Source organism: Streptomyces sp. NPDC101166 (assembly GCF_044768125.1).
GTDB lineage: Bacteria > Actinomycetota > Actinomycetes > Streptomycetales > Streptomycetaceae > Streptomyces.
The window spans coordinates 1-55769 of sequence record NZ_JBIWPF010000030.1; the positions used below are offsets into that span (position 1 = coordinate 1).

Below are 55769 nucleotides of genomic sequence, written 5' to 3' on the forward strand. Positions count from 1 at the left end.
GGAACAGCTCCCATAACTCGTCCGGCACCAGCCGCTCAACTATCCCCACCACGGCCGACAGCCTACCCAGGCAACCAAATGAGATGACGTCTTAGGTGATTCAACACATGCGGGGGCGCGAACGGCTACTCAGACGAGCCGCTTACGACCCGCGAAGAAGAGGAACGCCACGACGCCGGCCGTCAGGGCGAACACAATCGACGCCCCGAACCACTGCATACCGTTCATCTGTGACATGGGGATGTAATCCATCGACGCGCCGACGATGTCCGCTTTCTTCATGCACAGCTCAGTCGCCTCTTCCGTCTGCGCTTCCGTACACGTGGTCACGTCCAGCAGTTTTCCGCTGCCGGTGAGATACGAGACGTCGAGCAGGGACGCGGTGCGGGGCATCTCCGGAAATATGACCGGGTCGCCGGGGCTGACAGCCTTGCTGGTGATCGTGACGATGTCACCGAGCGACATCTTGAAGTGGCCCCAGACCGCCTGAAGGGCGGCGGTGAAACCGAGGGTCACGACCATGGCCACCAGCGTGCGACGCAGCACCACACCGATCGCCGCCCCGCCGAACACGGAGAGGAGGGTGAGGGCGACGGGCACCGGGCCCGTGGTGTTGAAGAAGCCGCTGGAGGTCCAGTCGATGCCCGGGTAACGGGACTTGAGGGGGCTCCACCACCAGGCGAACACAGCCGACAGCGTCACCGTGCTCACCACGACCACCAGCCCGGCCAGCCCCAGTTTCGCGGCGAGCCAGCGGCCGCGGCTCACGGACTGGGCGGCGATCAGCTTGGACGTGCCGTTCTCCAGGTCCCCCGCGAGCAGCGGGGCGCCGAGGAGGACACCGAGCATGATGGGGATCGCCGTGAGACCGGTGGTGACGGAACTGAACGCGTCGATGTGCTGCTGGACCTCCTTGTCCCCGTCGTCGAGGCTCTTGGCGGGAAACCCGTAGGCGTCGAGGAAGTCCATCAGCTGGCCGCGCTGGTAGACGATCCATGCCGCGCAGAGCACCGTGGCGGCGATGATGGTCCAGAACGCGGCCCGGTGCTGGCGCCAGACCAGCCAGGTCATACCGCTGAGGCGGGGGCGCCGGCTGGTCTCCGTGGTGGTCGCGTTCCCGGCCCCGTGCCTGGATGCGTTCTTGGTTCCGTTCATCGTCCCGTTCATCGTCCGGTTCGTTGTTCCGTTCCTGCCGTCGGTCGAGGGGCTGGTGAAGGTGCTCATGCCGCCACCGTCCCGGCGCCGAACGCCTGGCCCTGTACCTGGGCGGTGGGGGTGAGCAGCGGTGGTGCGTCGGGTGAGCGGAGATAGGCGAGCAGGAGTTCCTCCATGCTCGGGGCGGACACCTCCCAGGGGCCGGTGACCGGGCCCTCGGGGCGGATGAGTGCGGTGAACTGCCGTCCGCTGGTCCGGGCCTCGACGAGGGTGTGGTAGCCGAGGCCGGCCGGCAGGCCCTCGCCCTCCCGGGCCCCGGTGACCACCGTGTGCACGGTCATCAGTTCGTCCACGTCACCGGCGAGGCGCACTCCGCCGCCGGAGACGACGACGAGGTAGTCGCACACGTTCTCCAGTTCGGCGAGGACGTGGGTGGACATCAGCACGGTGGTGCCGCGCTCGCCGGCCTCGGCGAGGAGGGTGCCCATGAGTTCGTGGCGCACGACCGGGTCGAGGTCCGACATCGGCTCGTCGAGCAGCAGCAGGTCGGGGCGCTTGCCGAAGGCGAGGGCGACGGCGACGCGGGTGCGCTGGCCACCGGAGAGGGTGCCGATCTTCGCGTCGAAGGGCACGTTGCCCGCGCGGACGATGTCCTCGGCGGCGCGCTGGTCCCAGCCTGGGTTCAGCTCCCGCCCCAGCCGCAGGGTCTCCGCCACGGTGAAACGACGGAACAGCGGCTTCTCCTGCGCGAGGAAGGCCGTACGCCGACCGGACTCCACCGAGCCCGGCGCCTCGCCGAACAGACTGAGCGAGCCCTGCGTCGGCTTCAGGATATGGGCCGCGATGCTCAGCAGCGTGGTCTTGCCCGCCCCGTTGGGACCGACCAGCCCGCAGATCCTGCCCGCCGGAAGCCGGAAGGTGCAGTCCCGCAGCGCCCAGCCCCGCCGGTAGCGCATCCCCAGTCCGTACGCCTCGAGCGCCGGCTCCCCCGCGTACATGACGTCACTCACCTGTGCTCCTCGTTGTCGTGGCCCCCGTGACCGCCGTGGTCCCGGTGGCGTACTGCTTCTCCAGCGCCGACGCGACCAGCGCGGCCACGTCCTCCTGCTCCAGACCGGCCCCGGCCGCCTTCGCCATCCACGCCACCAGTTCCCCGTACAACGGCGAGTCGGTGCCCGTCTCCGGGCGGCCCAGCGTGCGGCGTACGAAGGTGCCCTGGCCCGGTCGGGGTTCGACCAGGCCCTCGCGCTCCAGCTCGCGGTACGCCTTGAGGGTGGTGTTCGGGTTGACCGCGCTCGTCTCGGCGACGTCCTTGGCGGTGGGCAGCCGGTCGCCCGGCACCAGTACGCCCAGCCGCAGGGCCTGTTTGGTCTGCTGCACGATCTGCTGGAAGGCGGGGACCCCGCTCCGCCTGTCGATGCGGTACTCCACGGCCACCACTCCCTTCCATCATCATTCCACTACTTGATTAGTGGAATGATGATGGAAGGGAGTGGCGGCCGTTGTCAACGGGGTCCGGGAACGGGCCGGAAACAACAACACCAAGTTCCTCGACCTCACCGAGGTCAGCGCACGTATCCGGGCCCTGATTGACTGCTGGATGTCAGGGACATGTCAAAAGAGGAAACGCAGATACCGCCCGGGGTGCTCCGACGAGGGCCCGTCTGGTGGACCACAGGGCCGTGCCCTCGGGAGTCGGCGCGCAAGCCGGGCTCGATCGACAGCGGGCTCAGCGAAGGGCGCCTGACGGGTGAAAACCCAGGTCAGGCGCCCTTTCACATGGGTCTAGAAGAAGCCCAGCTTCTTCGGCGAGTACGACACCAGCAGATTCTTCGTCTGCTGGTAGTGCTCCAGCATCATCTTGTGCGTCTCGCGCCCGATCCCGGACTGCTTGTAGCCGCCGAAGGCCGCGTGGGCCGGGTACGCGTGGTAGCAGTTCGTCCAGACCCGGCCCGCCTGGATCGCCCGGCCCGCGCGGTACGCCGTGTTGATGTCCCGGGTCCAGACGCCGGCGCCGAGGCCGTACGACGTGTCGTTGGCGATCTTGACGGCGTCGTCGAAGTCGTCGAACGAGGCGACGGAGACCACCGGGCCGAAGATCTCCTCCTGGAAGACGCGCATGCGGTTGTCGCCCTCGAAGACCGTCGGCTGAACGTAGTAGCCGCCCTTCAACTCGCCGTCGTACTCGGCTCGTTCACCGCCAGTGAGGACCTTCGCGCCCTCCTGCCTGCCGATGTCGATGTAGGAGAGGATCTTCGCGAGCTGATCACCGGAGGCCTGGGCGCCGATCATCGTGTCGGTGTCGAGGGGGTGGCCGGGTTTGATCAGTTCCGTGCGGGCGACGGCGGCGCGCAGGAAGTCGCCGTAGTTGCCCCGCTGGATCAGGCCGCGCGACGGACAGGTGCACACCTCACCCTGGTTCAGCGCGAACATCGTGAAGCCCTCAAGGGCCTTGTCACGCAGGTCGTCGTCCTTGTCCCACACGTCGTCGAAGAAGATGTTCGGCGACTTGCCGCCCAGTTCAAGGGTGACCGGCTTCAGGTTCTCCGCCGCGTACCGCATGATCAGCCGCCCCGTGGACGTCTCACCCGTGAACGCCACCTTCGCCACGCGCGGGCTCGACGCCAGCGGCTTGCCCGCCTCCTCTCCGAAGCCGTTGACGATGTTCACGACGCCCGGCGGGAGCAGGTCGGACACCAGACTCATCCAGTAGTGGAGCGAGACGGGAGTCTGCTCGGCCGGCTTGATGACGACCGCGTTCCCCGCCGCCAGCGCCGGCGCGAGCTTCCAAGCGGCCATCAGGATCGGGAAGTTCCACGGGATGATCTGCGCGACGACACCGAGCGGCTCGTGGAAGTGGTACGCCACCGTGTCGTCGTCGACCTCGCTGAGGGAACCCTCCTGTGCGCGGACCGCGCCGGCGAAGTAGCGGAAGTGGTCGATGGCCAGCGGGATGTCCGCGGCCAGCGTCTCGCGCACCGGCTTGCCGTTCTCCCAGCTCTCCGCGACGGCGAGCGGCTCCAGATGCGCCTCCATTCGGTCGGCGATCTTCAGCAGGACGTCGGAGCGCTCGGTCGCCGAGGTGCGGCCCCAGGCCGGCGCGGCCGCGTGCGCCGCGTCCAGCGCCCGCTCCACGTCCACCGCCGTACCGCGCGCCACCTCGGTGAAAGGCTGCCCGTTCACCGGACTCGGGTTCTCGAAATACTGTCCCCGAGCCGGCGGCACGTACTCCCCGCCGATGAAGTGGTCGTAGCGCGCTTCGTAGGAGACGATCGCGCCCTCCGTGCCGGGCGCCGCGAAACGGGTCATGGTGGCCTGCCTCCCTCAGCAGCGCTGCCCGCCGTCGGGCAGCTCTCCGCCGGAGGTTAGGGAAGCGGAGGTTGCAACGAGGTTGCGAGGCCGCGGTGGTGGCCTCGCCCTCTCCGCATGCCTCGCGGCAGCGGTCTGCCTGTCAGCGTGGCCAGTCCGCCGGTGCCCTCAGTTCCGACTCCAGCGCGCCCAGGCGCGCACGGATCGTCGCCGTCGGACGGGCCGCCGCCAGCGCCCGCCACACGGCGAGGTCGTCCTCGCCCCACGGCGTGTACACCCAGTCCGCCAGCAGATCCGGGTCGCTGCGGGCGATCAGCGCCGCACGCAGGGCCTCGGCGAGGCGATGCCTGAGTCGTACGACCGCCGGCGCCCGCGACACCGGCAACAGCGGCCCTGCGTATGCGGAAACGGCCGCAGTCACCGCTCCTGCCGCCAGGCGCCGTTCGACGGCCGTGACGTCCGACTCGACGGCCGCCGTCACTCGGTACGGGCGCGAGGCCAGCAACCCCGGGCCCAAAACCCCGCGCAGTCGAGCGAGTTCGGCCCGAAGTGTCACCGGCGTCACCGACTCGTCCTCGTACAGCGCGCAGAGCAGCTCGTCGCCGGTCAGGCCTTCCGGGTGATGCGCGAGCAGCACCAAGATCTCACTGTGCCGACGGCTCAGCCGCAACGTTCTCCCAGGGGACGTCAGTTGTGCCTCGTCCCGGCCCAGCGCGGCCAGCTCGAGCGTGGCGGATCGGGGATGATCCGGGGCGAGCAGCGCCAGGTGGGACTCCGCGGCGCGCGCGACCGCCTGGACGAAGCCCAGGCTGTGCGGGTGCGCCAGTCCGTTCCCTCCGGTGATGTCCACCGCGCCCAACACCCGCCCGGTGCGGGGATCGTGTACGGGGGCCGCGGCGCACGTCCACGGCTGCACGCGGCGGATGAAGTGCTCGGCGGCGAACACCTGAACCGGACGGTCCACGGCGACGGCCGTGCCCGGAGCGTTCGTCCCCACCGCGTTCTCCGCCCAACGCGCTCCCGGCACGAAGTTCATGCGCCCCGCCTGCCGTCGCGTCGCCGGGTGGCCTTCGACCCACAGCAGTCGGCCGTGCGCGTCGCACACCGCGAGGAGATGCTCCCCGTCGGCGGCGAACGTGCCCATGAGCTCGCGGAACAGCGGCATCACCCGCGCCAGCGGATGCTCGGCCCGATAGGCGCCGAGGTCGCCGTCGGTCAGCTCCACGTTCGCCGTGCCGTCGGGTCCCACGCCTGCCCGCGCCGAACGCCGCCACGAGTCGGCCACGACGGGCCGCACCGGCCGCGGCACCGTGCCCGCCGCGGTGAACGTCTCGTGCGCGCGCCGCAGTGTCCGTACCCGCTCGGCGGGGTCGGCCCCCGGCTCCAGGGCCACCCAGGGATCGGTCAACTCGGCCTCCCGGAAGGCGATGCTGGGGACATCGTCACTTCGGGTGTGCGTCGAGGCAACCGTTCGGGGCGGGGGTGTGTGGCCCGGTCGCAACAGGATCGCCCCCCTGTTGCCCCTTTGACGTCAGGTCGGGCGTCGTTGGCGGGAGGCCGGAGGTGCCCCTCACCGCCCCGACACGGCCGCCGGATCGTCCAGCACCGTCCGCACGACGGAGTGGGCGGCTCCGAGCAAGGGCCCCTCCGGGCCCAGCCGGGAGACCAGGACGGGGCACGGGGGGCCTGCCGTTCGCCGGGCCAGCTCCGATTCCAGTGACGGCAGCAGCCATGGCGCCAGCCCCGCCAGAGCGCCGCCCAGCACGACGCCCTCGGGGTCGAGCAGGTTGAGTGCCCCGGTCAGTGCGATGCCCAGCGCCGTGCCGGCCTCGCGCAGGGCGTGTCGTACGTCTTCGTCTCCGTCCGTCGCCCGGCCGGCGAGCAGGCCTACGCGGTCCCCACCCGGCTCCAGGCCCGCCGCGCGCAGCACCGCCTCCTCGCCGGCGTACTGCTCCAGGCAGCCCCGCCCGCCGCACGCGCATTCGGGGCCGTCGGGGTGGACCGGCACGTGGCCCAGTTCGCCCGCGAAGCCGCGTGTGCCGCGCAGCAGAGTGCCGTCCACGACCAGCGCGGCGCCGATGCCGATCTCGGCCGACACATGCACGAAGTCCCGTGGGGTGTCCTCGACGAGCCAAAGCTCGGCCAGACCACCGAAGTTGGCCTCGTTGTCCACCGTCAGCGGGTACGCGTCGGGCAGCAGCGGCCCGAGGTCCACGTCGTTCCAGTCGAGGTTCGGCGCGCGGACGATCGTGTGGCCGTCCCGTGCGACGAGGCCGGGGACGGCCACGGCGAGCCCCGCCGGCCACAGCCCCTCGCGTTCCGCCTCCGCGACGACCTGGCGCACCAGGCCGGTCAGCTCCCCGATCACCGGCTCAGGGGCCCGGCCCCGGTTCGTGCCGTGCCGCACGGCACGCGCACGGACTTCCCCGCGCAGATCGACGGCGCACACCGCCAGGTGGTCGACGCCGACCTCGGCGCCGATGCCCGCCGGGCCGTGCCCGCTCACGGCGAGCGCCGAGCCCGGCCGGCCCACGCGGCCGGGCCGCTCCGGGCCCAGTTCCTCGATCAGGCCGGAGCGTATGAGCTCGTCGACGAGGGTCGACACCGCCGCCCGGGTCAGACCGATGCGCGAGGCGACCGCGGCCCGCGAGAGCGACCCCTCCGCGCTGACGGCGTGCATCACCCGGGCGAGATTGCGCCGGCGCATGCCCTGCTGGGTGTCGGGCAACGCGCGGGCGCGGCCGGTCGGGCGGGCGTCGTGCGGCGGTGCGGTCATGCCGTCATACCTTTTGTCGCTTCATCGCTTCATCGCTTCGGTTTTCCCGATCCCTGGGTGAGCGGTGCTCCCGATGCTCAACGGGCGGTCATGCTTCGTTCGGACCGCTCCAGCAGCGGGGACGCGTCGGAGAGTACCCCGGCGATCCTCGCGAGCGTCGCCTCGTCCCGCTCCACGGCGTCCAGGACCGGGCCCCGGGCGGTGTTCCAGCGCCGGGCCACCGAGGCGGGGTCCTCGCCGGTCAGCAGTCCGGCCGCCTGAGCCGCCGCGCCCAGCGCCACGAGCTCCTTGGCGTCGGGGATCTGTACGGGCCGCCCGGACAGCCTGCGCACCGTCTGCTGCCAGGCCGCTCCCCGGGCGCCGCCGCCGATCAGGAGCAGCGGTGCTGTGCGGTCCGCCTCCTCCGCGAGGACGAGGTCGAGTGCGCCGAGCAGGGAGTGGACGGCGCCGTCGTAGGCGGCCTGGAGTAGCTGGCCGGCGGTGGTGTCGTGGCGCAGGCCGTGCAGGAGGCCGGAGGCGTTCGGCAGGTTCGGGGTGCGTTCGCCGTCCAGGTAGGGGAGGAGGGTGAGTCCGGCGGCGGGCTCGACGGCCTCGCGGTCCAGGCCGAGCAGGGCCGCGACGCGGTCGACGGCGAGCGTGCAGTTCAGGGTGCAGGCCAGGGGGAGCCAGTCGCCGTGGGCGTCGGCGAAGCCGGCGACCGTTCCCGTGGGGTCGGCGGGACGCCGCTTGGACACCGCGTACACCGTGCCCGAGGTGCCGAGGCTCAGCACCGGCGTGCCGGGACGCAACCCGAGGCCGAGCGCGGCCGCCGCGTTGTCGCCGGTGCCCGGAGCCACCAGGGTGCCCTTGGAGAACGGCAGGTCATGGCTGTCGCGTACGGTGCCCGCCACCTCGCCGGGCCGCACCACACGCGGGAGCAGTGCGGGGTCGAGACCCACATGGGCGAGGATCTCCTCGTCGTAGCCCTCCGTCCCCGACGCCCACCAGCCGGTGCCCGAGGCGTCGCCCCGGTCGGTCGTGCCCTCGCCCGTGAGCCGCTCGGTGAGGTAGTCGTGGGGGAGCCGTACGGCCTTCGTCGCGCGCAGGGAGTCCGGCTCGTGCTCGGCGAGCCATGCCCACTTCGTCACCGTGAACGAGGCCGCCGGGACGGAACCGGTGCGCTCCGCCCACGCCTTCGCCCCGCCCAGCTCCTCCACCAGCCGGTCCGCCTGAGGGGCCGAGCGCACGTCGTTCCACAGCAGCGCGGGGCGCACCGGCTCGCCGTGCTCGTCCAGTGTCACCAGCCCGTGCTGCTGCCCGCCGACGGACACCGCCGCCACCTCGTGCGCCGCGTCGCCGCACTGACGCAGCGCCTCCCGCAGCGCGTCCCACCACTGGCGGGGGTCACTCTCCCGGCCGGCGCCGGAGGTCACCGTGTGCGGCGCCTGGCCGCTCGCGACGACTTGGCCGGTGGCCGCGTCGACGATCAGCACCTTGGTGGACTGGGTGGACGTGTCCACGCCGGCGACGAGCGGACCCTCGGCTGCTGACATCGGGCTCTCCTCAAGTTTTTGCGCGGCTCTGCGGGATCTGTCTTCCCAGGGATGCGTCCGCATACTAATTTGTAAACGGCCATGACGAAATAGTCGGCGAGCAGTCGGCGAGACAGTCTTCGAGCAAGGAGCCGTGGCATGAGCTACCAGCCCACCCCGCAGGACAGGTTCACGTTCGGTCTGTGGACCGTCGGCTGGCAGGGACGGGACCCGTTCGGCGACGCCACGCGGCGTGCCCTCGACCCGGTCGAGACGGTGCAGCGCCTGGCCGAGCTGGGCGCCTACGGCGTGACCTTCCACGACGACGACCTGATCCCGTTCGGGTCCTCCGACAGCGAGCGTGAGGAGCACGTCAAGCGCTTCCGGCAAGCCCTGGACACCACCGGCCTCACCGTGCCGATGGCCACCACCAACCTGTTCACCCACCCCGTCTTCAAGGATGGCGCGTTCACCGCGAACGACCGTGACGTGCGCCGTTACGCCCTGCGCAAGACGATCCGCAACATCGACCTGGCCGTCGAGCTCGGTGCGAAGATCTACGTCGCCTGGGGCGGCCGTGAGGGTGCGGAGTCCGGCGCCGCCAAGGACGTGCGGGTGGCCCTCGACCGCATGAAGGAGGCGTTCGACCTCCTCGGAGAGTACGTCACCTCCCAGGGCTACGACCTGCGCTTCGCCATCGAGCCCAAGCCGAACGAGCCCCGCGGCGACATCCTGCTGCCGACCGTCGGCCACGCGCTCGCCTTCATCGAGCGTCTGGAGCGACCCGAGCTGTACGGCGTCAATCCCGAGGTCGGCCACGAGCAGATGGCGGGCCTGAACTTCCCGCACGGCATCGCGCAGGCCCTGTGGGCGGGCAAGCTCTTCCACATCGACCTCAACGGCCAGTCCGGCATCAAGTACGACCAGGACCTGCGCTTCGGCGCCGGCGACCTGCGCTCCGCCTTCTGGCTCGTCGACCTGCTGGAGAGCGCCGGCTACACGGGCCCCCGCCACTTCGACTTCAAGCCGCCGCGCACCGAGGACCTGGACGGAGTGTGGGCGTCGGCCGCGGGCTGCATGCGCAACTACCTGATCCTCAAGGAGCGCGCCGCCGCCTTCCGCGCCGACCCCGAGGTCCAAGAGGCCCTGCGCGCCTCCCGCCTCGACGAGCTGGCCCAGGCCACCGCCGCAGACGGTCTGCAGGGCCTGCTGGCAGACCGCACGGCGTTCGAGGACTTCGACGCCGACGCGGCCGCCGCCCGCGGTATGGCCTTCGAGCGGCTCGACCAGCTGGCCATGGACCACCTACTGGGCGCCAGGGGCTGATCACCCACGCGTGTGTGCGGGGGCCGTCGGTCGAAGGGCTTCGCCGGCCGCCGTGAGCCGGCCGCGAGGCCGATGACCGTCATGAGCGGCCTCCGCACGGAATACGCCGGAATCATGCCCTCCATGGCATGAGCGCGTACCAACTTCCGTGCGGAGGTCGCGCTCCGGGCGGTGCGCGGCGACGCTGGACGCATGGCCACGCCGCCCGTACCGCCCCAGCCGCCGGGCCCTCCCGGCCCTCCCGGTCCGCCCTGGTCGTCGGGACCGCCCGGACCTTCCGGTTCCTCCGACGGCACGCCGCCCTGGGGCGGCTTCGGGCCACCCTCCCCGCCGCAGGGCCCGCCTGGCGGCCCCGGCAGGCGGAGGAGCCCGCTCTTCGCCGTGCTGGCGCTGCTGGCCCTCGCCGTGGCCGTCGCCGCCGTGATTCTCATGGCCACCGGAGGCGACGACTCGCCGGACGACGGCCCTCCCGTGAGCGGCAGCTCCTCTCCCGCGCCCTCGGTCAGCCTTCCGGTGGAACTGCCGAGCGGCTTCCCGAGCGAATTGCCGTCACGCCTCCCGACAGCGCTGCCGTCCGGCTTCCCCACCGAACTGCCGACCCAACTGCCCACCGAGCTTCCGAGTGAGCTGCCGAGCGACCTCGAATCGCTTCTGCCCTCTTTAGGAGGATCACTGCCGTAGCCGACGTGCCGTCCGGTGCATCCACGCGCAGGTGTCCGCAAACAGGTGTCCGCAAGGCGAGCCCCGCACGCACGTGTGGCGCGCGGGTGCCGTAGGTGTACGCGTGCCGCTGTACGGCGTCAGCGGCGCCCGTGAGCCAGAAGCGCCGCGTGGGGCAGCGTCAGGCCGCCTGTGTCGTCGGTGAACTCCGAAGCGAACAGCTCGAAGTAGCGCTTGATCTCGGCGCGGACCTCAGGGGTCTGGCTCTGCACCATCTGGCCGCCGAACGCCACGCCGCTCGCGGGGCCGCTCCACCACTCGTCGACGCTCGTGCGGTGGTCCCAGCGCAAGGTCTCACAGTCCGCCTCGCGCAACTCCGCCGCTGTCAACAGGTCGGCCAAGCCGCTCTCGTCGCGGCGGAAGTCGTCCTCGGCGGCGAGCCCCGTGGGCAGGTGGGGCGGACGTTGCGCACCCGCGGCCTGGATCGCGCGGCCGAGGAGGGCCTGCCCCGGGGCCGGCGGCGCGGCCCAAATCGTCAGCGCGATCCGGCCCCCGGGCTTCAGTACGCGGCGCAGCTCTTCCAGGGCGACCTGGGGCCGGCCCACGTGGTTCAACACGAAATTGGCCACCACGGCGTCGAACTCGCCGTCGGCGAAGGGCAGCTCGGGCAGGGCGGCGACGCGTACGCGTGCGGTCGGCGCTGCCCGCTCGGCCAGCTCGATCATGCTGGGTTCCGCGTCGACGGCCGTCACCCTCGCGGCCCGTGCACAGGCGGCGGCAGCCACTGTTCCCGGCCCGGTCCCCACGTCCAGGAGCCGCGCGCCGGGTCCCGCCGCCACGGCGTCCAGCAGCAGTGGTACCGGATGGGCGCACAACTTGGCGTAACTGGCGGCGTAGGAGGTGCCACGGCCCGCCCATATCAACCGTTCGCACTTGTCGAAAGTGGTCAGTGCCATCTGTCCTTCGTTCCCCGTGATGAACCGTTTCGGTCCGCGGTCAGTTGGAGCAGACCGCGGTGACCAGCGTGAACGAAGCGTAGAACGACTTCTCAGCCAGGGTGGCGAACCACCGGCGCCCGCGATCTCACGATCCGAATGTGGCCGCGACGGCCACCATCACGCCCTCAGCCGCCGCCTGCGGAGCAGCCCGAGCCCGGTCGCGCTGCCGCCCCAGGGCACCGTCGGCGCCGAGGCGGGAACGGCCTGGTGTCCGCTCCCGCCCGACGCACCGCACGAACGCTTCGTCCTGGCCGCACCGGCCGACGGCCGGTGGGTGGCTCTGCTCGGCACGCAGCCTGACCGGTCCTGAGTGCCGCAGGTCTCAGCGCACGACCGTTCGCGCGATCGTCGCTTGGCCGCCGACCCGGATTCGGTGCTCCGCGCCGTCGTGGTGAACGGTTGCTGTGATGGTCGACGGGCAGCCGAGGTGGTCGCCCATGTCGACGACGAGGCGGTCCGTACCGGATCCGGCCGCGTGCGCGGCCAGGCAGGCCGTGCTGTTGGCGTTGGCGATGTCCTCGGGGACTCCGATCGACGGCGCGAACATCCGGGCTGCCGCCCGGCCGTGTCGGTCCGGGAGCGAGTAGGCGTAGCAGCCCAGCAGACCGTGGCGGTCGCAGGCTGCGCGCAGCAAGGTGAAGTCCGGGGTGAGGTCGGCCAGTACGGCGCGGGACCGGACGGGCAGCAGAAGCCTCGGCCGCCCGTTCGAGGCCACGCGGGCGTTCCCGGCGACTGCGTCCTCGGGCAGTCCGAGGCCGCGTGCGATCGCCTCCAGTTCGGGCCCTCGGACGTCGCTCAGACTGACCGGGCCTGCGTCGAACGATGCTGTCAGGCTGTCACGGTTTCGGGTGGCCCGGCCCTCGAAGCTGCGGTGGGTCGTCCGCAGGACGGCGCGGTAGTCGTCGCCGCCTTCACGTTCGGCGAGCAGCGCGAGGGCGGCGACGGTGCCGTGGCCGCAGGCGGGCAGTTCGCCTGCGGCGGTGAAGAACCGGAGGGCGTACGAAGGATGGACGCGCTCGGCTCCGGTCGCGCGGAGGAAGACGGCGTGCGACGCCCCCAACTCCGAGGCGACACGGCATCGTTCCTCGTCGGCCCACGGCCCGTCATCCAGAACGGCGGTCGCGCTGCCACCCCTGCGCTGTCGCTGACACGCGTCGACGATCGCTACCTCGGGCATGGCGCCGGGCCGGTGGTCAACAGCATCGTCAGGTCGAGTGCGGGAGCGCTGTGTGTCAACGCTCCGACCGAGATGAGGTCGACGCCCGTTTCGGCAATGGCGCGGACACTGTCCAGGCGGACGGTGCCCGAGGCCTCCAGCAGGACCCGGGGAGCGTCGGCCCGTCCGGCCCGCATCTTCACCACCTGCTCGATGTCGGCCAACGGCATGTTGTCGAGCATGATCCAGCGGGCCCCGGCATCGAGCGCCTCAGCAGCTTCTGTCACGGTCTGCACCTCGACATCCACCTCCACCGTCTGCCCGGTACGCGCCATCCCGCGGCGGACCGCTTCGATCGCTGCGGTCACCCCGCCCGCCGCGGCGATGTGGTTCTCCTTGAGCAGGACCATCGCCGCGAGGTCGAGCCGGTGGTTGCGGCCACCGCCGACGGTCACCGCGTACTTGTCGAGGGCACGCAGGCCCGGTGCCGTCTTGCGGGTGTCCAGAATGCGGGTCTCTGTCGCGGCCACGGCCTGGACGTAGCGGTCGGTCAGTGTCGCGATGCCGCTCAGGCGCTGCAGGAAGTTCAGCGCCGTGCGCTCGCCGGTGATCAGGCTGCGCGCCGGACCGGACAGGCGTAACAGGACGTCGCCGTCGGTCAGCCGGGCGCCGTCGGTGACGCGCGCCTCCATCTCGACCTCGGGATCGACCTGCGCGAAGACCTCGGCGACCACGGGGAGGCCGGCGGCGATGCCGCTCTGCCGGGTGCGGACTTCGGCCGTGGCCGCCAGGTCTTCGGGAACACTCCACGCGGTGGTGATGTCGTTCCCCGAGGCGTCCTCGGCCAGGGCGGCGGCGACGGCGGTTCGTCCCGCGGCCGAGGGAAACTGTGTCGTGGTCATCTGGTCTCCATCTTCGAGTGGGCGTTTGAGCCTGGCGGTCACCACGACGGTCCCCTTCGTTTCGTTTTCCGAAGCGCTCGCCGATGGTAGCGTTTCGGAATCCGAAGCATCAACCTTGGAGGCTGGACTCCACGCCATGCCAACCCCCAAACCCGGCAAGCCAGTTCGTGGTTCGACCACCGGTCGGCCCCTCATGGCCGCACTCGACCTGTTCGGACGGCGGTGGAGCCTGCGCATCCTTTGGGAGCTGCGCGAGGGCCCTCTTGGGTTCCGCCCCCTGCAGAAGCAGTGCGACGACATGTCCTCCAGCGTGATGCGGCAGCGCCTGACCGAACTGCTGGATGCCCACGTGGTTCACCAACTGCCCGACAGCCGGTACGAGCTCACTCCACTGGGGCGGGATGCCTCCCTCGCGCTCGGCCCCCTCGTCCAGTGGTCGGAACGCTGGGCGGCGATGCTCGACCCGCAACCGGTGCACCGCGACAGCGAGCTGCCCGCCGACGGCATCTCGCGTCCCGACGCCGTGGGCGACGGGACGCCCGAGAGCGGTTCTGCCGGCTGACCGCCCGCGCGGCCTGGGTCGACGGCGCGCCCGGAACCTCCGCCGGTGCGGCGCTGCAACTCCCGGAAGCCTGTCGGGGCTTGACTCGGTCCCCCACAGGGTGCCCGGTGTCCAGTGCCACCCGGGCAGATCGAGTGCAGCCGTGACCGGGCGCCCTGAATCGGACCCTCGTACCGGTGAGCCCGGCCGAGGCGTTCCGGCTTCCAGGCCCACCTCTTGCGCTTCGATTTTCGAAGCGCCATAGTGATTCGAAAGCCGAAGCAAGGGGGTGGCCGTGCCGCGCATCGAACCGCTCACTCCGCCGTATCCCGCGCCCATCGGCCAAGCACTGCGCCGATGGATGCCTCCCGGCGTGACACGAGCTGCTCACGCTGTTCCGGGTATTGCACCGCAACCCGGAACTGGCCTCACGCATGTTCGCCCTGGTGGCCCGCCTGCTGGGCCACGGACTTCTTCCCGCCATCGACCGCGAGATCGTCATCACCCGAGTAACCGCACGCACCGGCTGCGTCTACGAATGCATCGTCTTGACACCACGCCGTCATCAGCCAGTTCCTTGCGAACCGCGCTCTGAGAGGCCCGGTGAACCGTCGCCGGAGCCGATCGATCTGAGTGTCGACTCGAAGCCTGGCACGCTTGTCCGACCACAGGAGGTTTCCATGGCCAAGGGCTACTGGGTCAGCGTCTACCGCACCATTTCCGACCCCGAGAAGCTGGCCGCCTACAACAAGCTGGCTGGTCCGGCCGTCCAGGCCGGGGGCGGGCGGAGGCTCGCCGTCGGCGGTCGGGTCGTCGCTCACGACGCCGGAATCGCCGAGCGCACCGTCCTGATCGAGTTCGACACCTTTGAGCAAGCGGTCGCGGCACGCGAGAGCGCGGTGTACCAGGAGGCGCTTGCCGTCCTTTCCGACGGCGTCGAGCGCGACTTCCGCATCATCGAAGGCGTCGACTGACCGGCGTACTGACGTTCAGGCCGGCCTGGCGCCCCGCTGGCCTCGTCGGCAGGACTCACGCTCGCCCGAAGCGAACCGCGAACCGGAACTCATGCGACAGAACGGTCCGGAAGGCAGGGCATCACGCTGAGCGGGAGGCCATGGCTACACCAGTGCGCACGTCGACGGCGCCTAGGGGCGCTTGTGCGCCCGCGGCGACCACGCGGGCGCCGCGCCATCATGCGGGCTGGATGGTGATGGTGCACAGGCGCTTGGTGGCCCGGGTCAGGGCCACGTACAGGTCCCTCTCCCCGCCGGGGCGGGCCGTGATGATCTCCTCGGGGTTCAGGACGACGACCCCGTCGAACTCGAGGCCACGTGCTTCGGACGCCGGCACGATGCGTGCGTGGTCGGTGATGCCGTGAGCCGTCAGCTGGCTCACCCGGGTGTCCGCGCAGATCACTCCCAGGAGTTCGCCGGGCTGCGCGGTGCTCTGGGCGCGCAGTTCCTCCACGACGGCGGTGACCAACCCGTCCTCATGCGTGGTCACGGTGCGCGGGCTCTCGCCGCTGCGCAGTGACCGTGTGGGCCGCTGGTCCGGAGCGATCCGCGCGAGCAGGTCCCGGACGCTCTCCAGGATCTCCTGCGTGGTGCGGTAACTGACCGTCAGGTCGTGCAGCCTGAACCGTGTCCCGACATGCGGGCTCAGGGCTTCCTTCCAGTCGCGTGCCGTCGTTGCCGGGCCCGACTGGGCGAAGTCACCCACCAGCGTCATCGCCCTCGCCGGGCAGCGGCGGACGATCATCCGCCACTGCATGGCGGTCAGTTCCTGCGCCTCGTCGACGACGACGTGCCCGTACGTCCGCTCGGGCGGGCCGTCGACCAGGCTCGCCGCCTCGTCCAGCAACGGCACGTCCGCATCGGCCCACGGGGCGTTCGGGGCACGCAGGAGCAGGGACCGCTCCCGCGGGGTCAGGGTCGGCAGGCGCTCGGCCAGGGCGTCGGCATCCGTCAGCAGTGCCTTCACGAGGTCGCCGGGTGTCAGTCGCGGCCACAGCGCCTCGACCGCCCGGTCGACACCGGCGTCGTCGAGGAGATCGGCCCCGATGGCGTCCAGGTCCAGCTCGTGGACCGGACCCGGGTCTGCGGCGCCCTCGGCACGGCGCTGGGCGACCCCCGTGAACCGGTCGAAGTTCATGCCTGTCATCTGCTCGGCATCGGCGTCGATCTGCTCCAGGAGGTCGCCCATGTCCCGTTGCATCGCGTTGGTGACGGCGTCGACCAGGAGTTCCTTGAACGCCTGACGCGCGGGGTTGTGGCCGGACGCGGCCGCCAGGGCGGCGGCGCGTGCGGTGGCGACCTCTTGCTCGGACAGGCGGACCGGTTCCTGCCCGACCCGGACGGTGAAGTCACCGGCGGGGGCCTGGTGGTCTCGCAGCAGGCCGGCCAGGGCGTCGGCGAGATCCAGGCCGCCCTTGAGGCGCGCCGTGTCGAACGGGTCCACCGCGTCCGGGGACACCCCGGCCAGTTCCTGACAGGTCGCCAGATCGACGTCGTTCTCCCCGAGCGAGGGGAGGACCTGGGAGATGTAGTCGAGGAAACGGGCGTTGGGGCCCACCACGAGGACGCCTTCCTCCGCGGCGCGCGGGAACGCGTACAGGACGTAGGCCGCCCGGTGCAGGGCGACCACGGTCTTGCCGGTGCCGGGGCCGCCCTGTACCACGGTCACCCCGCGGTGGGCGGAGCGGACGATCTCGTCCTGTTCGGCCTGCAGTGTCGCGACGGCCGCGTGCATCCTGCCCGTACGCCGTGCCGCCAGCGCCTCGGTCAACGGGCCGTCCCCCACGACGTCTTCGTCGGTCGGGGCGGTCCCGTCGAGCAGTTCGTCGCTCACCGAGACGACCGTGCGCTCCTCGAGGCGCAGGTGCCGGCGCCGCCGCAGATCCATCGGGTGGACCGGTGTCGCCTCGTAGAAGGGCCGCGCCGCGTTCGCGCGCCAGTCCACGAGCAGCGGCAGTTCGTCCTCCTCCGTGTGCAGTCCGATCCGCCCGATGCGCAGGGCCGTGCCGTCCGCCCAGTCGATGCGCCCGAAGACCAGCCCCCTCTCGGCGCCCTCCAGCCGGCCGATCTCCTTGGTCAGACGCTCGGCGGCGATCTCTCTCTCGTACGCCTCGCCGGCGCCGTCCGCCGAGGCCTTCAATACACTCGCCCGGTTCGCTCGCGCCTCCGAAAGCCGCTCGGCGAGCAGCTCATACAAGGAGGACACATAACCTTGCTCCGATTCAACCGCACGCACGGCGGAATCATTTATGTTGGACAACAAGGGACTCCTTCGATTCGAGCCGCACCATACGGCCAAAATTTCCTAAAGGTAAGTCTTGACTTACTTGTTGCGGCTATGTCCTTACGGCAGACCGCACTTCGTGTCATGCATTCCGTCGTTTTCCTTGAATGCCGCTGATGCTTTCCCGTGCGCGGGAAAAGGCGTTGAATCCAGGGAAAGGCTCGGGCTCCCGTCACAGGCCGGGGCGGGGCTGGCCTGCACTCCAAATGCGGACACCGGCGGCCGCCGTGACCGGTTGTGCGGCGCGGCGATTTGGGTGGTGTTCCCGCCGCCCGTCGGCGCGGGTCAGTCGCTCACGCAGGGTCGCCTGTCATTGGGTGGGAAGGACCTCGATCCCGGACCCACCGGTCGTGCAGTCACGCCAACGGGCGATGGGTTTCTGCGAGACCGTCCAGCTTCTCGCGAGTGATGTCCCTGTCGTCCGGCGTGAAGCGCCAGGAGAAGGAGCGTCAGCGGACAGGAGCGGCGGCAATCCGGGACCGGACTGTCCCGGCTCTCGCCGTCCTCCGGTGGTGTCACCACGGCGTGAGCCGTCGGTGTGCGGGCCGGCTCCTTCGCCCAGTGCGCATCGACGCCCGCGCCCGCCGGCGCGCGCGTGCCTTTTCCAGGGATGTCCGCGACCTCCTCGTCATGCAGCTCCACGGCGTCCGGGACGTCCGCCGACAGCAGAGGCGTGAGCGCCGGCCACGCGCATGCGGCATGCGCCCACGGATCGAACCCCCGGTGCGCGGGACCGCGTTCCCGCCCCACCTCGGCGGCGTCCGCGACGAGGGTGGGATCGCTGACACCGTGCACCTGCGGCAGGACCCGGAACGCCGGCGCCGCCTCCTCCGGCGACGAGGTGGACAGCTTGGACACCTCGATGCGCAACGAGACCTGCACCCCGACGCCGTGTCCGGCGGCGGCGTCAGCGGGGGAGCGGGGGAGGGTGTCCGCGACCCCGTCCTTGAAGGCGCGCAGCAACCGCTCCGGGTCGGGCAGCCGCAAGGGTGGGCCGTCGTCCAGGGGCACGACGTGCCGCAACAGCAGGCCGCGGGCGACGAACCCCAGGGCGGTCATGGTCGCCGCACCCCAGAAGGTGACGGCCCGGTGTACGCCCGGCGCGGCCCACGCGCGCGCGAGGAATGGCATTGCCTCACCCAGGGGAAGGTGGGCCGCGGGCACGCGTACGTGCTCCACGCCGCCGTCGTCCGCGAGGCGGACGGCGGACAGCGCGCCCAACGACGCCGACCGGACAGTGGGCGGCCTCGGCGTGCCGGTGGGCGCCCCTGGTGTCCCGTCGGGTGCGGAGGTGCTCCCGTCCGGCTCCCGGAAGGCGAACGCGCCTGTGCATGCGGGGACGCCTGGCAGGAAGACGGCAGGACGGTGAACCGGTTCGAAGGCCTCGGGTGGTGCTTCCGCGGGAACCCGGCGCACAGTGATGAATCCACTCCTCAAATTTGACTACCTAAGGTCGATCGCCGAGGGTACAGCACTCCGCGGCCGAACGGGCGCCTGTTTTCCCCTGGAGACTTCATCCTGGTGAGTACCTAGGGGGCGCGGATCAGGGACGGCTCAGGGGCGAGTCCGGAACCGCGCGCCACGGGGAGCCGTTTCACAGACAGAGAGCGGTTTTCGCACACGGAGAGCGGCATCGGCCGCGAAGGAGGCGACGCACATGTCGAAGAACGCGAAGATCGCCGCAGGAGGTGTGGCGGTCGGGCTGCTTCTGCTGATCTGGCTGCCCTGGTGGGCGTCCCTGCTGATCGTGCTCGGGGTTCCGGCGGCGGCGTACCTCACGCTGGACCCCTCGCAGCGGCGCAGACTGCGCCGTGTCACCCGAAAGGAACTCGGGCGCTGATGGACGGGGCCGCGGCGCGGCCCCGTCGTCCGCTCCTCCAAGGGGGTCAGATCGGGCGCACGGCCATCTTGTCGAGCGCTTCGAGCAGGCCCGGCAGCTCGGGCCCCCGGCCGACGGGCAGGACCTCGCCGGGCTCGTCGTCGAGCAGGACGAACGCGATGTCGTCGGTGCGGGCCACCAGCGACCAGCCGGGGCCGTCGGCGCGCAGGGTACGCGCGTCGCCCGGGGCGAACGAGGACCGCACACGGCCCAATGGGGGCGGGGTGTCCACATAGGTGCGGGCCTCCGCGAGGACGCGCCGGACGCCACTGTGCCCCCGCGGCGCGGGGGTCTCGGCCCCTTCGGCGTCCTCGGCTGCCTCGGCGTCCTCGGTCGCCTCCACGTCCTCGGCGGGCTCGGATCTGTCGCGCGCGGGCGGGAACTTGGAGTCGTCGATCTGCTCGCGCCACTGGGCCCACTGCAGCGCGATCTCGTCGGCTCCCAGCCTTCGCTGGGCCGGGCCCCAGACCGTCGTGTCCGGCGGCGAGAGCGCGGGCCGGTCCGCGACCTCGGGGCCGGGGTCGTGCGGCGCGGGCACACCGGGGGCGGCGACGGCGACCGCCAGCGGCCAGCCGGGCAGCGCCGCGACCACCGTCCGGTCGTCGGGGGACAGGTCGTACTCCATGCCGCAGTCCCACGACGCGATGGCGACCGCCACCAGCGACACGTCGTCGATGACCACCGTCCACCGCGCGCCCTCGCCGTCCTGGCCCAGCACCAGGCCGTACCCGTCGGCGAGCGGCGCCAGGCCGAGCGCCGCACAGGCCTCCGGGTAGTCGTCGCCCAGCACACTCGGGAACTTCGCCGGCGTCAGCAGTACCGCCGTCAGCACGTAGAGCGCCTCGTCCGCGGCGGCGACGGCGTCCTCGTCCGTCCCGGCCATCCCAGCCTCCCCAGGGTTCGTCCAATCGCGCGCACCCTAGTGCGGCGGGAAGGCGCTTGTCACGACCCCGGGACACACCCGGAGCTGCAGTTTTCACCTGACGGGGCGAATCGCCTCGCTTGTCGGCGAATGTCAGGCAGGAGGCAAGCCCAGCAGCTGCCTCGCCACCGTCCGAGGGGACTCGCCGCGCTCCCGCGCGAGCGCGATGACCGCCCGGCACGCCAGTTCGTTCACCCCGAAGGACAGCGCCTCCGGAGACACCCAGCCGGCGGCCTCGTCGATCCGGTCCTGATCGTCCTCCGCGCAGCCCGAGACGTACACGGCGGCCGCTTCGAAGAGGTTGTGCCCGCGCTTCCGGCCCGGGCGCCGCTCACCCTCCACGCGCCCGCCGTCGGTTCGCCCTCCGTCCCGCCGCGCATGCGCACGCGTTCCGGCGAGGACTCTTCCCCAGGTCTTGCGTATGCCCTCTGACATGCTCCACCGCCCTTCCCCTGCGTGATTCCCCCATTGGGAGGCGTTCATCTCCCGCTCGACCACGTAAAGTTGGGGAAGTCGGGGTTCTTGGGGCGGAAGGGCACAGCGTGGTGAAGCGCTTCGAGCGACTCGCACAGATCCGGCGTATGGACCCCTACGAGAACGCCTCGGAGATCTACCGGCTCTCCGTGGCGTACGAGTTCCCCTGGGACTTCGCACGCGCCTTGGAGCTGGCCCTGTACCGCACGTACGCGGTCCCCAGCATCGGAAGCCTGCTCGCGCGTACCGCGGAGCTCACGGACCGCACGCAGAAACGCTACGACGACACCTCGCTGCTGCTCGACGCCATCGTCGAGCACGGCTTCGGCAGCGACGAGGGCCGCACAGCCGTTCGCCGCATCAACCAGATGCACCGCAGCTACGACATCGCCGACGACGACATGCGCTACGTGCTCTGCACGTTCGTCGTCATGCCCAAGCGCTGGATCGACGCTTACGGATGGCGCCGGCTGTCGCGCCACGAGATCGTCGCCTCCACCGTCCACTACGGCGCCCTCGGGCAGCGCATGGGGATCAAGGACATCCCCGAGACCTATGAGGAGTTCGAGGCCTGTCTCGACGCCTACGAGGAGGCCCGTTTCGGATGGGACGAGGGGGCCAGGCGGGTCTCGGACGCGACGCTCGCGCTGATGGCCTCCTGGTACCCGCGGCCGCTCGCCCCCGTGCTGCGCGCCACGACCCTCGCCCTGCTCGACGAGCCGCTGCTGAAGGCCTTCCGGTACACCCCGCCCGGTCCGCTCACGCGCGCGCTGGTGCGTCGGGCGGTCCGCGTGCGCGGGCGCGCCGTCCGCCTGCTGCCACCGCGCCGAGCGCCGCACTTCGCGCGCCAGAACTGGGAGATCAAGGGATACCCGCAGGGCTACCGGCTCGCGGACCTCGGCACCCGGCCGGTGCCCGGCGTGGGAGGGTGCCCGGTGCGCCATGTCGACCTCGGCGAGGACGGGTCAGCCGTCCAGTGAGCGCAGCGTGTCGCGCAGCCAGGTGAGTTCGGCCCGTGAGGTCGCGCGCGCGATCGTCAGCATCCCCTGCCGGAAGGGGTCGTCCAGCTCCTCCGCGCGCAGCGGCCGGTCGCCGTCGTAGAAGAAGCTCGCCGGCTCCTCCAGGAAGGCCAGCCGGCGGCGGAGCACGGCTGCCTGGGCCTCGGCGTCGTCCAGGTGCCGGAGGAACGCGAGCAGGGTGAACCAGCGGTTCTCGTCGGTGACGTCCCGGTCACCGGGCTCGGCGAGCCGGCGACGCAGCTCGCGCCGGCCCTCCTCGGTGAGGCTCAGGACGTGCCGAGGCGCGGCCGCGGCGCCCGGTTCCGTGGTGCGCACCAAGAGGCCCGCGTTCTCCAGGCGCTTGATGGCGGGGTACAGCGTGCTCTCGGCGACGGGACGGACGTGCCCGGCCAGGGCCGTGATGCGTTTGCGCAGTTCGTAGCCGTGCAGGGGGGCGTCGAACAGGAATCCGAGGATGGAGAGCTCCAGCATGCCCGCATTCTGCCGCACGCCCGCGGTATCTCGGATCTCCTGTATTACGTTGACGTTGTACCTCGGTGCCGATGTATGGTCCTCCAGGAGTCAGTCGAGCGGATGTTTCGAGGAGGCAGTCATGCGTCAGGCCGAGTTCGGTGGCGGGGGAAGCCGGATCCGGTGGACGGAGACGCCGGGCGCCGAGCCCGCGCGCGTGTACGTCCACGGGCTGGGCGCGACCTCGGCCGTCTACCACGCGCACGTGGCGTCCCGGCCCGAACTCGCGGGTCGGCGCAGCCTGTTCGTGGACCTGCCCGGACACGGCATCAGCGACCGGCCGGCGGACTTCGGCTACACGCTCGAGGAGCACGCCGACGCGCTGGCCGCCGCGCTGGACTCGGCGGGCGTCGCCGAGGCCGAACTCGTCGCCCACAGCATGGGCGGCTCGGTGGCCGTCGTGCTCGCCCACCGTCGTCCCGATCTGGTCTCCCGGCTCGTCCTGACGGAGGCCAACCTCGACGCCTTCCCGCCGCCGACCGCGGGCAGCAGCGGCATCGCGGCCCACTCCGAGGACGAGTTCGTCGACGGTGGTCACGCGCGTGTGCTGGACAGCGTCGGCCCCCTGTGGGCGGCGACCATGCGGCTCGCGGATCCGCGCGCCCTGCACCGCAGCGCCGTCGGGCTGAAGCGCGGATCCGAGCCGGTCATGCGGGAGATGCTGACGGGGCTGACCGCGGTGGACCGCGTCTACCTGCAGGGGGAGCTCAGCGGGGCGCTCGAAGGGGCCGACGCCCTGGAGGGCGCGGGTGTGCGCGTGGTGACGGTCCGGGACGCCGGGCACAACGTCATGTTCGACAACCCCGAGGCTTTCGTCGAGGCGGTCGCCGGAGGAGCATGAGTCCTCGGGGTTCCGCGCGACGGCTCGCGGGTGTGCGCCAGCCTCAGCCTTCCCGCACGGCCAGGGCCAGGTAACGGCTGTCCTCGTCGACATAGGACGTCATGCGCCACCCGGAACCGGCCAGCAGGGGACGCAGGTTGGCCTCCGCACGCAGGTCGTCCGCGGTGATCTGCCGGCCGTGCCGCGCCGCGAGCGCTGCCCTGCCGATCGGGTGGAACAGCGCCAACGTGCCGCCGGGGCGCACCACCCGGGCCAACTCCCGCAGACTCGAACCCGGTTGAGGCAGGTGCGATATGAGGCCCGCCCCGAACACGGCGTCGAGCGACCCCGATCGCAGAGGGAGCGCGGCGACGTCGGCGAGCAGCAGTCCCCCGTCGCGGTGGCGTACGGCGGCCTCCAGCATGGCCGGCGTCAGATCGGCCCCGACAACCGCTCCCGAGGCCCCCACGGCCGCGCGAAGGGGCGGCAGAGCCCGTCCCGTACCGCAGCCCGCGTCCAGTACGCGGTCGCCCTCGCGCAAACCGATCTCGGTGACGGCGGCCGCATAGGCGGGGCCGTCGTCGGGGAACTTGCGGTCCCAGTCAGCGGCGCGGGTGGCGAAGAACTCCTGCACGTGTGTGTGGTCGTCGCTCATGCACCGCATGATTCCTCACCCTCAAGGAGGAGATGGCGGCGCGCATGTTCGAGCGTGAGGCGATCGAGCCGGTGCACATCCATGTCAGATTGCGGCACCTTTCGAAATGCGCCCCCACTGTGCTCCTGGGCCCCCACTAGCGTCCCGGGTCCATGGGACACCTGGACCACGCCGCCTTCGGCTGGCTGACCCCCGTGCTGTCGTACGCGATGGCCTGCATCGGTGCCGCCCTCGGGCTGCGCTGCACGGTGCGCGCGCTGGGCGCCGCCGGTCGCTCGCGCCGCAACTGGCTGGTGACGGCTGCTTCTTCGATCGGCACCGGCATCTGGACCATGCACTTCGTGGCCATGCTCGGCTTCGGCGTCAGCGGCACCGACATCCGTTACGACGTTCCCCTGACCGTGCTCAGCCTCCTCGTCGCCATGATCGTCGTCTGCGCCGGCGTCTTCGCCGTCGGTTACGGCCGTGACCGCACGCGCGCGTTGCTGATCGGCGGACTCACCACAGGCCTGGGCGTGGCGAGCATGCACTATCTGGGCATGGCCGCCGTACGGCTGCACGGCGACGTGACGTACGACCCGACGCGGGTCGGGCTCTCCGTCCTGATCGCCGTCGTGGCGGCGACCGCCGCACTCTGGGCGGCGCTGAACATCAAGTCCCCGGTCGCCGTCACCCTGGCCTCTCTCGTCATGGGCGCGGCGGTGAGCAGCATGCACTACACCGCGATGTTCGCGGTGCACGTGCGGGTCACGCCGTCCGGCGAGGCGCTGCCCGGGGCCACGGCGATGCAGTTCATCTTCCCCCTCGCCGTCGGTCTCGGGTCCTACCTCTTCCTGACCTCCGCCTTCGTCGCCCTGTCGCCCACCACGGGTGAACGCGAGGCGTCCGCCTCGGCCCAGCAGCTTCCTGAGCGCGTCGCCGGCGGCGGTCGGCAGACCCGGGCCGTGTGACCGCGCCCGGCCGCGACGCCGGTACGTCCCGTACGCGCCACAGCCCTCATCACCGGCACATCCGTGACTCCCGTACGAACCGCGGCCCATCGCCGGACTACGCGTCCTCCGGCCGACCGCACGTCCGGCAACCGACCGCATGTCCCGCCCGGGCCCGTGGTCCGCGCACACGACCGCACGTACCGCACAGACCGCACGTCCCGACGACTCCGAGCGAGGAGGCCATGCGCACACCACGGAGCACCTCCATGGGCGATGCCGAACCGCCGCCCCCCGTGCGCGGGCGCCGCGCCCATGCCGGACCGCCCGCCGACGAAGGCCCGGACGGGCAGACGGGCACACCGGCGACCGCGCCCCTCACCCGCGCGGGACGCCGGCGGCTCCGTCCGCGCACCGTCCGCGCCAAGATCGTGTGCCTCCTGATGGTGCCGGTCGTCTCCCTGCTGGCCCTGTGGGCGTACGCCACCGTCAGCACCGCCCAGGACATCTCCCGACTGCGCCAGGTGCAGCGCGTGGACGCCCGACTCCGCACGCCCGTCACGGACGCGGTCGCGGCGCTGCAGACCGAGCGGGCCGCCGCCGTACGCCAGGCCACCCGCCCCGCCGCCGCACAGGACGCCGAGCTGAAGGAGCTCGGGGAGCAGACGGACCGCGCGGTGGCCAGACTCAGGCTCGGCGACGACAGCACCGTGGCCGACGGTCAGGAGCTGCCCGCCGATGTCGCCCGACGCCTGGAGGCGTTCGTCTCCGGGGCGGAGGCACTGCCGGCCCTGCGGACCACCGTGATCGACGGAGACGCGGACTGGGACGAGGTCCACGAGACCTACACGCGGACGATCTCGGCCGCCTTCTCCGTCGGCGGCTCCCTCTCCGGCATCCAGGACGCCGAACTCGGCTCCGACGCGCGCGTGCTGCTCGAATTCGGCCGAGCCGGAGAGGCGCTGGCCCAGGAGGACGTCGTCCTTGGCAGCGCACGTCTGGCCGGCAGTCTCGACGGCGCACGCCTGCGCCTGTTCACCGGCGCCGTCGACACGCGCCGCGCCCTCACCGAGTCGGCCACGGCCGACCTCGGCGGCCCTGAGCGCACGGCCTGGCGAAACCTGTCCACCAGCGGCGCGTACACCGCCGTGAACGCCGCCGAGGACAGGGTGCTCGCAGCGGAGCCCGGCGCCCCAGCAGTCGCCGCCGCACCTGAGACGGCCTGGCGCCAGGCACACACGCGCGTACAGGACGGCATGCGCGCCGTCGAGGCGGACGCCGCGCACCGGGTCGCCGAGCGCGCCGACCCGTTCACCCGCGGCCTGCTCACCCCGGCCGGCGCGGCCGTGCTGCTCGGTCTCGCCGCCGTCGCCGCCTCACTCGTCATCTCGGTGCGCATCGGCCGCGCCCTCGTCGTCGAACTGGTCGGCCTGCGCAACAGCGCCCTGGAGATCGCCCGGCGCAAACTCCCCGAGGCCATGCGCAGACTCCGCGCCGGCGAGGAGATCGACGTGCGTGCCGAGGCGCCGCCAGAGTCGCCCGCCGAGGACGAGACGGGCCAGGTCGCCGAGGCGCTGGCCACCGTCCACCGCGCCGCCCTCAAGGCCGCCGTGGAACGCGCCGAGCTGGCCAGCGGCATCTCCGGGGTGTTCGTCAACCTCGCCCGCCGCAGCCAGATCCTCGTCCACCGTCAGCTCAGCCTCCTGGACAGCATGGAGCGCCGCTCGGACGACCCGGACGAGCTCAGCGACCTCTTCCGGCTCGACCACCTCACCACGCGCATGCGGCGTCACGCCGAGAGCCTGATCATCCTCTCCGGGGCGGCCCCCGGCCGGGCCTGGCGCATGCCGGTGTCGCTGACCAACGTGGTCCGCGCCGCCGTCTCCGAAGTCGAGGACTACGCGCGCGTGGAGGTGGGCCGGCTCCCGGAGGCGTCCGTCGACGGCGCCGCCGTCGCCGACCTCACCCACCTCCTGGCCGAACTCGTCGAGAACGCCGCCCAGTTCTCGCCCCCGCACACACGGGTACGCGTCACCGGCGAGCCCGTCGGCAACGGCTACGCGCTGGAGGTGGAGGACCGGGGACTGGGCATGGGCAAGGAGACCCTCGCGGAGGCCAACCGGCGCATCGCCCAGTCGGAGGCCCTCGACCTGTTCGACAGCGACCGGCTCGGACTGTTCGTGGTGAGCAGGCTCGCCGCCCGCCACGACGTCAGGGTGCACCTGCGGACCTCCCCGTACGGCGGCACCACGGCGGTCGTCCTGCTGCCGACCGCCCTTCTGCACGGCGGCAAGCCGGAACTCCCCGCCCACGACGCGGCCGACGCGGCACGACCGGAGGAACGCGGGTACGCGCGCGTGTCCGCTGCCGACCGGCACCGGGAGGCCGTCCCCGCGACCGCCGACCGACCGGCCCTGACGGCCTCCGCTCAGACGGCTGCCCCGCCGGCCGCCCCCGCGGAGGCTTCCGCCGCCCGGGCCGCCGCCGAGCCCGCGGACGCCGGCACTCCACCTGCCGGAGTCACCGCCTTGCGCCTGCACCGCCCACCGGACGACCCGGACGGACCGGCCGCCGGACACTTTGGGGAGCGCCTGGCCGGACCGCCCGCGAGCCCCTCCGGGGGACGTCAGGCCGAACCGCCTGCCGGACCGTCCAGGGGACCTCACGCCGGGTCACCCGCGTGGTCGCCGGAAGGACATCAGGCCGGGGCACCGGCGAGACCGTCCCCGGGGCGCCGGGCCGAACCGCCCGCCGCCGGACCGCCCAGGGCACGACTCGCCGGGTCGGACGACCTGCCGCGCCGGGTGCGGCAGGCGAGTCTCGCCCCCCAACTGCGCAGGTCACCGGCCGAGGAACCCGCTGGGACGACGCCGGGCCGACACACCGGTGAGCGGCGCACCCCCGAACTCGTGCGCGACCGGATGGCCGCCTACCAGGACGGCTGGGCGCGCGGCGGCGGCAGGCGACCCGGCCGCGATGCCACCCCGGACCCCGAACCGGGCAGCGAAAGCAGCGAAGGAGATTCCGCATGATCCAGGACCCGAGCACGAGACCGGCCGGCCGCTCCGGCGAACTCGACTGGCTGCTGGACGACTTGGTGATGCGCGTCGGCGAGGTACGGCACGCGGTCGTGTTGTCCAACGACGGCCTCGCCGTGGGCTCCTCCAGCGCCCTCAGCCGCGAGGACGCCGAACACCTCGCCGCCGTCGCCTCCGGATTCCACAGCCTCGCCAAGGGCGCCGGCCGTCACTTCGGCGTCGGGGGCGTCCGCCAGACCATGGTCGAGATGGACGACGGCTTTCTGTTCGTGGCCGCCGCGGGCGACGGCTCCTGCCTCGCCGTCCTCACCGCCGTGACCGCCGACATCGGCCTGGTCGGCTACGAGATGGCACGGCTGGTCAAACGCGTCGGCGAGCATCTCTACACGCCGCCGCGCCTCTCCTCGCGGCCGCCCACCGCCGGCTGAGGCGAGAGAGCGACCTGTGCGGATGACCGAGGACCCAGCCGCCGCGCTGAGCGAACAGGGCAGCCGGTGGTACGACAGCGAGGCCGGGCCGATCGTCCGCCCCTACGCCATGACGGGCGGACGGACGAGATCCGGCCCCGCCGGAGTCGACTTCGACCTGATCGCCCTGATCACCCCGGCCCCCGACGGGACCGACGCCGGCGACACCGGGCTCGGCCCTGAGCACCGGACCCTCGTCGACCTGTGCCGCGCGGAGACGCAGTCCGTCGCGGAACTCGCCGCCGGCGCCGACCTGCCCGTGGGCGTCGTACGGGTCCTCCTCGGCGACCTGCTGGAACGCGGCTGCGTCACGGTCAGCCGCCCGGTGCCGCCCGCGCAACTCCCCGACGAGCGGATCCTGCGCGAGGTCATCGCGGGGCTGCGGGCCCTGTAGACGAGCGCCGCGCCCGATCCCCGAACCCACCGACCGACACCGTCCCGAGAGAAGTGATCCATGGTCCCCGAGCACTCCGAGGCCACGGGCGGCGACACGGCCGCGCTGGCGTTGAAGATCCTGGTCGCCGGCGGGTTCGGCGTGGGCAAGACCACCCTGGTGGGCGCGGTCAGCGAGATCAAGCCGCTGCGCACCGAGGAACTCCTCAGCGAAGCGGGCCAGTCGGTGGACGACACCGACGGCGTGGACCAGAAGGTCACGACCACCGTCGCCATGGACTTCGGCCGGATCACCATCCGCTCCGGACTCTCCCTGTACCTGTTCGGCACCCCGGGCCAGGACCGCTTCTGGTTCCTGTGGGACGAACTGTCGCAAGGGGCTCTGGGCGCGGTGGTCCTCGCCGACACGCGACGCCTGGAGGACTGCTTCCCGGCCGTCGACTACTTCGAGCACCGGAACATCCCGTTCGTGGTGGCCGTCAACTGCTTCACGGGAGCGCGCGCTTACGGAGCCCCCGAGGTCTCCCGCGCCCTCGACCTCGACGAGGGCACCCCCGTCGTGATGTGCGACGCACGCGACCGGGCCTCTGGCAAGGAAGTGCTGATCCAACTCGTCGAGTACGCCGGGCGGATGCACGCCGCCCGGCTGCTCGACTCCGTGAGCTGACGGCCCGTGCCACGACCGCCGCCCGGCCGCTCTCAGTCGGCCACGGCCGACTGCGCCAGGACCTTGTCGATCGCGACCCGGACGAGAAGTTCGCCGGGGACGCCGTTGCGCGCGCCGAACTCCTCGGCGCGCTCCTCGCCCATGTACCGCGCGGCGATACGGGCCGCCCAGTGCCGCACCTCGTCGACATCTTCGGAAGTGCGGGCATTGCCCTGCAGCACCACGAAGTCGAACGGCGGCCGGTCGTCGTCCACGCACAGCGCGACCCGGCCGTCCCGCGCCAGATTGCGCCCCTTCACCGTGTCCTTGCCGGTGTTGAACACCACCTCGTCCCCGTCGAGCAGGAACCAGACCGGCGCCACGTGCGGACTGCCGTCCGCACGGACCGTCGACAGTTTTCCGGTGCGGGTGCCGTACGAGACGAACGCCCGCCATTCCTCGTCGGTCATCTTGTGTGCCATGCCCCCATCTTCCTTGCCCGTCGGCCGTCGGTGGGGAAGGCTGGCGGACAGGCCCTCGAGCCGAGGGCGTACCCGCGGCGGGGGCACGACACGGGGAACGTGACACGGGGAGACGCTGACATGGCGCAGAAGCAGGGGCTGGGGTGGCTGCTGGACGATCTGACCGAACGGGTCGGTCACGTCCGTCACGCGCTGGTCCTGTCCAACGACGGGCTGGTGGCGGGCGCGAGCACGGGGCTGCGCCGCGAGGACGCCGAGCACCTCGCGGCGGTCTCGTCCGGCCTGCACAGCCTGGCCAAGGGATCCGGGCGGCACTTCGGTGCGGGCCACGTGCGTCAGACGATGATCGAGTTCGACGACGCGCTGCTGTTCGTCACCGCGGCCGGCACCGGGAGCTGTCTGTGCGTGCTCAGCGGCGCGGAGGCCGACATGGGGCAGATCGCCTACGAGATGGCGCTGCTCGTCAACCGGGTCGGAGAACACCTGACCGTCGACGCCCGCCGACCCGGATCGATGCCGTACACGGACCTCTGACCTGAGCTTTTTGTGGCCTTAGGGAAGTTTTCCTCGGTTATCCACAGGCTTGCCGCGATGCGCGTGGATCCGGCTACGGTTTTTCCCAGGCCACCGCGGACGGCGCGGGGGCACCGTACTCCACGGGGGAGACGACCATGTCCGGTCACACCGTCACGCCATCGCACGCTCCGGGCCGCAGCCTCAGCCGTGCGGCGCGAGAACTGGGCCTGAAGCGAAGCGAGTTCGATCTCGCCGTGCACCTCGGGCGCATCAGGACCGTGCCCGACGAAGGCGGCGGGGGCCGCCGGGTGGCGTGCGCCGAGATCGACCGGCTGCTTCGGTCTCCCGGCTTTCCCGAGACCTTGGCCGAGAGCGTCCAGGCCGTCGGCACCACCGGGGGCGCCCAGATCGTGGGGGTGCCGCCCGCCCGCTTCACCCGACTGGCAAGGGTGGGGCTGGCGGTGCCGGTGAAGTTCTACCTGAATCGCTATCGGGCTGTCGTCTGGCTGTATCTCGCCGAGGAGCTGCGGCAGTTCGCGCAGGACAGGAACAACGCGTTCCTGCTCACTGGGCGCACGCCCGACTGGATCCGGGGGCAGCTGGCAGCCGGGCAGGACCTGCGGCCCCGCAACTGGCGAGGACGCCAGCTGGGCTTCCTCCTGCGGCAGGCCGAAGGCCCCTGGCAGCAGGCGGGAGCGCTGGCCGCGTTCCTCGACTCGGCGCAGGTCGCGGAGATCGTCACCGATCCCCACGAACGCAGCCACCTGAACCGCTTCCGGCCCGCGCCGCCGGCACACGGGATCCCGGGGTCACCAGCCGCGCATCTCGTCGAGAAGATCACGACAGCGGACGATCCCGACGAGATCGGCTGGCTGCGGTCCGACCTGGCCAGGGCACTGGACGAGGCCCGAACCCACCAGCCGGCGCCCCGCCCGGCGGTCGCCGTCACCCCGATCCCGGGCGCGCAGGCGAGGACGCCCCAGGAGCAGCGCAAGTCGCCTGCCACTCTGCTCGGCTGGCTCCGCCGCAGAAGCGCATGACCAGCGGCCTCCCGAAACCGACATCCTAAAGAGCCCGGAACAGGCCCTCCTGCACGACGGACACCAGCAGACGCCCCTGAACGTCGTAGATCCGCCCGCGGGCCAGACCACGCCCGCCCGTCGCGATCGGCGACTCCTGGTCGTACAGGAACCACTCGTCCGCGCGGAACGGCCGATGGAACCACATCGCGTGGTCCAGAGACGCCATGTCGAAGTTCCGCGGCCCCCAGAGCGGTTCGACGGGGAGCCGGACGGCGTCCAGGAGCGTCATGTCGCTGGCGTACGTCAACGCGCAGGTGTGCACGAGCGGGTCGTCTCCCAGCGGTCCGACAGCGCGCATCCACACCGCGCTGCGCGGCTCGGCGTCCTTGATCTCCTCGGGCTTCCAGCGCAGCCCGTCGGCGTACCGGATGTCGAAGGGCTGGCGGCGCGCCATCCGCTCCAGCTGTTCGGGCAGCCCGCCCAGGTGCTCCCGGACCTCGTCGGTGACCGTCGGCAGGGACTCCGGGTCCGGGACTTCCCGGGCCGGCGGCAGCTGGTGCTCGAAAGGACCTTCCTCAGGCTTGTGAAAGGAGGCGGTGAGATTGAAGATCGTGCGGCCCTGCTGCACGGCGGTGACCCGGCGCGTCGTGAACGACCGCCCGTCCCGCACCCGCTCGACCTGGTACACGATCGGCACGCCCGGCCGGCCCGGACGCAGGAAGTACGCGTGCAGCGAGTGCACGGGCCGGTCCCCGTCCGTGGTGCGGCCGGCCGCGACCAGCGCCTGTCCGGCCACCTGGCCGCCGAAGACCCGCTGGAGGGACTCGTGCGGGCTGCGACCGCGGAAGATGTTGACCTCGATCTGCTCCAGGTCGAGCAGGTCGACGAGCCTCTCGGCGGGATTCGTCATCGGTGTGCTTCTCCTGTGCCTGCTCCGGCGCCTTGTTCCGCGCCTGCTTGCGACCCTGTTCCTGACGGTGTTCCGGTGCGTGCCCCGGCGCCCCGGCGGGCAGCCGGTCCGGTGCTCACAGCTGGCCCACGTCAGTGACGCGGACCACCGCGCGACCCTCGGCGTCCGAGGCCGTGAGGTCCACCTCCGCGCTGATGCCCCAGTCGTGGTCGTCGTTCGGGTCGTCGAAGATCTGACGGACGCGCCACAGCGCGTTCTGCGGCTCCTCCTGGATGACCAGGAGCTTGGGGCCGCGAGCGTCCGGGCCGGTGCCGAGATCGTCGTACTCGTCCCAGTACTTGTCCATCGCCTCGCCCCACGCGTCGGCGTCCCAGCCGGACTCGGCGTCCATCTCGCCCAGTTCGTCGACGTGGTCCAGGGCGGCGAGCTCGACGCGGCGGAACATCGCGTTGCGGACGAGGACACGGAAGGCGCGCGCGTTGGTGGTGACCGGCTTGACCTCGTCGGCCTTCTCCTGAGCCTCCTCGGCGGTCATCTCCTCCGGGTTGGCCAGTTGCTCCCATTCGTCCAGCAGGCTGGAGTCGACCTGGCGCACCATCTCGCCCAGCCACTCGATCAGATCCTGGAGGTCCTCGGACTTCAGGTCGTCCGGGATGGTGTGGTCGAGCGTCTTGTAGGCGCTGGCCAGGTAGCGCAGCACGATGCCTTCGGTGCGGGCCAGCTCGTAGTGGGACACCAGCTCGGTGAACGACATCGCCCGCTCGTACATGTCGCGGATCACCGACTTCGGCGACAGCGGATGGTCGCCGACCCACGGGTGGCTCTTGCGGTACGTGTCGTACGCGTGGAAGAGCAGCTCCTCCAGCGGCTTCGGGTAGGAGATGTCCTGGAGGCGCTCCATGCGCTCCTCGTACTCCACGCCGTCGGCCTTCATCGCGGCGACCGCCTCTCCGCGCGCCTTGTTCTGCTGGGCGGCGAGGATCTGGCGCGGGTCGTCCAGGGTGGACTCCACGACCGAGACCATGTCGAGGGCGTAGGACGGCGATTCCGGGTCGAGCAGCTCGAACGAGGCGAGTGCGAAGGTGGACAACGGCTGGTTGAGCGCGAAGTCCTGCTGCAGGTCAACGGTGAGCCGTACGACGCGGCCCGTGGCGTCCGGCTCGTCGAGCTTCTCCACGATGCCGCCGTCGAGCAGCGAGCGGTAGATGGCGATGGCGCGCCGGATGTGCCGCAGCTGCTGCTTGCGCGGCTCGTGATTGTCCTCCAGCAGATGCCGCATGGCCCGGAAGGCGTTGCCGGGGCGGGCGATGACCGACAGCAGCATCGTGTGCGTCACCCGGAACCGGGACGTCAACGGCTCCGGCTCCGAGTCGATCAGCTTCTCGAAGGTGTTCTCCGTCCAGGCGACGAAACCTTCCGGAGCCTTCTTGCGCACCACCTTGCGGCGCTTCTTCGGGTCGTCGCCGGCCTTGGCGAGCGCCTTCTCGTTCTCGATGACGTGCTCTGGCGCCTGCGCGACCACGAAGCCCGCCGTGTCGAACCCGGCCCGGCCGGCGCGGCCCGCGATCTGGTGGAACTCGCGCGCCCGGAGGGTGCGCACACGGTTGCCGTCGTACTTGGTGAGCGCCGTGAACAGCACGGTGCGGATGGGCACGTTGACGCCCACGCCCAGCGTGTCCGTTCCGCAGATCACCTTCAGCAGACCGGCCTGGGCGAGTTTCTCCACCAGCCGCCGGTACTTGGGCAGCATGCCGGCGTGGTGCACACCGATGCCGTGCCGCACGTATCGGGAGAGATTGCGGCCGAACTTGGTGGTGAAGCGGAAGTTGCCGATCAGCTCGGCGATCCGGTCCTTCTCCTCACGCGAGCACATGTTGATGCTCATCAGCGCCTGCGCCCGCTCCACCGCCTGCGCCTGCGTGAAGTGCACGATGTAGACAGGGGCCTGCCTGGTCTCCAGCAGGTCCGTCAGCGTCTCGGTCAGCGGCGTGTACCGGTACTCGTAGGACAGCGGCACGGGCCGGGTCGCCGAGCGGACCACCGCTGTGGGCCTGCCGGTGCGGCGGGTGAGGTCCTTCTCGAAGAAGGAGACGTCGCCGAGCGTCGCCGACATGAGGACGAACTGTGCCTGCGGCAGCTCCAGGATGGGGATCTGCCAGGCCCAGCCGCGGTCGCCCTCCGCGTAGAAGTGGAACTCGTCCATGACGACCTGGCCGACATCGGCGTCCTTGCCGTCGCGCAGCGCGATCGAGGCGAGCACCTCCGCGGTGCAGCAGATGACGGGGGCGTCGGCGTTGACGGACGCGTCGCCCGTCAGCATGCCGACGTTCTCCGTGCCGAAGATCTTGCACAGTTCGAAGAACTTCTCCGACACCAGCGCCTTGATCGGGGCCGTGTAGAAGGTGACCTCGTCCCGGGCGAGGGCGGCGAAGTGCGCGGCCGCCGCGATCATGCTCTTGCCCGAGCCGGTGGGCGTCGAAACGATCACGTTCGCCCCGGAGACCACCTCGATCAGCGCCTCCTCCTGGTGGGGGTAGAGCGTGAGACCCCGCTCCTCGGCCCAGGACTCGAAGGCTTCGTACAGGGCGTCGGGATCTGCGGTCGGCGGCAGCTGATCGATGAGGGTCACGCCCCCATCTTGCCTGCCCAGGTGCCCGAGGCGGGAATCGGCTGCCGTACCGAAGATCACGGCCGATACGCTGTGTCGCCGACGGAGCGTCATCGCACCCGGTCAACTGGACAGCGGCACACGAGGAACAGGGCGGGCAACGGCCATGATGGGACCAGCACACTCACTGTCGGGCGCCGCCGCCTGGCTCGGTGTCGGAGCGGCGGCGGCCGCCTCCGGCCACACGATGCCCTGGCCGGTCCTGCTGTCGGGCGCGCTGATCTGCGCCGGGGCCGCGCTCGCCCCGGACCTCGATCACAAGGCCGCGACCATCTCCCGTGCCTTCGGACCGGTCTCGCGCTGGGTGTGCGAGATCGTCGACAAGCTCTCCTACGCCGTCTACAAGGCCACCAGGAAGCAGGGCGACCCGCGCCGCTCCGGCGGGCACCGCACCCTGACGCACACCTGGCTGTGGGCGGTCCTGATCGGCGCGGGCGCCTCGGCGCTGGCGATCACCGGCGGCCGCTGGGCGGTGCTGGCGATCCTCTTCGTGCACCTGGTGCTGGCGATCGAGGGCCTGCTGTGGCGGGCGACCCGCGGATCCAGCAGCGACGTGCTGGTGTGGCTGCTGGCGGCCACCAGCGCGTGGATAGTCGCCGGGATCCTCGACAAGCCCGGCAACGGCTCCGACTGGCTCTTCGCCGACCCCGGCCAGGAGTACCTGTGGCTGGGCCTGCCCATCCTGCTGGGCGCGCTGGTGCACGACATCGGGGACGCGCTGACCGTCTCGGGCTGCCCTGTGCTGTGGCCCATCCCGATCGGGCGCAAGCGCTGGTACCCGATCGGCCCGCCCAAGGCGCTGCGGTTCCGGGCCGGCAGCTGGGTCGAACTGAAGGTGCTGATGCCGGTGTTCATACTGCTCGGCGGGGTGGGCGGCGCGGCGGCGCTCAACTTCATCTGAGGCGCGCCACGGCAGTCGCCGGCTCAGGTAGTCGCCGTGCCTTCGCCGTAGCGCCGCTCGAACCGTGCGATGCGGCCCTCCGAGTCCACCGTGCGGGCCTTGCCCGTGTAGAAGGGATGGCTCTCGGAGGAGATCTCCACATCCACCACCGGGTAGGTCTCGCCGTCGTCCCAGTCGATGGTCTGGTCGCTGGTCGCGGTGGACCGGCTCAGAAAGGCGTAGCCGGCGGCGCGGTCCCGGAAGACGACCGGGCGGTAGTCGGGGTGCTTGTCCTGCTGCATGCGTGCTCCTTCTACGGTGGGGACGCTCCCGGCACGGGAGCGGAACCGAGCCGTGGGACCGGGGCGGTCCTGCCGCCACCCCTGCCGGTCTTCGTCACGCCGGCGGGCGGTCCTGCCGCCACCCCTGCCGGTCTTCGTCACGCCGGCGGTGGCCGGGTCAGCCGTACAGGGTGTCCTCGTCGACGATGTGCACCGCCGCTTCCTCGGCGGAGGCGGCCGCGCCGTCGATGCCGACGTCCGTGGCGATCAGGGCGCTTTCCTCGTCCTCGTGGGCTCCCTCGTCCGGTGCCAGGAGCCGGCCGGAGCGGGCGGAGCCGACCTCGTTGTCCAGGAGTTCCCCGTCGGTGCCGTCGCAGTCGCCTATGCCGTCGCCGTCCTGCGGGGCGAGGTCGGGCATCTCCTCCGCGAGCCGCTGGTCGAGCGTCTCGCCCTGGCGGCGCTCCGCGGCCGTCACACCGATGTGCTCGACGGCCCATGGCCTCTCCGGAGGCGACCAGCCCCGGTCGAGCGGATCGGCGACCCCGTCGTCCACCAGGGTGTCCTCCGCGTCGAGCAGCCCCGCGTCGTCCTGGATGTCGGAGGCATCGGGCTGGTAGACGTCGTCCCCCCATCCGTCGGCGCTGTTCACGGGTACCTCCAAGGGGTGACGGACCCGTCCTCACCGGGTTGGGCTGCGGGAGACAGCCGCACGGAGCCCCGGCCGGGCGCGGCGCCTTCCGGACGGACCGGTCCGGCTGCCCTCCGCGCGGGTGCCGCTTTCCAGCGTTCCACCCCGGTTCGGTGGCGCGCAACGGCAGAGGTGACGGGGCCGGGGAGCAGGCGTCGTCGTCGCCGCCCGCTCCCCGTGCACCGCCCGCGCGTCGGGTGCGCGGCGGCCTCCCGTCACCCGTGCCAGGACAGCCAGAGCGCCGCGTACGCCCCGTCGGCCGCGACCAGCTCCGGGTGGCTGCCCAGCTCCGTGATCCGGCCGTTCTCGACGACGGCGATGACGTCGGCGTCATGGGCGGTGTGGAGACGGTGCGCGATGGCGACGACGGTACGGCCGTCCAGGACGCGCGCCAGGGACCGTTCCAGATGGCGGGCGGCCCGCGGGTCGAGGAGGGAGGTCGCCTCGTCGAGGACCAGCGTGTGCGGGTCGGCCAGCACCAGGCGGGCGAGCGCGATCTGCTGGGCCTGCGCCGGGGTGAGCGCGAGGCCGCCGGAGCCGACCTCGGTGTCCAGGCCGTCCTCCAGCGCCCGGGCCCAGCCGTCCGCGTCGACCGCGGCCAACGCGGCCCACAACTCGGCGTCCGCGGCGTCCGCGGCGTTCGCAGTGCCCGCGGTGTCCGTGCCGTGCGCCGGTGTGCCGTCCTCAGCACTGAGTCGGGAGTGCGGCAGGGCGAGCCGGAGGTTGTCGCGCAGCGAGCCGACGAAGACATGGTGCTCCTGGTTGACCAGTGCCACGTGCGAGCGGACCCGTTCGGCGGTCATCCGGGACAGCTCTGCGCCGCCGAGGGCGATCCGCCCCTCGCGCGGGGCGTAGACACCGGCGAGGAGCCGGCCGAGCGTCGACTTGCCCGCTCCCGAGGGGCCGACCAGCGCGAGCCGGGTCCCCGGGGGGACCTCGAGGGACACCTTGCGCAGGACGTCGACGCCCTCGCGGTAGCCGAAGTGGACGCGGTCGGCGAGCACGTCCCGCCCGGCCGGCTCCACGCCGGGGTCCCCGGTGTCCGAGTCGATGTCGCGGACACCGACGAGCCGGGCCAGCGACACTTGCGCCACCTGGAGCTCGTCGTACCAGCGAAGGATCAGGTTCACCGGGTCGACGAGCATCTGCGCGAGGAGCGCGCCCGTGGTGAGCTGGCCGACGCCGATCCAGCCCTTCAGCACGAACACCCCGCCCAGCATGAGCACCGAGACGAGGACGGTGACGTGCACGATGTTGATGACCGGGAAGAGCACCGACCTCAGCCACAGTGTGTACCGCTCCCAGGCCGTCCACTGCCTGATCCGCAGCTCCGACAGCGCGACGCGGCGGTCGCCGAGGCGGTGGGCCTCGACGGTGCGTCCGGCGTCCACGGTCTCGGCGAGGGCGGCGGCCACGGCGGCGTACCCGGCGGCCTCCGAGCGGTAGCCGGCCGGCGCCCGTCTGTAGTACCAGCGGCAGCCCACCACCAGAAGCGGCACCGCGACCAGCACGGCAGGGGCGAGGGGCGGCGCGGTGACGACGAGTCCGCCGAGCAGCAGCGCCGCCCACATCACGCCGATCGTCAGCTGGGGCACGGCCTCACGCATGGCGTTGCCCAGCCGGTCGATGTCCGTGGTGATGCGGGACAGCAGGTCGCCCGTCCCCGCCCGTTCCAGCACGCCCGGCGGCAGCCGGACCGAACGCACCAGGAAGTCCTCGCGCAGGTCGGCCAGCATCCGTTCGCCGAGCATCGCACCGCGCAGCCGGACCTGCTGTACGAACGTGGCGTGCAGGAGCAGGCCGAGCACGAACAGGGTGGCGCTGAGCTCCAGCCGGAGGTCGCGCGTCCCCTGGGAGAGCCGTTCCACGAGGTCGCCCAGGACCCACGGACCCACCATGGAGGCGATCGTGGCGACCGTGTTGACGGCCACGAGGAGCAGGAACGCGCGGCGGTGCCGGCGCAGCAGCTCGGCCACATAGGCGCGTACGGTCGCGGGGGCGCCGACGGGCAGGGTGCTCGCCGTCCTGGGCGCCGCGGGGTCGTAGGCGGGTGGCGCCACGCCGATCATGCCGTCTCCTCGATCTCTCGCAGTTCGTCGTCGGTGAGTCCCTTGAGGGCGCCGCTCAGCGCGGAGTCCTCGTCGGTCTCCCGGGTCACCACCGCGCGGTATCGCGCCTCGGTGTCCAGCAGTTCGCGGTGGGCGCCGACCGCCTCGACCCGGCCCTCGTGCACCAGGACGACGCGGTCCGCGCGGTCCAGGAGCAGCGGCGACGAGGTGAGCACGACGGTCGTCCGGCCGGACCGCAGGGCGCGCAGTCCTTCGGCGATACGGGCCTCGGTGTGCGAGTCGACGGCGGAGGTGGGCTCGTCCAGAACGAGGACCTCCGGATCGGTGAACAGCGACCGTGCCAGTGCGAGCCGCTGTCGCTGCCCGCCCGAGAGGGAGCGCCCGCGTTCGGTGATGCGTGCCTCCATGGGATCGTCGGCCTCCAACGAGCCCTGCACGAGCGCGTCGAGCACGTCCCCGCACTGGGCGGCCGCCAGCGCGTCGGCCGCGTCGACTGTCCCAGAGGCGGGCACGTCGAGCAGGTCGCGCAGGGATCCCGACAGCAGCACCGGGTCCTTGTCCTGGACGAGAACGGCGGTGCGCGCGCAGTGCAGCGGCAGCTCGTCCAGCGGGACCCCGCCGAGCAGTGCGGACGGGCCGTCCTGCGAGGAGTGCCCGCCCAGACGTTCCGCGAGCAGACCGGCCGCGTCCGGGTCGCCGCACACCACGGCGGTGAGCCGGGAGGCCGGAGCGAGCAGACCGGTCGCCGGGTCGAACAGGTCACCGGTGGGGAGGTCCGCGTCGCGTGAGCCGTCGGCGTCCGTCGCCCGATCCAGCGACAGGACGCGGGCGGCGCGGCGCGCCGACGGCCGGGAGAACGAGTAGGCCATGGCGATCTCCTCGACGTGCCTGAGGGGATAGGTGAGCACCATGACGGAGCTGTAGACGGTGACCAGTTCACCGATGGTGATGCTGCCGGTGCGGGCCAGATGAACGCCGTAGACCACCACGGCGATGATCAGCAGGCCCGGCAGCAGTACCTGGATGGCGCTGATCAGGGACCACATGCGGGCGCTGCGGACGGCCGCGTGCCGGACCTCCTGGGATGCGCGCCGGTAGCGGTCGAGAAAGAGTTCCTCGCCGCCGATGCCGCGCAGCACGCGCAGGCCGGCCACGGTGTCCGAGGCCAGTTCGGTGGCACGCCCGGCCTTCTCGCGCTGGTGGTCGGCCCGGCGTGTGGCGCTGGGCAGCAGCGGCAGCACGGCAAGCGCCAGCACGGGCAGGCCCGCGGCGACCACGATCCCGAGGGCCGGCTGGTAGACGACCAGGCCGACGCAGACGAGCACGATCGTGAGGGCGGCCGCGGTGAAGCGTGACACCGCCTCCACGAACCAGCCGATCTTCTCCACGTCGCCCGTGGAGACGGCGACGACCTCGCCGGCGGCGACCCGACGGCTCAGCGCGGAGCCCAGCTGAGCGGCTTTGCGGGCGAGGAGTTGCTGGACGCGGGCGGCCGCGGTGATCCAGTTGGTGACGGCGGCCCGGTGCAGGAAGGTGTCGCCGACCGCGATGGCGGCGCCGAGCAGGAGCATCAGCCCGCCGGCTAGGGCGAGTCGGGAGCCCGAGCGGTCCACGGCGGCCTCGACGGCGTATCCGACGCAGAAGGGCTGCGCCGAGACGGACACGAAGTGCAGCAGCCCCCAGGCCAGGGACTTGAACTGGCCGCCCAGTTGGTTGCGGCCGAGCCACCAGAGGAAGCGGGGCCCCGAGCGCGCGTCCGGCGCACCCGGGTCGGGATACGGAAGGTCTTGGATGTGCATGACGTCCCAGTGGCTCGTGTCAGGTGGGGGAGAGGGGCGGACTTACGGGTCCGCGCGGGCTTCGCAGCAAACCGTGAAAGGTTCGCGTCGACGGGTGCTCGGAATCAACCCGTTTTTCCGCGAAAGCAAGGCAGTTCGGACGTCTTCGAACGACGCCGCCGAGGCAGCGGAGGCGCGACGGCCTCACGGGGCGGCAGCACCGGACGGCATCGCCGGTGACGGGTTTTACGCGGTCGCAACACGGTGGTTTCAGGTGCGATCAACGACGCCTTCACAGTGACGGTACGGAAGCTGCTTTCCGTATCGCAGAAGTTCTCCCCCCATCGTCCTGCCGTGCTTCCGCGTGTCTGTGTCCCCCCGAGGAGTGCCCGTGTCGCCGTCCGTCCCGTCTCTGCCGCGGCGCGTGGTACGCCTGCTGCGTACCTCGCTCTTCGCCCAGGTCGCCTGCGCTCTCGTCCTCGGAATCGTCTTCGGGAAGCTGTGGCCCGGCGTGGCGGCGGACCTTCAGCCGCTCGGAGACGGATTCCTCCGGCTCATCAAGACGATCATCTCCCCACTGGTGTTCTGCGTGGTCGTCGTCGGCATCGCCAAGGCCGGTGATCTGAAGGCGTTCGGCCGGATCGGGCTCAAGGCGCTGATCTGGTTCGAGGTCGCGAGCACCCTCGCCCTGCTGATCGGACTCCTCGCGGCCAACGTCGTCCAGCCCGGCTCCGGCATGCGTGTGAACCCCTCCATGCTCGACGCCTCGGCCGTGGAGGCCAAGACGGGCGGCAATGCGCTGCCCTCGGCGACGGAGTTCGCACTGGACGCGCTGCCCGCCAGTTTCGTCGGCGCCTTCGCGGAGAACTCGCTGCTCCAGGTGCTCGTCCTGGCCTGCCTGGTGGGGGCGGCGCTGCTGCACCTCGGCCACACCAAGGTCCCCCGGGTCCTGCCCGCCATCGAGCAGGCCCAGGAGGTCGTCTTCGCGATCGTCGGCTTCGTGATGCGGCTCGCCCCGCTCGCGGTGTTCGGCTCGATGGCCGTCCTGATCGGCCAGTACGGACTCGGCGTGATCAAGACCTACGGCGAACTGATCATCCTGTGCTACGCGGCCGCCGCGTTCTTCGTCACGCTGCTCGCCCTCGCGCTGAAGGCGCTCACCGGGATCAGCCTCTGGAAGTTCCTGCGCTACATCAGGGAGGAGGTGCTCCTCGCCCTCGGCACGGCCTCCACCGAGTCGGTGATGCCGCGCGTGATGGAGAAGCTGCGCAAGGCCGGCGCCCGTGACGACGCCGTGGGCCTGGTGCTGCCGACGGGCTACTCCTTCAACCTCGACGGCGCCTCGCTCTACCTGTCGATCGGCACCCTGTTCATCGCCCAGGCCGTCGGCGTGGACCTCGGGCTGGGCCGGCAGATCACGGTGGTACTGGTGCTCATGCTCACCAGCAAGGGCATGGCGGGCGTTCCCGGTTCTGCCTTTCTCGCCCTGTCGGCGACCGCCTCGTCGCTCGGGGTCGTCCCGGCCGGCGCCGTGGCTCTGCTGCTGGGCGTGGACCGCGTCATGGACGCGATGCGCGTCGTGACGAACCTCCTCGGCAACTGCGTGGCGGTCTTCGCCGTGTCCCGGTGGGAGGGGGCGCTGGACATGGAGCAGGCGAAGAGGACTCTTGCCGGGGAGACGGAAGCGACGGCCGGAGGGGGCGTCCCGGCGCAGCCGAAGACCAAGGAGCCCGCTGCCGAGGCCTTCTGACGGAAGGTGCGATGTCAGCTGGTCCGGGCCTGTCAGGGGCCCGGATTCAGCCGTGTCCCGGGGCTCCGCAGTGGGCGGAGGGGGCCCCGTCGACCAGCGTGTCCAGCAGCTCCCCGAGCACGGTCCGCTCCAGGCCGGTGAGCGGAGCGAGGATCTCCCGCGCGGCCGACTGCCGCGCCCGGTGCAGTTCGCTGAGCGTCTGGCGTCCGTCGTCCGTGAGCTCGATGCGGATCACCCGGCGGTTCGTCGGATCGGGGACCCGGCGCACCTTGCCGTTCGCCTCCAGACCGTCGACCAGCGTGGTCACCGCGCGGGGCACCACCTCGAGCCGCTCGGCGAGATCGGCCATGCGCGGTGGCGCGCCGAAGTGGTCGAGGGTGCGAAGAAGGCGTGACTGGGCCGGGGTGACACCCAGGTCGGAGAGCTCCAGATGGCGCTTCTGGATGCGGTGCACCCGGCGGGTGAGCCGCAACAGCTGCTCGGCGAGAGCGCCTTCGGGATCGGGGGTGGTCATGCGGGAACAATATCAGGACGCCGTTCATTGTGAGTATAGGTAACAATGAGCTACGCTCTTCAAAATCCGCCCGTCTCATCTCCGAAGGAGCCCATGCGCCCCGACACGCCAGAGCTCTGGTCCCCACCCGCCGAAGCCGACGCACAGCAACCCCGGCAGGTGCGCCGCATCGTGCGGCTGTTCCGCCCCTATCGAGCCCGTCTCGCGGTCGTCGGCCTGCTGGTCGCCGCCTCCTCGCTGGTCTCCGTGGCCACGCCGTTCCTCCTCAAGGAGATCCTCGATGTCGCCATCCCCCAGGGTCGCACCGGCCTGCTGAGCCTGCTCGCCCTCGGCATGATCCTGAGCGCCGTCCTGTCCGGCGTCTTCGGCGTCCTGCAGACCCTGATCTCCACGACGGTCGGCCAGCGCGTCATGCACGACCTGCGCACAGCCGTCTTCGGCCGTCTCCAGCGGATGTCGCTCGCGTTCTTCACCCGCACGCGTACCGGCGAGGTGCAGTCCCGCATCGCCAACGACATCGGCGGCATGCAGGCCACCGTCACCTCGACCGCGACCTCCCTGGTCTCCAACTTCACCAGCGTCGTCGCCACGGTCGTCGCCATGATCGCCCTCGACTGGCGCCTGACCGTCGTCTCGCTGCTGCTGCTCCCGGTCTTCGTGTGGATCAGCCGCCGTGTGGGCGACGAGCGCAGGAGAATCACCACCCGACGTCAGAAGCAGATGGCGGCGATGGCGGCCACGGTCACCGAGTCGTTGTCGGTCAGCGGCATTCTCCTGGGCCGCACCATGGGCCGCGCCGACTCCCTCACCCGATCCTTCGCCGACGAGTCCGAGCGCCTGGTCGACCTGGAGGTCCGGTCGAACATGGCCGGCCGCTGGCGCATGGCCGTGATCGGGATCGTCATGTCGGCCATGCCGGCCTTCATCTACTGGACCGCGGGCATGGCCCTCCAGCTCGGCGGCCCCGACGTGTCCCTCGGCACCATCGTCGCCTTCGTCTCGCTGCAGCAGGGCCTGTTCCGCCCGGCGGTCAGTCTCCTGTCGACCGGTGTGCAGATCCAGACCTCCCTCGCGCTCTTCCAGCGGATCTTCGAGTACCTCGACCTCCCCGTCGACATCACCGAACGCGAGGACCCGGTGCACCTGGACCAGGTGAAGGGGGAGATCCGCTTCGAGAGCGTGTCCTTCCGGTACGACGACGGCGCGCATGGCCGTGAAGACCTGCGTGGCACGCCCGACGAGGGTGGCCGGGAAGAGGGAGGGGCGGCGGGTCCCGTGCTGGACGGCATCGACGTCGCCGTCCCCGCCGGCGGCAGCCTCGCCGTCGTCGGACCGACCGGCGCGGGGAAATCCACGCTCGGCTATCTGGTGCCCCGTCTGTACGACGTGACCGGCGGCCGGGTCACCCTCGACGGCGTCGACGTCCGCGACCTGGACTTCGACACCCTCGCACGTGCGGTCGGCGTCGTCTCGCAGGAGACGTACCTCTTCCACGCCACCGTCGCCGAGAACCTGCGCTTCGCCAAGCCGGACGCCACCGACGAGGAACTGCACGCGGCGGCGCGGGCGGCCCAGATCCACGACCACATCGCCGCACTGCCCGACGGCTACGACACCGTCGTGGGCGAGCGCGGCCACCGCTTCTCCGGAGGCGAGAAACAGCGCCTGGCCATCGCCCGCACCATCCTGCGCGACCCGCCTGTGCTCATCCTCGACGAGGCGACCAGCGCCCTGGACACCCGCACCGAGCACGCCGTCCAGGAGGCGATCGACGCGCTCTCCGCCGACCGCACCACCCTCACCATCGCCCACCGGTTGTCGACCATCCGGAGCGCCGACCAGATCGTCGTGCTCGACGCGGGCCGAGTGGCCGAACGCGGTACCCACGAGGAGTTGCTGGCGAGCGGAGGGCGATACGCGGGTCTGGTGCGGCGGGACGCGCGACTGGAGCCGACAAGATGAAAATATGGCCGGTCATGTCGGGTTTGTGACGATGTGCAGGTTACCGTGCCCGCATGCAGATGAACACTCCGTCACGGAGAACGATGCGACTGACCCGCCGGGGCCGTCTCACCCTCATCGCGACCGGAGCCGTCGTGGCCGGCGCCGCCGTGGCGGTGCCGCTGCTGACCCCGGACGGCCACAAGGAGGACAAGCGCCCCACGTCACTGGTCATCCCCGAGGGCTGGCGCGCCAACCAGATCTACGAGGCCGTCGACAAGGCCCTCGCCCTGCCCGCCGGCACCACCAGGAAGACCCTGCCCGCCGCCGACCTGCGCCTGCCGAACGACGCCGACGGCAACCCGGAAGGCTACCTCTTCCCGGCGACGTACCCGCTGGAGCAGAAGACCACTCCGCAGACCCTCCTGGCGTCGATGGTCGACACGGCGAACAAGAAGTTCAACGGCGCGCCGATCGCCGCGGGAGCGCAGCGCAACGCCATGAACGTCTACCAGGCGGTCACCATCGCCAGCATCGTCCAGGCGGAGGCGGCCACCAAGGACGACATGGGCAAGGTGGCCCGGGTCGTCATCAACCGTCTGGAGCGCGGCATGCCGCTGCAGATGGACTCCACCCTCAACTACGCCCTGAACCGCTTCACGGTGAGGACCACGGAGAAGGACACCCGCATCGCGAGCCCCTACAACTCCTACCAGCGCATGGGGCTGCCTCCGACCCCGATCGACAACCCCGGTGAGGAGGCGATGCAGGCGGCGATCAACCCGACGCCGGGCGACTGGCTGTACTTCGTCACGGTCAAGCCGGGCGACACACGCTTCACCGCGAGCTACGAGGAACACCAGCGCAACGTCGCGGAGTTCAACCGGAACCAGAGCGCGCAGGCCGCGCCGAGTCCGTCGAAGGTCCGGTGACCCGAACGCGGCGGCGTCTTTCGAGACCATGACGCAGTGGGGCCTCGAGAGCACATCACGCCGCAGCGGCAGCTTCCCGCTCTCCCTCGCCCTGCGCGAGCAGCCGGGCGATCTCCCGCACCGCCGAGCGTCCGGCCCGGTTGGCGCCGATGGTGCTCGCGGACGGACCGTAGCCGACGAGATGGACGCGGGGATCGGCGACCGCGCGGGTGCCCTCGACACGGATGCCGCCGCCCGGCTCCCGCAGCCTCAGCGGGGTGAGATGGTCCACGGCGGGCCGGAAACCGGTCGCCCAGAGGACGACGTCGGCACTCACGTGCCGCCCGTCGTTCCACTCCACGCCGTCCGCGGTGAGCCGGTCGAACATGGGCAGCCGGTCGAGCACGCCGTCCGCCAGTCCGCGGCGGATCGCGTCGTTGAGCGGCAGACCGGTCACGGAGACGACGCTCTTCGGCGGCAGCCCCTGCCGTACGCGCTCCTCCACGAGCGCGACCGCCGCACGGCCCGCGTTCTCGTCGAAGGGACCTTCGCGGAACACGGGCGGCCGCCGCGTCACCCAGGTGGTGTCGGCCGCGTACGGGGCGAGCTCCAGCAGATGCTGCGTGCCGGACGCGCCCCCGCCCACCACGACCACGCGCAGTCCGGCGAAAGCCTCAGGCCCCGGGTATTGCGCGGTGTGCAACTGCCTACCGCGGAACGTCTCCTGGCCGGGGTAGCGCGGCCAGAACGGCCGGTCCCAGGTGCCGGTGGCATTGATCAGAGCCTTGGCGGACCACGTACCGTCGGACGTCTCCACGAGCAGCCGTCCCCGCGTCGCGGACCCGCCCTGCGTGCCGATCACGCCGGCGTCCACGCCCGCCGAGCGCACGGCCCGTACGTCCACCGGCCGGCGCACCCGCAGGTCGAACGTGCGCTCATAGCGCTCGAAGTACTCACTGATGACCTCGGACGAGGGCCGCGCAGCGTCCGCGCCCGTCAGCTCCATGCCGGGCAGGGCGTGCATCCCGTGCACCTTGCCGTACGTCAGTGAGGGCCACCGGAACTGCCAGGCGCCGCCCGGGCCGGGGGAATGGTCGAGCACCACGAAGTCGCGCTCCGGGACGAAATCGGCGCGCCGCAGGTGATAGGCGCTGGACAGGCCGGCCTGCCCGGCGCCTATCACGACCACCTCGACCTCGCGTATGTCGTTCACGCCTCTGCCAACAGTGCCGAGGGCGTGGATCTTCCCCGGTGCCGGGAACACTCCCGTCGAGGTGTCCACGGGTCACGACGACGCGCGCGGGGCGCTCGTCGAGGCGGGCAGCTTGCCGTTGTACCGAGGGTCCACGAACTCGCCGAAGTCGACCTTCCGCGGAATCAGCTTCAACTCGGTGAACGCGTCGGCGATCTTCTGCTCGGAGGCGATGAGCGGCTGGTCGACGGCGACCGCGACCCGGGTGGAGTTCGTCCGCCTCACCGAAGCGAGCGCCACCTCGTACGGCAGCCGGGTGTCCTTGGCCCACACCTTCGCCCACTCCTCCTGGTGGTCGTACACCCAGGCGGTGGCCCGCCGCAGCCGGTCCAGGTAGTCCTTGATGGCGGCGGCCTTCTTCGCGTCCTTCAGCGCGGCGGGTGCGGCGACCTGGAAGGTGAGGCCATTGGTGACGCCGTCGCCGGTGGTGAGCACCCGTCCCTGCTTCGCCTGGAGCACCTGCGAGCTGTACGGGTCCCACACCGCCCACGCGTCGACCTTGCCGGAGGTGAACGCGGCGAGCGCGTCGGCCGGCTGGAGGTACTTGACCTTCACGTCGCTCAAGGTCAGTCCGGCCGCCTTCAGGGACGCGACCAGCTGGTAGTGCGCGGAGGAGCCCTGCGCCACGGCGATGGACCTGCCCTTGAGCTGAGAAGTCCGCGTGAGCTTCGAGCCGTTCGGGACGAGGATGGTGTCGCCCTTGGACGTGCCGTGCCAGGCGGCGACGACCGAGATGCCGGACCCGGCGCCGGCCGCGAAGACCGGCGGGGTATTGCCGACGCCGCCCACGTCGACGGCCTTGGCGTTGACGGCTTCCAGGAGGGGTGGCCCTGAGGTGAAGGTGGACCACTTGATCTTGTAGTTCAGGTGGTCGAGCTCGCCGGCGGCTCGCAGGATGGCCTCCGAACCACCCTTCTGGTCCCCGACGTTGAGCGTGACGGAGCCCTTGCCGTCGGTGCCGCCGTCGGTGCCCGTGCCGGCGGACGAGGCGCCGCCGCAGGCCGTGAGCAGGAGAGCGAGGGGAAGCAACAGGGCAGCGGGGGCGAGGGGACGTCGCATTGGGCGGGATCCGTTTCGTGGACGTGGGGGGATGAGGAGAGGGGCAGGCGAGGGGGGATGAGCGGGGGATGCGGTGAGCGGAGCCGCTCGCTCCGGTCAGGCGGCGGCTCGGGCGGCCCCGTCGGCCTCGGCGACCTGGGCGGCACCCTGGGTGTCCGGAGCGTCGGGGGCTGCGGCGTCGACGCCGAGCCGCTGCAACAGCTCCGCGCGCAGCTCGGCGAAGCGCGGTTCGGCGATGTCACGCGGCCGTTCGAGGTCGATGTGCTGCTCGTGAGCGATGACACCGTCGTCCATCACCAGGACGCGGTCGGCGAGCAGGACCGCCTCCTCGACGTCATGGGTGACCAGCAACACCGTGCAGCCGCGCCGCCGCCACAGCTCGTCCACCAGGCGCTGGGCCTTGATCCGGGTGAGGGCGTCGAGCGCGCCGAACGGCTCGTCGAGCAGCAGCAGATCGGGCTCCCGGACCAAGGCGCGGGCCAGCGAAGCGCGTTGGGCCTCGCCACCGGAGAGGGTCTTCGGCCAGGCGTCGGTGCGGTGGCCGAGGCCCACCTCCTGCAACGCCTGCTCCGCGACCGGGCGTTCGGGACGACCCGGCAGGCCGAGCAGCACGTTGCGCCACACCTTCTTCCACGGCATGAGACGCGGCGCCTGGAAGGCGACGGCCTTGCGGCGCGGCACCAGCACGGTGCCCTCGATGTCACGGTCGAGCCCGGCGAGGATGCGCAGCAAAGTGGACTTGCCGCAGCCGCTGCGGCCGAGCAGCGCGACGAACTCGCCCGGCCGGATGTCGAGTCGGAGGTCGTCGATGACGGCGCGGCCGTCGAAGGAGCGGGTCAGCCCCTCGACCCGCACGGCCGGGGCGGGGATCACCGGCCGGTGAACGTCGGTCGCCATTGCAGCAGCAGCCTTTCGAGAGAACGGACGACGAAGTCGGCCAGGAGGCCGAGGAAGGCGTAGACGATGAGGCAGACCACGATCACGTCGGTCTGCAGGAAGTCCCGCGCCTGCCCGATGAGGAACCCGATGCCGGAGTCGGCATTGACCTGCTCGGCGAAGACCAGGGCGAGCCAGGCGATGCCGAGCGAGTAGCGCAGGCCGGTCATGGCGCCGGGCAGCGCGCCCGGCAGCACGACGTGCCGCACCAGGCCCCAGCGCGACAGCCCGAGGGATTCCCCGGCCTCGATCAACTGGGCGTCCACACCGCGGATGCCGGCGTAGACGTTCAGGTACAGCGGGAAGGTCACGCCGAGCGTGATGATCGCGACCTTCGGGGCCTCGCCGATGCCGAACCAGATGATGAACAGCGGGATGAGACCGACGAAGGGAACCGTCCGCAGCATCTGGACCGGCGCGTCGACGAGATCCTCGCCGATCCGGAACAGCCCGGAGAGCAGGGCGAGTCCGGTGCCGACCACTACGCCGAGCGCCAGCCCGGCGGCCACGCGCTGAAGCGAGGTGCCTATGGCCGAGGGGAGTGAGCCGTCGGAGACCAGCTCTCCGGCGACCTGCGCGATCCGGCCAGGCGACGCGAGCACGCCGGGAGCCAACGCACCTGTACTGCTGAGGAGTTGCCACAACGTCAGAAGGACGAGCGGTCCGGCGGCCCGGCGCAGCCAGCGGGGCACGCGGGTGCGGCGGGCGGAGCGGGGGAGGAGGGGTTCGAGCTCGGGAGAGCCTTCGTGACCGCCGGGAGCCTCACCCGACTTGACGACAGACGGCGAGGGCGACAAAGGCGAAATATCGGATTCGGAGGACTGAGGTGGGGCGTGACTGATGCTCATGGGGGCTCCACGGGGGAGGGGCGACCAGTTGGGGGGCATGCCTCCACGCCGCCGGATCACGTCAGGGCACAACCCGATCGGAACTACGACCGGCACCACGACCGGACGGGCGACGGCGAGCACGGCCAAGGGAGTGATTCCCGCACACCGGGAACACGGGCATGGCCGGCCGACTCAGGCGAGGGCGCAGCTGAAGAGGAGGGCGAAGACGAAGAGGACCGCGAAGGCGGAGGGGGAAGGCGTCAGCAGCCGCGACGACAAGCGGCGGAGGCCACCCGCAGCAGGTCGATATGACCGCGCGTGGTGAGGAAGGCTGAACGCAACATGCGACTGAACGTAGCCAGACGGCCCGACCATGGTCAACGCCGTCTCGCGGATCGGACTGGCGTCCCACTCGCCGAACCGTCGGGCGGGTGTGGAATCCAGCATCCGGGTCAGGATGGGAACATGCCAGATGCGTTCACCACACGAGTCCTGCACATCGCCTCCGGCTCACAGGAGAGTGTCATCGACCTCACCCGTGACTGCGAGGGCTTCCTCCGGGAAGAGGCGGCAGGTCGCGACGGCCTGCTCAACGTCTTCGTCCCGCACGCCACCGCCGGCATCGCGGTGATCGAGACGGGCGCGGGCAGCGACGACGACCTCCTCGCCGCCCTGCACACCCTGCTCCCTGCCGACGACCGCTGGCAACACCGCCACGGCAGCCCGGGCCACGGCCGCGACCACGTCCTGCCGGCCTTCGTCCCACCGCACGCGACACTGCCGGTCGTCAATGGAAGGCTGCAACTGGGCACCTGGCAGTCGGTCTGCCTGGTGGACACCAACAAGGACAACGTCAACCGCCAGGTCCGGCTGAGCTTCCTGGGCTGACCAGTTTCACCCGCGCCTGGTCGCCCGGATACGGGAAGTGTCGGCTCGGGGTGCGACGGCCGTCGCGGATGAAGCCCGCCGCGTCGTCTCCGCAGCGGCCGAGCGAGGACGCGCTGACGGCCGTCGCGGCTGTCGGGGACCATTTCTTCAGCTGGCCGGACGACTGGAGTTGTCGGGCGGACCCGCCCTCGGTGACACGGCCGAGGCTTGGCCCATGGCTCCCTGACGAGAGGTGTTCGGACGGGTTGGTGGCTGCGGCCGTGGACCGCCTCGGCCGCAGTGTGGTCGATTGCCTTTCATGTGCTCGGTCGAGATGAACTCTCGTCCTCGCCAGAACGAGTCGCGGAGATAGGGCATCGGCCGCTCGACCCGCGGCTTGCCCTTCGGCTTCGCCGCCCGGGCCGGATCGACCAACGCGGTGTATTGAGTGGCCAGTTCGGCGTACGCCTGGTTGGTCTTCGGGTCGTAGAGGTCGGGCTTGTCGACCCCGGTCTTCAGGTTGTCCGGGACGAGCCGGCGCGGGACGCCACCGAAGTATCGGAAGGCCGCGACGTGCGCTTCCGTCCATGCGTGCTGGTCCAGGCGCAGCACCGGGCGGACGAACATGTGCCGCGAGCACGGCAGGACGACAGTGGGTGCTCCCCGCCGACCCGGGGGTGAACCGATCCTGCCGCGTCCGAAATCCGTACCGTTCCCATGCTCCCCGCCGACGCGGGGGTGAACCGCATGGCGCATTCCTTGCCAGGGCGTTCTGGCATCCTGTGGGGGTGCCCCATGGGTTACGCACGAGGCTTCTTCCGGTATGCGGCCAGCAGGATAAGGGTGATCCGCAGACTCAGATCCAAGTCACTTTTCTTTTGTCCGCGACAGAGCGAATAGGCCAGTTCCCCGGCCGGCCCCGGCAACGGCGTCGCAGAGAAACCTAACCCCGGGCCGTGGAACTCCTCGAAAGTCCCCCGGAAATCGCACGCATACCGGTGTAACAGCTCGACCATCGGCCAAGCGGGGTCGTCCACGCCGTCCGGTAGATAGTTCGGGTAAATCCCGCATTCGCGTGAATCCCAGGTCAGGCCCAGGAGCAAGGCGGCCCGGATCTGAGGTTCAGCCGAGCTCCAGGCTTGGGTCACCTCTGGGTCGTAGAGAGCGTCTTCCAACTGTGGGTGGCGGCCGACGGCGTCAGCCAAAGCCAGGTTGAGGGTCAATCCATGCAACGTCATGCCCACAGACTGATGGTCTTCGGACCGAACCGTCTTATCAGATTCGTTCATTCTGATCTTATGTGATCCGGTGGGGCGTCGTGATCCGTGCTGCGCTGGTGGCATCACAATCTGATCACTGCTCCGAGCCGCCTTCCTGCGCTTCCTGCTGAAAATCCATTTACGCGGCTTCTTTCTGGGCTTCCCCTGGAAGGCGGCGTACAGCAGGAGCGTCGTCCGCAGGCTCAGATCCAAGCCGCTTTCCGCTTGGTCGGAGCAGAGCGAGTTGGCCAGTTCCTCGGCGGGCCCCGGCATTGTCGACGTTGAGAACCACGCGCTGTGGAACGCTTCGAACCGCTGGGTGTTGATCGCGTACTCATGTAAGGCTTGGGCCATCTCCCACCCCGGGTCGTCAACACCATCGGGCAGGTAGTTCGGGTAGATGTCATGTGACCGCGACTCCCAGGCCACGTGAAGCATCGTGGCGACCCGGATGCGGGGGTCGGCCTCCCTCCAGACCCGGATCACTACCAGATCGTGCAGCGCGTCCTCCAGACGCCGGAAGCGGCCGACGGCATCGGCCAAGATCAAGTTTAGGGTCCAGCCCTCCATGACCATGCGCTCTTGGTCACGTTCTCCTGCCGTCTCCTCGAAATCGCTCACGACGGCCTCCTTCACTCTCGTGGTGTCCAGTCGTGACTCCCACTGTGCTGGTGGTCGACGGGCGGGACAATGGAGTAGGTCTCGAGTCCCAACTACCCACCGAAGTAGAGGAGGTGACGGAACCGGCAGTGGCCAGCCAGGTGTGCGCGGTGTCCCAGTCGCCGTGACCGGTGCGGGCCCGTTCGATGTGCAGCAGCGCGATGTCCGAGGCTCCGCCGGCGAGCGACTGTGGCCAGGCGCGAGCCCCTTGGGGCCGGTCGCCGGGCCGTACACCTCTCGGGTCCGTCAGTGCGTGTGCCACCTGTTCGACAGCCGACAGCGCGGCGACGGCGGAGGCTGCCGTGGTCACGATGTCCTCCTTGCTCGTGCCGTCCAACTCAAGGCGGCAGCTCTGGCCAGGTGCAGGTGGATGCGTTCCTCGGACAGTCCCGGTCCACACATTCGGACGTGGTGGAGGTGCAGCAGGTCGGGCAGCACGTCGTGGGGGTGTGTGACCGTCTCCTCGAGCGCTCGGCCGTAGGCAGCGAGGGCCAGGCGGCGCGCGGACCAGGCCGTCGTGATGCGCTCGTCCAGGCACTCAGGGCCAGCGTTCCAAGATCGATGGCTTGGCGGTAGACGACGCGCGGCGGCGCTGTCCGGTTGGTCCGGGCTGCGCCAGCGCTGACCAGCACGCCCTTCTTGCCATTGGCCTCCGCCTGATGACCGCCGGAGTGGGGGCCCCACGCCCACACGCCGGCGCTGACGGCGAGGGCACCGACCGCGGCGATGAGGGCGAAGAGGTTGTTCGAGCCCATTACCTGCTTGAGGACGTTCAGGCCCGGCAGCCCGCCCTCGTTCGGCCTGATCCCGGGATCGTAGGCGAGCTGGATGACCTGGTCGGCGAGATGCATTTACGAACTCCTGTTCGATCAAGTGCGCACCACAGCCTGCTCGGGGGCGAAGCGGCGGTGCTTAGGGATGGGGGAGCGAGAGGAGGAGAGCCGGTCAGACGACTCGCCAGACCGCGAGAATGCCCGGCTTCCACGACGCGAGAGTCGGGGGAGCCCGCCCCGGATGCCTTTCTCGCTGCGGATGCGGGCGCGTTCTCGGCGCTGGGCAGCGAGCACGTCGGGGTGGCGGGCGCGTCAGCCTTGCGCGAGCGCAGGTAGGCGTGCAGGGACCGGGTCTGCACGGTGTGGTTGGAGTGGTGGGAGTTGGCGACGGTGAACTGCCGCAGCGGTCCGAAGTGCGCCTCGATGGGGTTGGCCCAGGAGGCGTAGGTCGGGGTGAAGCACAGCTCAACCTTGTTCTTCTTCGCCCAGAGGCGGATCTCGGCGCCCTTGTGGGCGGACAGGTTGTCCAGGACTACGTAGATGGGTGCGCCGTCCGGGCGGGCGGCGCGGATCGACTTCAGGGCGGCCGGCGTGTTGCCGGCGCCCTTCCTGCGGCGGTTGACGCCCACAGCCGGTCGTCGCCGACCGAGTAACAGCCATGGAAGTAGCCCACGCCGGGAGTGCGGTGGTAAGTGGCTGGGAGCCGGTCGGGGCGGCCCTGCCTCGCCCAGCCGGAGCCTGCGGTGGGACGGATCCCGAGCGGGCCGACCTCGTCGAAGGCGAAGACCCGGTCGGGGAAGCGGTCCGGCACATCCTCGATCCGGTCGAGTTTCGCGTCGCGTTCGGGGTCCAGGGACTCCTTACGCGTCTTGGTCCGCTGGAAGGTGATGCCGCGGCGGGCGAGTAGGCAGCGTAACGCTTCGCGGCCGATGCGGATGATGCGGCCGTGGACTTTGCGCAGGTGGACGACGAGCTTGCGCAGTGACCAGCGAGTGAAGGGCTGGCCGAGCTTGGCGGGTCGGGTGGTGGCCGTCTGGATGACGAAGTCCTCGTCGTCAGGACTGAGCTGGCGGGGACGGCCTCCCGCCCATTGAAGGTCCAGGCAGGCCAGGCCGATCTCGTTGAACCGGTGGATCACGTCGCGGACGGTGTCCTCATCGGCCTGCACCAGCTGGGCGATCACCAGTACCCGGTTCCCGCCGGCCGAGGCCAGCGGCATGATCGCGCGCCGGTAGCGCACCGTGCTGGTGCTGCCCCGACGCACGATCCGCTGCGGCTTCTGCCCTCCTGGTCGGTCAGTCTGCGCACACGGACAGGTTCAGCCACCGCACCTCCAGCGGACGGATCGGACGTCACCGCACATCCAACCGCCACGACCACCAACCCGGCGAACCTACGCGGTCAGAGCACTAGAGCAGCCGCTTCACGCGCGGGGCCGGCCGCCGGACGGACATCGGACCGTCCGCGACGGGCCGCGCCTCGTGCTGCCCGACGGATCCTTGACCCGGGGTCCTCACTCCACGATGCTGTGTTGCGTTACAGGCAATGAGTACCGCGATAAGAAACATCGAACTCAGCTCTCGAACCAGCCGAGGAGTGGTCATGGCTCACCAGGTCCGTGCTGTCGTCGCGCGGGGCAAAGGTGCCCCTGTCAGCCTGGAAACGATCGTCGTGCCCGACCCGGGGCCGGGTGAGGCGCTGGTGAGGGTGCAGGCGTGCGGTGTGTGCCACACCGACCTGCACTACCGTGAGGGCGGGATCAACGACGACTTCCCGTTCCTGCTCGGGCATGAGGCCGCCGGTGTGGTGGAGTCGGTCGGGGACGGGGTCACGGACGTCGCTCCCGGTGATTTCGTGATTCTCAACTGGCGTGCTGTGTGCGGGAGTTGTCGGGCGTGTCGGCGGGGGCGTCCCTGGTACTGCTTCAACACGCACAACGCCACGCAGAAGATGACGCTGCTCGACGGTACGGAGCTGTCTCCGGCGCTGGGTATCGGCGCGTTCGCGGAGAAGACGCTGGTCGCCGCGGGTCAGTGCACCAAGGTCGACCCGGCCGCCGCGCCGACGGTCGCGGGCCTGCTGGGCTGCGGGGTGATGGCGGGCATCGGCGCCGCGATCAACACCGGGAACGTGGGCCGGGGCGACACCGTGGCCGTGATCGGCTGCGGCGGTGTAGGCGCCGCGGCGGTCGTGGGATCCGAGCTCGCGGGCGCGGCGAAGATCATCGCGGTGGACATCGACGATCTCAAGCTGGAGACCGCCCGGAAGCTGGGCGCGACGCACTCCGTCAACTCCCGCGAGACGGACCCGATCGAGGCGATCCGTGAGCTGACCGGCGGT

50 protein-coding genes and 4 pseudogenes (1 of these 54 running past the window's edge) are annotated in these 55769 nt (G+C 71.0%); 21 read left to right on the plus strand and 33 right to left on the minus strand.

The genetic code is table 11. The annotated features are described in order from the left end of the window. Window positions 1-129: 129 nt before the first annotated feature. From ACIRS4_RS33560 to xylB, 7 genes are all read right to left on the minus strand, one after another. Window positions 130-1224: an ABC transporter gene (locus ACIRS4_RS33560; RefSeq protein WP_404203272.1), complete on the minus strand. Its 1095-nt coding sequence runs from the start codon at window positions 1222-1224 to the stop codon at window positions 130-132. Next, window positions 1221-2153, minus strand: coding sequence for an ABC transporter ATP-binding protein (locus ACIRS4_RS33565; protein WP_404203369.1), 933 nt, complete (start codon window positions 2151-2153; stop codon window positions 1221-1223). The genes ACIRS4_RS33560 and ACIRS4_RS33565 overlap by 4 nt, the downstream gene beginning before the upstream one ends. A gap of 4 nt (window positions 2154-2157) precedes the next feature. Next, window positions 2158-2586, minus strand: a complete 429-nt coding sequence (locus tag ACIRS4_RS33570; protein WP_404203274.1) for a GntR family transcriptional regulator — start codon at window positions 2584-2586, stop codon at window positions 2158-2160. A gap of 354 nt (window positions 2587-2940) precedes the next feature. Then, a complete protein-coding gene (locus tag ACIRS4_RS33575) occupies window positions 2941-4464 on the minus strand; it encodes an aldehyde dehydrogenase family protein (protein WP_404203276.1) in 1524 nt (507 codons plus the stop codon). 142 nt (window positions 4465-4606) lie between these two features. After that, the gene (locus ACIRS4_RS33580; protein ID WP_404203278.1) at window positions 4607-5872 is read right to left on the minus strand and encodes a GAF domain-containing protein; all 1266 of its coding nucleotides are present in this window, start codon (window positions 5870-5872) and stop codon (window positions 4607-4609) included. 162 nt (window positions 5873-6034) lie between these two features. Further along, window positions 6035-7240 carry an ROK family protein gene (locus tag ACIRS4_RS33585; protein WP_404203280.1) on the minus strand — a complete coding sequence of 402 codons (1206 nt, stop codon included), beginning with the start codon at window positions 7238-7240 and terminating at the stop codon, window positions 6035-6037. Window positions 7241-7317: 77 nt separating this feature from the next. Further along, a complete protein-coding gene (gene xylB / locus ACIRS4_RS33590) occupies window positions 7318-8772 on the minus strand; it encodes a xylulokinase (RefSeq protein WP_404203282.1) in 1455 nt (484 codons plus the stop codon). Between the two features lie 138 nt (window positions 8773-8910). Here xylB and xylA point away from each other — a divergent pair, with 138 nt between their 5' ends. Both xylA and ACIRS4_RS33600 read left to right on the plus strand, forming a co-directional pair. Then, on the plus strand, window positions 8911-10077 hold the full coding sequence (gene xylA / locus ACIRS4_RS33595) for a xylose isomerase (protein ID WP_404203284.1): 1167 nt from the start codon (window positions 8911-8913) through the stop codon (window positions 10075-10077). 381 nt (window positions 10078-10458) lie between these two features. Continuing rightward, window positions 10459-10758: a hypothetical protein gene (locus tag ACIRS4_RS33600; protein WP_404203286.1), complete on the plus strand. Its 300-nt coding sequence runs from the start codon at window positions 10459-10461 to the stop codon at window positions 10756-10758. Window positions 10759-10877: 119 nt separating this feature from the next. Here ACIRS4_RS33600 and ACIRS4_RS33605 read toward each other — a convergent pair whose 3' ends face one another. The 3 genes from ACIRS4_RS33605 to nadC form a co-directional block, all read right to left on the minus strand. Continuing rightward, window positions 10878-11687, minus strand: coding sequence for a class I SAM-dependent methyltransferase (locus tag ACIRS4_RS33605; RefSeq protein WP_404203371.1), 810 nt, complete (start codon window positions 11685-11687; stop codon window positions 10878-10880). 370 nt (window positions 11688-12057) lie between these two features. Beyond that, window positions 12058-12912, minus strand: a complete 855-nt coding sequence (locus ACIRS4_RS33610; protein WP_404203288.1) for a PhzF family phenazine biosynthesis protein — start codon at window positions 12910-12912, stop codon at window positions 12058-12060. After that, window positions 12900-13838 carry a carboxylating nicotinate-nucleotide diphosphorylase gene (nadC, locus tag ACIRS4_RS33615; RefSeq protein ID WP_404203290.1) on the minus strand — a complete coding sequence of 313 codons (939 nt, stop codon included), beginning with the start codon at window positions 13836-13838 and terminating at the stop codon, window positions 12900-12902. The genes ACIRS4_RS33610 and nadC overlap by 13 nt, the downstream gene beginning before the upstream one ends. Before the next feature lie 91 nt (window positions 13839-13929). On the opposite strand from nadC, the gene ACIRS4_RS33620 reads away from it, so the two are divergent. The 3 genes and pseudogenes from ACIRS4_RS33620 (at window position 13930) to ACIRS4_RS33630 (ending at window position 15308) form a co-directional block, all read left to right on the plus strand. Further along, a complete protein-coding gene (locus tag ACIRS4_RS33620; RefSeq protein WP_404203292.1) occupies window positions 13930-14355 on the plus strand; it encodes a winged helix-turn-helix transcriptional regulator in 426 nt (141 codons plus the stop codon). A 274-nt stretch (window positions 14356-14629) separates the two neighbouring features. Further along, a pseudogene (locus ACIRS4_RS33625) lies at window positions 14630-14873 on the plus strand (carboxymuconolactone decarboxylase family protein); the annotation flags it as partial. A gap of 141 nt (window positions 14874-15014) precedes the next feature. After that, window positions 15015-15308 carry a DUF1330 domain-containing protein gene (locus ACIRS4_RS33630; protein ID WP_404203373.1) on the plus strand — a complete coding sequence of 98 codons (294 nt, stop codon included), beginning with the start codon at window positions 15015-15017 and terminating at the stop codon, window positions 15306-15308. 217 nt (window positions 15309-15525) lie between these two features. On the opposite strand, the gene ACIRS4_RS33635 is transcribed toward ACIRS4_RS33630, so the two are convergent. Beyond that, window positions 15526-17553 (minus strand): HelD family protein, encoded by a 2028-nt coding sequence (locus ACIRS4_RS33635; RefSeq protein ID WP_404203294.1) that lies wholly within the window; start codon window positions 17551-17553, stop codon window positions 15526-15528. Between the two features lie 363 nt (window positions 17554-17916). Then, complete coding sequence (locus ACIRS4_RS33640; RefSeq protein ID WP_404203296.1) at window positions 17917-18795, minus strand: hypothetical protein; 879 nt, start codon at window positions 18793-18795, stop codon at window positions 17917-17919. Between the two features lie 493 nt (window positions 18796-19288). On the opposite strand from ACIRS4_RS33640, the gene ACIRS4_RS33645 reads away from it, so the two are divergent. Further along, entirely contained in the window at window positions 19289-19471 is a 183-nt protein-coding gene (locus ACIRS4_RS33645; protein WP_130440180.1) for a hypothetical protein, read from the plus strand. 46 nt (window positions 19472-19517) lie between these two features. Here ACIRS4_RS33645 and ACIRS4_RS33650 read toward each other — a convergent pair whose 3' ends face one another. Then, window positions 19518-20393: a hypothetical protein gene (locus ACIRS4_RS33650; protein WP_404203298.1), complete on the minus strand. Its 876-nt coding sequence runs from the start codon at window positions 20391-20393 to the stop codon at window positions 19518-19520. Between the two features lie 132 nt (window positions 20394-20525). After that, on the minus strand, window positions 20526-20867 hold the full coding sequence (locus ACIRS4_RS33655) for a hypothetical protein (RefSeq protein ID WP_404203300.1): 342 nt from the start codon (window positions 20865-20867) through the stop codon (window positions 20526-20528). A gap of 110 nt (window positions 20868-20977) precedes the next feature. Here ACIRS4_RS33655 and ACIRS4_RS33660 point away from each other — a divergent pair, with 110 nt between their 5' ends. Then, entirely contained in the window at window positions 20978-21886 is a 909-nt protein-coding gene (locus ACIRS4_RS33660; RefSeq protein ID WP_404203375.1) for an oxygenase MpaB family protein, read from the plus strand. Here ACIRS4_RS33660 and ACIRS4_RS33665 read toward each other — a convergent pair. After that, window positions 21872-22396 (minus strand): PadR family transcriptional regulator, encoded by a 525-nt coding sequence (locus ACIRS4_RS33665; protein ID WP_404203302.1) that lies wholly within the window; start codon window positions 22394-22396, stop codon window positions 21872-21874. The genes ACIRS4_RS33660 and ACIRS4_RS33665 overlap by 15 nt on opposite strands. Before the next feature lie 121 nt (window positions 22397-22517). Here ACIRS4_RS33665 and ACIRS4_RS33670 point away from each other — a divergent pair, with 121 nt between their 5' ends. After that, entirely contained in the window at window positions 22518-23276 is a 759-nt protein-coding gene (locus tag ACIRS4_RS33670) for an alpha/beta fold hydrolase (protein ID WP_404203304.1), read from the plus strand. Window positions 23277-23319: 43 nt separating this feature from the next. On the opposite strand, the gene ACIRS4_RS33675 is transcribed toward ACIRS4_RS33670, so the two are convergent. Then, a complete protein-coding gene (locus tag ACIRS4_RS33675) occupies window positions 23320-23910 on the minus strand; it encodes a class I SAM-dependent methyltransferase (RefSeq protein WP_404203306.1) in 591 nt (196 codons plus the stop codon). Window positions 23911-24062: 152 nt separating this feature from the next. On the opposite strand from ACIRS4_RS33675, the gene ACIRS4_RS33680 reads away from it, so the two are divergent. From ACIRS4_RS33680 to ACIRS4_RS33700, 5 genes are all read left to right on the plus strand, one after another. Beyond that, complete coding sequence (locus ACIRS4_RS33680; protein ID WP_404203308.1) at window positions 24063-24860, plus strand: MHYT domain-containing protein; 798 nt, start codon at window positions 24063-24065, stop codon at window positions 24858-24860. A gap of 224 nt (window positions 24861-25084) precedes the next feature. Then, window positions 25085-27871: a nitrate- and nitrite sensing domain-containing protein gene (locus ACIRS4_RS33685; protein WP_404203310.1), complete on the plus strand. Its 2787-nt coding sequence runs from the start codon at window positions 25085-25087 to the stop codon at window positions 27869-27871. Continuing rightward, window positions 27868-28305: a roadblock/LC7 domain-containing protein gene (locus ACIRS4_RS33690; protein ID WP_358794860.1), complete on the plus strand. Its 438-nt coding sequence runs from the start codon at window positions 27868-27870 to the stop codon at window positions 28303-28305. The genes ACIRS4_RS33685 and ACIRS4_RS33690 overlap by 4 nt, the downstream gene beginning before the upstream one ends. A gap of 22 nt (window positions 28306-28327) precedes the next feature. Then, the gene (locus tag ACIRS4_RS33695) at window positions 28328-28738 is read left to right on the plus strand and encodes a DUF742 domain-containing protein (protein ID WP_404203313.1); all 411 of its coding nucleotides are present in this window, start codon (window positions 28328-28330) and stop codon (window positions 28736-28738) included. A gap of 60 nt (window positions 28739-28798) precedes the next feature. Continuing rightward, on the plus strand, window positions 28799-29404 hold the full coding sequence (locus ACIRS4_RS33700; protein ID WP_404203315.1) for a GTP-binding protein: 606 nt from the start codon (window positions 28799-28801) through the stop codon (window positions 29402-29404). A gap of 32 nt (window positions 29405-29436) precedes the next feature. On the opposite strand, the gene ACIRS4_RS33705 is transcribed toward ACIRS4_RS33700, so the two are convergent. Next, the gene (locus ACIRS4_RS33705) at window positions 29437-29865 is read right to left on the minus strand and encodes a PPOX class F420-dependent oxidoreductase (protein WP_404203317.1); all 429 of its coding nucleotides are present in this window, start codon (window positions 29863-29865) and stop codon (window positions 29437-29439) included. A 120-nt stretch (window positions 29866-29985) separates the two neighbouring features. On the opposite strand from ACIRS4_RS33705, the gene ACIRS4_RS33710 reads away from it, so the two are divergent. Together ACIRS4_RS33710 and ACIRS4_RS33715 are read left to right on the plus strand one after the other, a co-directional pair. Then, window positions 29986-30399 carry a roadblock/LC7 domain-containing protein gene (locus ACIRS4_RS33710; RefSeq protein ID WP_404203318.1) on the plus strand — a complete coding sequence of 138 codons (414 nt, stop codon included), beginning with the start codon at window positions 29986-29988 and terminating at the stop codon, window positions 30397-30399. A 137-nt stretch (window positions 30400-30536) separates the two neighbouring features. Beyond that, window positions 30537-31421, plus strand: a complete 885-nt coding sequence (locus ACIRS4_RS33715) for a DUF6397 family protein (RefSeq protein ID WP_404203320.1) — start codon at window positions 30537-30539, stop codon at window positions 31419-31421. Between the two features lie 25 nt (window positions 31422-31446). Here the strand turns inward: ACIRS4_RS33715 and ACIRS4_RS33720 are convergent, their stop codons facing one another. Together ACIRS4_RS33720 and ACIRS4_RS33725 are read right to left on the minus strand one after the other, a co-directional pair. Further along, window positions 31447-32313, minus strand: coding sequence for an acyl-CoA thioesterase (locus ACIRS4_RS33720; protein WP_389344456.1), 867 nt, complete (start codon window positions 32311-32313; stop codon window positions 31447-31449). 115 nt (window positions 32314-32428) lie between these two features. Beyond that, entirely contained in the window at window positions 32429-34942 is a 2514-nt protein-coding gene (locus ACIRS4_RS33725) for a DEAD/DEAH box helicase (protein WP_404203322.1), read from the minus strand. A 145-nt stretch (window positions 34943-35087) separates the two neighbouring features. Here ACIRS4_RS33725 and ACIRS4_RS33730 point away from each other — a divergent pair, with 145 nt between their 5' ends. Continuing rightward, a complete protein-coding gene (locus ACIRS4_RS33730) occupies window positions 35088-35882 on the plus strand; it encodes a metal-dependent hydrolase (protein ID WP_404203324.1) in 795 nt (264 codons plus the stop codon). Window positions 35883-35905: 23 nt separating this feature from the next. On the opposite strand, the gene ACIRS4_RS33735 is transcribed toward ACIRS4_RS33730, so the two are convergent. From ACIRS4_RS33735 to ACIRS4_RS33750, 4 genes are all read right to left on the minus strand, one after another. After that, on the minus strand, window positions 35906-36163 hold the full coding sequence (locus ACIRS4_RS33735) for a type B 50S ribosomal protein L31 (protein WP_404203326.1): 258 nt from the start codon (window positions 36161-36163) through the stop codon (window positions 35906-35908). Between the two features lie 157 nt (window positions 36164-36320). After that, window positions 36321-36791: a DUF5709 domain-containing protein gene (locus tag ACIRS4_RS33740; protein WP_404203328.1), complete on the minus strand. Its 471-nt coding sequence runs from the start codon at window positions 36789-36791 to the stop codon at window positions 36321-36323. A 254-nt stretch (window positions 36792-37045) separates the two neighbouring features. After that, complete coding sequence (locus tag ACIRS4_RS33745) at window positions 37046-38899, minus strand: ABC transporter ATP-binding protein (protein ID WP_404203330.1); 1854 nt, start codon at window positions 38897-38899, stop codon at window positions 37046-37048. Beyond that, entirely contained in the window at window positions 38896-40698 is a 1803-nt protein-coding gene (locus ACIRS4_RS33750) for an ABC transporter transmembrane domain-containing protein (protein ID WP_404203332.1), read from the minus strand. The genes ACIRS4_RS33745 and ACIRS4_RS33750 overlap by 4 nt, the downstream gene beginning before the upstream one ends. Window positions 40699-41068: 370 nt before the next feature. Between ACIRS4_RS33750 and ACIRS4_RS33755 the strand changes: the two genes are divergently transcribed. Next, on the plus strand, window positions 41069-42427 hold the full coding sequence (locus ACIRS4_RS33755; protein ID WP_404203334.1) for a cation:dicarboxylate symporter family transporter: 1359 nt from the start codon (window positions 41069-41071) through the stop codon (window positions 42425-42427). A 46-nt stretch (window positions 42428-42473) separates the two neighbouring features. Here ACIRS4_RS33755 and ACIRS4_RS33760 read toward each other — a convergent pair whose 3' ends face one another. After that, window positions 42474-42941: a MarR family winged helix-turn-helix transcriptional regulator gene (locus tag ACIRS4_RS33760; protein WP_404203336.1), complete on the minus strand. Its 468-nt coding sequence runs from the start codon at window positions 42939-42941 to the stop codon at window positions 42474-42476. Between the two features lie 93 nt (window positions 42942-43034). Here ACIRS4_RS33760 and ACIRS4_RS33765 point away from each other — a divergent pair, with 93 nt between their 5' ends. Further along, the gene (locus ACIRS4_RS33765) at window positions 43035-44903 is read left to right on the plus strand and encodes an ABC transporter ATP-binding protein (protein ID WP_404203338.1); all 1869 of its coding nucleotides are present in this window, start codon (window positions 43035-43037) and stop codon (window positions 44901-44903) included. A 53-nt stretch (window positions 44904-44956) separates the two neighbouring features. Next, a complete protein-coding gene (gene mltG, locus ACIRS4_RS33770) occupies window positions 44957-45814 on the plus strand; it encodes an endolytic transglycosylase MltG (protein ID WP_404203340.1) in 858 nt (285 codons plus the stop codon). Between the two features lie 55 nt (window positions 45815-45869). Here the strand turns inward: mltG and ACIRS4_RS33775 are convergent, their stop codons facing one another. From ACIRS4_RS33775 to ACIRS4_RS33795, 5 genes are all read right to left on the minus strand, one after another. Further along, entirely contained in the window at window positions 45870-47006 is a 1137-nt protein-coding gene (locus ACIRS4_RS33775) for an NAD(P)-binding domain-containing protein (RefSeq protein WP_404203342.1), read from the minus strand. Window positions 47007-47078: 72 nt separating this feature from the next. Continuing rightward, a complete protein-coding gene (locus ACIRS4_RS33780; protein ID WP_404203344.1) occupies window positions 47079-48104 on the minus strand; it encodes an ABC transporter substrate-binding protein in 1026 nt (341 codons plus the stop codon). Between the two features lie 96 nt (window positions 48105-48200). Next, entirely contained in the window at window positions 48201-49001 is an 801-nt protein-coding gene (locus ACIRS4_RS33785) for an ABC transporter ATP-binding protein (RefSeq protein WP_404203346.1), read from the minus strand. After that, window positions 48974-49888 (minus strand): ABC transporter permease, encoded by a 915-nt coding sequence (locus ACIRS4_RS33790; RefSeq protein ID WP_404203348.1) that lies wholly within the window; start codon window positions 49886-49888, stop codon window positions 48974-48976. The genes ACIRS4_RS33785 and ACIRS4_RS33790 overlap by 28 nt, the downstream gene beginning before the upstream one ends. 242 nt (window positions 49889-50130) lie before the next feature. Beyond that, window positions 50131-50214, minus strand: coding sequence for a putative leader peptide (locus ACIRS4_RS33795; protein ID WP_351089754.1), 84 nt, complete (start codon window positions 50212-50214; stop codon window positions 50131-50133). Between the two features lie 121 nt (window positions 50215-50335). Between ACIRS4_RS33795 and ACIRS4_RS33800 the strand changes: the two genes are divergently transcribed. After that, window positions 50336-50758: a secondary thiamine-phosphate synthase enzyme YjbQ gene (locus ACIRS4_RS33800; protein WP_404203350.1), complete on the plus strand. Its 423-nt coding sequence runs from the start codon at window positions 50336-50338 to the stop codon at window positions 50756-50758. Window positions 50759-51052: 294 nt separating this feature from the next. On the opposite strand, the pseudogene ACIRS4_RS33805 reads toward ACIRS4_RS33800, so the two are convergent. The 4 genes and pseudogenes from ACIRS4_RS33805 to ACIRS4_RS33820 all read right to left on the minus strand — a co-directional run. Next, a pseudogene (locus tag ACIRS4_RS33805) lies at window positions 51053-51475 on the minus strand (IS21 family transposase); the annotation flags it as partial. Window positions 51476-51537: 62 nt separating this feature from the next. After that, window positions 51538-52617 carry a hypothetical protein gene (locus tag ACIRS4_RS33810; RefSeq protein ID WP_404203352.1) on the minus strand — a complete coding sequence of 360 codons (1080 nt, stop codon included), beginning with the start codon at window positions 52615-52617 and terminating at the stop codon, window positions 51538-51540. 647 nt (window positions 52618-53264) lie between these two features. Further along, window positions 53265-53507 (minus strand): annotated as a pseudogene (locus ACIRS4_RS33815) (DUF6112 family protein); the annotation flags it as partial. Between the two features lie 147 nt (window positions 53508-53654). Next, window positions 53655-54755, minus strand: a pseudogene (locus tag ACIRS4_RS33820) (IS630 family transposase); the annotation flags it as partial. Window positions 54756-55031: 276 nt separating this feature from the next. On the opposite strand from ACIRS4_RS33820, the gene ACIRS4_RS33825 reads away from it, so the two are divergent. Further along, window positions 55032-55769: the 5' portion of an S-(hydroxymethyl)mycothiol dehydrogenase gene (locus ACIRS4_RS33825; RefSeq protein ID WP_404203354.1), read on the plus strand. The gene runs 348 nt beyond the window's last position; only the first 738 of its 1086 coding nucleotides appear in the window; it begins with the start codon at window positions 55032-55034; its stop codon lies off the right edge, out of view.

Bases quoted from the DNA above. Each gene is read 5' to 3' on its own strand.
- ACIRS4_RS33780 (WP_404203344.1), bottom strand. From the start codon at position 48,104: ATGCGACGTCCCCTCGCCCCCGCTGCCCTGTTGCTTCCCCTCGCTCTC.
- ACIRS4_RS33735 (WP_404203326.1), bottom strand. From the start codon at position 36,163: ATGCAGCAGGACAAGCACCCCGACTACCGCCCGGTCGTCTTCCGGGAC.
- ACIRS4_RS33785 (WP_404203346.1), bottom strand. From the start codon at position 49,001: ATGGCGACCGACGTTCACCGGCCGGTGATCCCCGCCCCGGCCGTGCGG.
- ACIRS4_RS33800 (WP_404203350.1), top strand. From the start codon at position 50,336: ATGCCAGATGCGTTCACCACACGAGTCCTGCACATCGCCTCCGGCTCA.
- ACIRS4_RS33710 (WP_404203318.1), top strand. From the start codon at position 29,986: ATGGCGCAGAAGCAGGGGCTGGGGTGGCTGCTGGACGATCTGACCGAA.
- ACIRS4_RS33680 (WP_404203308.1), top strand. From the start codon at position 24,063: ATGGGACACCTGGACCACGCCGCCTTCGGCTGGCTGACCCCCGTGCTG.
- ACIRS4_RS33705 (WP_404203317.1), bottom strand. From the start codon at position 29,865: ATGGCACACAAGATGACCGACGAGGAATGGCGGGCGTTCGTCTCGTAC.
- ACIRS4_RS33700 (WP_404203315.1), top strand. From the start codon at position 28,799: ATGGTCCCCGAGCACTCCGAGGCCACGGGCGGCGACACGGCCGCGCTG.
- xylB (WP_404203282.1), bottom strand. From the start codon at position 8,772: ATGTCAGCAGCCGAGGGTCCGCTCGTCGCCGGCGTGGACACGTCCACC.
- mltG (WP_404203340.1), top strand. From the start codon at position 44,957: ATGCAGATGAACACTCCGTCACGGAGAACGATGCGACTGACCCGCCGG.
- ACIRS4_RS33730 (WP_404203324.1), top strand. From the start codon at position 35,088: ATGATGGGACCAGCACACTCACTGTCGGGCGCCGCCGCCTGGCTCGGT.
- ACIRS4_RS33675 (WP_404203306.1), bottom strand. From the start codon at position 23,910: ATGAGCGACGACCACACACACGTGCAGGAGTTCTTCGCCACCCGCGCC.
- ACIRS4_RS33760 (WP_404203336.1), bottom strand. From the start codon at position 42,941: ATGACCACCCCCGATCCCGAAGGCGCTCTCGCCGAGCAGCTGTTGCGG.
- ACIRS4_RS33650 (WP_404203298.1), bottom strand. From the start codon at position 20,393: ATGGCCGGGACGGACGAGGACGCCGTCGCCGCCGCGGACGAGGCGCTC.
- ACIRS4_RS33745 (WP_404203330.1), bottom strand. From the start codon at position 38,899: ATGATCGGCGTGGCGCCACCCGCCTACGACCCCGCGGCGCCCAGGACG.
- ACIRS4_RS33670 (WP_404203304.1), top strand. From the start codon at position 22,518: ATGCGTCAGGCCGAGTTCGGTGGCGGGGGAAGCCGGATCCGGTGGACG.
- ACIRS4_RS33720 (WP_389344456.1), bottom strand. From the start codon at position 32,313: ATGACGAATCCCGCCGAGAGGCTCGTCGACCTGCTCGACCTGGAGCAG.
- ACIRS4_RS33655 (WP_404203300.1), bottom strand. From the start codon at position 20,867: ATGTCAGAGGGCATACGCAAGACCTGGGGAAGAGTCCTCGCCGGAACG.
- ACIRS4_RS33765 (WP_404203338.1), top strand. From the start codon at position 43,035: ATGCGCCCCGACACGCCAGAGCTCTGGTCCCCACCCGCCGAAGCCGAC.
- ACIRS4_RS33795 (WP_351089754.1), bottom strand. From the start codon at position 50,214: ATGTTGCGTTCAGCCTTCCTCACCACGCGCGGTCATATCGACCTGCTG.
- ACIRS4_RS33645 (WP_130440180.1), top strand. From the start codon at position 19,289: ATGTCGAAGAACGCGAAGATCGCCGCAGGAGGTGTGGCGGTCGGGCTG.
- ACIRS4_RS33750 (WP_404203332.1), bottom strand. From the start codon at position 40,698: ATGCACATCCAAGACCTTCCGTATCCCGACCCGGGTGCGCCGGACGCG.
- ACIRS4_RS33715 (WP_404203320.1), top strand. From the start codon at position 30,537: ATGTCCGGTCACACCGTCACGCCATCGCACGCTCCGGGCCGCAGCCTC.
- ACIRS4_RS33610 (WP_404203288.1), bottom strand. From the start codon at position 12,912: ATGCCCGAGGTAGCGATCGTCGACGCGTGTCAGCGACAGCGCAGGGGT.
- ACIRS4_RS33575 (WP_404203276.1), bottom strand. From the start codon at position 4,464: ATGACCCGTTTCGCGGCGCCCGGCACGGAGGGCGCGATCGTCTCCTAC.
- ACIRS4_RS33690 (WP_358794860.1), top strand. From the start codon at position 27,868: ATGATCCAGGACCCGAGCACGAGACCGGCCGGCCGCTCCGGCGAACTC.
- ACIRS4_RS33620 (WP_404203292.1), top strand. From the start codon at position 13,930: ATGCCAACCCCCAAACCCGGCAAGCCAGTTCGTGGTTCGACCACCGGT.
- ACIRS4_RS33695 (WP_404203313.1), top strand. From the start codon at position 28,328: ATGACCGAGGACCCAGCCGCCGCGCTGAGCGAACAGGGCAGCCGGTGG.
- ACIRS4_RS33585 (WP_404203280.1), bottom strand. From the start codon at position 7,240: ATGACCGCACCGCCGCACGACGCCCGCCCGACCGGCCGCGCCCGCGCG.
- ACIRS4_RS33665 (WP_404203302.1), bottom strand. From the start codon at position 22,396: ATGCTGGAGCTCTCCATCCTCGGATTCCTGTTCGACGCCCCCCTGCAC.
- ACIRS4_RS33560 (WP_404203272.1), bottom strand. From the start codon at position 1,224: ATGAGCACCTTCACCAGCCCCTCGACCGACGGCAGGAACGGAACAACG.
- xylA (WP_404203284.1), top strand. From the start codon at position 8,911: ATGAGCTACCAGCCCACCCCGCAGGACAGGTTCACGTTCGGTCTGTGG.
- ACIRS4_RS33630 (WP_404203373.1), top strand. From the start codon at position 15,015: ATGGCCAAGGGCTACTGGGTCAGCGTCTACCGCACCATTTCCGACCCC.
- ACIRS4_RS33685 (WP_404203310.1), top strand. From the start codon at position 25,085: ATGCGCACACCACGGAGCACCTCCATGGGCGATGCCGAACCGCCGCCC.
- ACIRS4_RS33565 (WP_404203369.1), bottom strand. From the start codon at position 2,153: ATGTACGCGGGGGAGCCGGCGCTCGAGGCGTACGGACTGGGGATGCGC.
- ACIRS4_RS33790 (WP_404203348.1), bottom strand. From the start codon at position 49,888: ATGAGCATCAGTCACGCCCCACCTCAGTCCTCCGAATCCGATATTTCG.